Annotated in this window: 23 protein-coding genes (1 of these 23 running past the window's edge); 3 read left to right on the forward strand and 20 right to left on the reverse strand. The window is 65.2% G+C overall.

Annotated elements, in window-relative coordinates; all coding sequences use genetic code 11:
• Positions 1–105: 105 nt before the first annotated feature.
• Complete coding sequence (locus tag ON44_RS29075) at positions 106–2,049, forward strand: acetoacetate--CoA ligase (protein ID WP_040695704.1); 1,944 nt, start codon at positions 106–108, stop codon at positions 2,047–2,049.
• Positions 2,050–2,121: 72 nt separating this feature from the next.
• On the opposite strand, the gene ON44_RS29080 is transcribed toward ON44_RS29075, so the two are convergent.
• The 17 genes from ON44_RS29080 to ON44_RS29160 all read right to left on the reverse strand — a co-directional run bounded on the left by ON44_RS29080 (position 2,122) and on the right by ON44_RS29160 (position 19,812).
• The gene (locus ON44_RS29080) at positions 2,122–2,721 is read right to left on the reverse strand and encodes a lipocalin family protein (protein ID WP_085998640.1); all 600 of its coding nucleotides are present in this window, start codon (positions 2,719–2,721) and stop codon (positions 2,122–2,124) included.
• 180 nt (positions 2,722–2,901) lie between these two features.
• Entirely contained in the window at positions 2,902–4,164 is a 1,263-nt protein-coding gene (locus ON44_RS29085; RefSeq protein ID WP_040695706.1) for a TetR/AcrR family transcriptional regulator, read from the reverse strand.
• 179 nt (positions 4,165–4,343) lie between these two features.
• Positions 4,344–5,633, reverse strand: a complete 1,290-nt coding sequence (locus ON44_RS29090; RefSeq protein WP_040695708.1) for a TetR/AcrR family transcriptional regulator — start codon at positions 5,631–5,633, stop codon at positions 4,344–4,346.
• A gap of 158 nt (positions 5,634–5,791) precedes the next feature.
• Entirely contained in the window at positions 5,792–6,487 is a 696-nt protein-coding gene (locus ON44_RS29095) for an Rv1363c family protein (protein ID WP_040695710.1), read from the reverse strand.
• Positions 6,488–6,499: 12 nt separating this feature from the next.
• The gene (locus ON44_RS29100; protein WP_040695712.1) at positions 6,500–7,678 is read right to left on the reverse strand and encodes an MCE family protein; all 1,179 of its coding nucleotides are present in this window, start codon (positions 7,676–7,678) and stop codon (positions 6,500–6,502) included.
• Positions 7,675–8,754, reverse strand: a complete 1,080-nt coding sequence (locus tag ON44_RS29105; RefSeq protein WP_040695715.1) for an MCE family protein — start codon at positions 8,752–8,754, stop codon at positions 7,675–7,677. The genes ON44_RS29100 and ON44_RS29105 overlap by 4 nt, the downstream gene beginning before the upstream one ends.
• Positions 8,751–9,851 carry an MCE family protein gene (locus ON44_RS29110; protein WP_040695717.1) on the reverse strand — a complete coding sequence of 367 codons (1,101 nt, stop codon included), beginning with the start codon at positions 9,849–9,851 and terminating at the stop codon, positions 8,751–8,753. Before ON44_RS29110 ends, ON44_RS29105 begins: the two co-directional genes overlap by 4 nt.
• The gene (locus tag ON44_RS29115) at positions 9,851–10,855 is read right to left on the reverse strand and encodes an MCE family protein (RefSeq protein WP_040695719.1); all 1,005 of its coding nucleotides are present in this window, start codon (positions 10,853–10,855) and stop codon (positions 9,851–9,853) included. Before ON44_RS29115 ends, ON44_RS29110 begins: the two co-directional genes overlap by 1 nt.
• Positions 10,852–11,874, reverse strand: a complete 1,023-nt coding sequence (locus ON44_RS29120; RefSeq protein WP_040695743.1) for an MCE family protein — start codon at positions 11,872–11,874, stop codon at positions 10,852–10,854. Before ON44_RS29120 ends, ON44_RS29115 begins: the two co-directional genes overlap by 4 nt.
• A 4-nt stretch (positions 11,875–11,878) precedes the next feature.
• On the reverse strand, positions 11,879–13,270 hold the full coding sequence (locus ON44_RS29125; protein ID WP_040695745.1) for an MCE family protein: 1,392 nt from the start codon (positions 13,268–13,270) through the stop codon (positions 11,879–11,881).
• Positions 13,271–13,276: 6 nt separating this feature from the next.
• On the reverse strand, positions 13,277–14,140 hold the full coding sequence (locus tag ON44_RS29130; protein ID WP_040695722.1) for an ABC transporter permease: 864 nt from the start codon (positions 14,138–14,140) through the stop codon (positions 13,277–13,279).
• Between the two features lies 1 nt (position 14,141).
• The gene (locus ON44_RS29135) at positions 14,142–15,002 is read right to left on the reverse strand and encodes an MlaE family ABC transporter permease (RefSeq protein WP_040695724.1); all 861 of its coding nucleotides are present in this window, start codon (positions 15,000–15,002) and stop codon (positions 14,142–14,144) included.
• Positions 14,999–15,187, reverse strand: a complete 189-nt coding sequence (locus ON44_RS29140) for a hypothetical protein (protein ID WP_040695727.1) — start codon at positions 15,185–15,187, stop codon at positions 14,999–15,001. The genes ON44_RS29135 and ON44_RS29140 overlap by 4 nt, the downstream gene beginning before the upstream one ends.
• Positions 15,187–15,411 carry a hypothetical protein gene (locus ON44_RS29145; protein WP_040695729.1) on the reverse strand — a complete coding sequence of 75 codons (225 nt, stop codon included), beginning with the start codon at positions 15,409–15,411 and terminating at the stop codon, positions 15,187–15,189. The genes ON44_RS29140 and ON44_RS29145 overlap by 1 nt, the downstream gene beginning before the upstream one ends.
• Before the next feature lie 387 nt (positions 15,412–15,798).
• Positions 15,799–16,692 carry an NAD-dependent epimerase/dehydratase family protein gene (locus ON44_RS29150; RefSeq protein WP_040695731.1) on the reverse strand — a complete coding sequence of 298 codons (894 nt, stop codon included), beginning with the start codon at positions 16,690–16,692 and terminating at the stop codon, positions 15,799–15,801.
• A 29-nt stretch (positions 16,693–16,721) separates the two neighbouring features.
• Entirely contained in the window at positions 16,722–18,461 is a 1,740-nt protein-coding gene (locus tag ON44_RS29155) for a hydroxysqualene dehydroxylase (RefSeq protein WP_245567377.1), read from the reverse strand.
• A 232-nt stretch (positions 18,462–18,693) separates the two neighbouring features.
• Positions 18,694–19,812 carry a serine hydrolase domain-containing protein gene (locus ON44_RS29160; RefSeq protein WP_051182566.1) on the reverse strand — a complete coding sequence of 373 codons (1,119 nt, stop codon included), beginning with the start codon at positions 19,810–19,812 and terminating at the stop codon, positions 18,694–18,696.
• A 315-nt stretch (positions 19,813–20,127) separates the two neighbouring features.
• Here ON44_RS29160 and ON44_RS29165 point away from each other — a divergent pair, with 315 nt between their 5' ends.
• The gene (locus ON44_RS29165; RefSeq protein ID WP_040695733.1) at positions 20,128–20,934 is read left to right on the forward strand and encodes a carboxymuconolactone decarboxylase family protein; all 807 of its coding nucleotides are present in this window, start codon (positions 20,128–20,130) and stop codon (positions 20,932–20,934) included.
• 590 nt (positions 20,935–21,524) lie between these two features.
• Positions 21,525–22,865: a helix-turn-helix domain-containing protein gene (locus ON44_RS29175; protein ID WP_040695735.1), complete on the forward strand. Its 1,341-nt coding sequence runs from the start codon at positions 21,525–21,527 to the stop codon at positions 22,863–22,865.
• Positions 22,866–22,922: 57 nt separating this feature from the next.
• Here the strand turns inward: ON44_RS29175 and ON44_RS29180 are convergent, their stop codons facing one another.
• The 3 genes from ON44_RS29180 to ON44_RS29190 all read right to left on the reverse strand — a co-directional run.
• The gene (locus ON44_RS29180) at positions 22,923–23,141 is read right to left on the reverse strand and encodes an MbtH family protein (protein WP_040695737.1); all 219 of its coding nucleotides are present in this window, start codon (positions 23,139–23,141) and stop codon (positions 22,923–22,925) included.
• A 26-nt stretch (positions 23,142–23,167) separates the two neighbouring features.
• A complete protein-coding gene (locus tag ON44_RS29185; RefSeq protein ID WP_040695739.1) occupies positions 23,168–48,460 on the reverse strand; it encodes a non-ribosomal peptide synthetase in 25,293 nt (8,430 codons plus the stop codon).
• Positions 48,460–57,671: part of a non-ribosomal peptide synthase/polyketide synthase coding region (locus ON44_RS29190; RefSeq protein WP_083898213.1), annotated on the reverse strand (this coding region is incomplete at its 5' end). The annotated region continues 6,170 nt past the right edge of the window; the window shows 9,212 of its 15,382 annotated nt. The genes ON44_RS29190 and ON44_RS29185, both read right to left, overlap by 1 nt.

A 57,671-nucleotide genomic window follows, 5' to 3' on the forward strand; every position in this document is an offset into this window, starting at 1 on the left:
TTCGAAGGCCGCATGGTCGATGCCCCGGTGCTGCGGCATGCCGAGCAGATCGTGCGGCGCGCAAACCACACCTGATTTCCGAACACTCAGCCAGGAGGTAATGCGGTGCAACCACAATGGGTGCCGACCGAATCAGATATCGCGAAGGCGCGCATCACCGACTTCGCCGGGTTCGTGGCTGCGCGCACCGGACAGTCCGTGCCGGATTACCGGACACTGTGGCAGTGGTCGGTCGACGATCTGCCCGGCTTCTGGGGTGCGCTGTGGGATTACTTCCAACTCGGCCCGATCGCGGGCGAGGTGCTGGCCAGCGCTGAAATGCCGGGCGCGCAGTGGTTTCCAGGTACCCGGCTGAACTATGTCGATCAGGTCGTACGACAGTTCCGCACCGATCGGCCCGCCATCATCGCCGTGGCCGAGGACGCTCCGGTACGCGAGGTGTCCTGGAGCGAATTGATCGACAGCACCGCGGCATTCGCGCGCACACTGCGCTCGCTCGGCGTGCAGCCGGGTGATCGGGTGGCCGGATACCTGCCGAATATTCCGGAGTCGGTGATCGCCTTTCTGGCCACCGCGAGCATCGGTGCGGTGTGGAGCGCCTGCGGTCAGGACTATTCGCCCAAGGCGGCGCTGGACCGACTGGGCCAGCTCGAACCCACCGTGCTGATCACCGCGGACGGCTACCGGTTCGGCGGTAAGACGCATGACAAGCGCGACGATATCGCGGCATTGCGGGCCGGACTCGACACCGTGAAGACGACGGTCGCGGTATCCCAACTCGGGCTGCCGGTGCCGGACGCACTGGACTGGACCGAGGCGGCTGCCAATACCGAGGCCGTTGTCATCGAAACCGAGACGGTCGATTTCGACCATCCGTTGTGGATCGTCTTCTCCTCCGGCACCACCGGACTGCCCAAGGGCATCGTGCACGGGCACGGTGGCGTCGTGCTGGAACATCTCAAAGCCGTTGCGCTGCAGGCAGATATCGGCCCCGAGGACACCTTCTTCTGGTATACCAGCCCGAGCTGGATGATGTGGAACTTCCAGGTCGCCGGGCTGCTGGTCGGTGCGACTATCGTCTGCTACGACGGCAGTCCCACCTATCCAACCCCGGATGCGCTGTGGCACATCGCATCTCAGGTCGGCGCGACCGTGCTCGGCACCAGTCCGGGCTACGTGCTCGCCTGCATCAAGGCGGGTGCGGTACCGCGCACCGACCACGACCTCACCGCACTGCGGCAGGTCGGCATCACCGGTTCGTCATTGCCGCCCGCATCGGCGGTTTGGTTGGGCGAGAATGTCGGTGACCACGTCCAGGTCGCCTCGATCAGCGGCGGAACGGATGTGGTCTCTGCCTTTATCGGCGGTGCGCGGACCGTACCGACCTGGCCGGGTGAGCTTTCCGCGCCCTATCTGGGTGTCGCACTGGAGGCCTTCGACGCAGACGGCAAGCCGGTCCGCGACGAGGTCGGCGAACTCGTCATCACCAAGCCGATGCCGTCCATGCCGGTGCGTTTCTGGCACGATCCGGACGGAATCCGTTACCACGACGCGTATTTCGACATGTTTCCCGGCATCTGGCGGCACGGCGACTGGATCACCATCACCGAACGCAACAGCATCGTGGTGCACGGCCGCTCCGACTCCACCCTCAATCGCCACGGCATCCGCATGGGCAGCGCCGACATCTACCAATCCGTCGAGCGCCTCCCCGAAATCACCGAGGCCCTCGTCATCGGCGCCGAACAACCCGACGGCGGCTACTGGATGCCTCTCTTCGTCACCCTCACCCCCGGAACCGACCTCACCGACGACCTGAAAGCCCGCATCAACACCACCATCCGCACCGAGGTCTCCCCCCGCCACGTCCCCGACGAAATCATCGTCGCCCCAGGCATTCCGCACACCCGCACCGGCAAGAAGCTCGAGGTCCCCATCAAAAAGCTTTTCCAGGGCGCCGACCCGACGCGCGTCGTCGAACGCAGCGCCGTGGACAACCCGGACCTGCTCGACTGGTACGCCGCTATCCGCCCCGATACCGAAAACTGAACCGGCGCATTCAGCCGTGGATGGCGGGATCGACGACATCCTCGGTCCATTCCACCAGAGCTCCCCGCTGGCCTATATCGTGCAGAGAGGACGTATATCGGCTGCGCCGCCCGGGGTCGGCGAGGTCAGCAGGAGACAGGGGTCGTATCCGCGCTCTGCCACTACCGCCCGGATCTCGAGCCATTGCGCCGCGTCGACGGCGGGTGATCGCGACAGCACGAATCCGGACAAACGCAGCGGGTCGCCCACGACTGCCCAGGAATAATCGTCGGCGATAAAAGTCACGATGTAATTGGTGGGCCCGTCGAGCGCATTCTGAAACGGGACCTGGGGAAAGCTCACGTGCAGCTGTGCGCGGCTGGCCGGATCGTTGACCCGGGCATTGCCGACGATGCGGTTCGTGGCCCCTGTCCAAGTGGTGCAGCTGTTCTCGACACGAATATTGCTCGCATCGATCAGCTGGTAGTTCGCCACGGTGTCGCGTGCACAGTCGAGGTTGTAGGGTTGCGGCACGGCCGCGACCTGGTTCCAATCTCCGAGGTAACGCTGCACGTCCAGAGCCGCAATCGGCTGCAACGGTTGCCCGCCGACCACCGGCCCCGCGGATGCGATCCCCGTACTCGCCGCCAGAGCCGCCGTTATCGCGGCGATCGCTCGGACAATTCTCCACAACGTTCGTGTGCTCGGACCGAACAATGATCTCACCAGTGTCTCCTTCGGAAATCGATTCGGTTGACGGCCGCTGAAACCGCGGCTCGGCCGGTCGTCAATCGTGCATTCGATATCGGCGGGCCGGACGTCCTGACCTATCTCACGATGATGCGGAAATACGCGACGGGCGATCACACTATTTCACGACATCGTATTCGGCGGCATGGTCCCGAAGAGGATGACTCGCATCAGGTGCGCGACCCGCTGCTGCGAGCACAATGGGTTATCGGGTCCGAGCCACTGACCGAGGTCTACCACCAGCGCCAGGGCAGCGTGCACCAGCACCCGTGCCTCGGCCGCGGAGAGCTCCGGCCGGACTCCGATGAGCAGCTTGGCCCACTCTTCTACGTTGAGCCGCTGGATATTTCGCAGTACGGTGCGATCCTCCGGCGGCACATTGCTGATCTCCGCGTAGTACACGAAGGTCAGCTTGCGCTCGGCGAACGAGCCCTGCACGTACAGCTCGATCAGGGTGCCAAGTGCCTGTTCCGGGGCATCCGATGCGGCGATGGCGGGTCCGATTGCCGCCGAAACCCGGTCCGCCGCACGGCGAAACGCGGCCGCGAGCAGGTCGCCCTTGCTGCGGTAGAAGCGGTACACCGCTGACGAGGCAGGCAGGCCCGCGGCATTGGCAATATCCTCCACGCTCACATTGGGATACCCGTGCTCATGAAAAAGCTCGATTGCCCGCACCAGCAACAGCTCGTGTTTGAAGGTGAGCGGAACCTCCTTCGCACCAAGGGATTCGGTGTCATCGCCGGGCGCGGGCAGATCACATGCGGTCACCGCATGACAGGCCGAGCGCAGCAAGGCCGTCAGCGCACGCACAGGCACGGCGACATGATGATCGGAGATGCTGCCGATTACGCTCATCGCGGCAGCCGAGAGCACCGCCCGATCCCCGTCGGGCAGCTCGGGTCGGGTCTCGGCCAGCAATTCGCGGGCCACCGAATCAGTGGTGATCAGATGATCGATGAGGATCTGGCGGTCGGGATCCTCCAGGTAGCGGTTCTGCCAGCGCAGCAATGCGGCGCTGCGGCGATTCGCGATGGAGGCCGCGATGAGGGCATCGAGGATGTGGTCGAGGCGTTCGGCGGCGGGCCGGTCACGCAGCCGCTCGGGCAGGCGTACGGCCTCGGTGCTCAGTCCGGCCAACCGCAGCGCCTCCTCGCGGAACAGCGCGTATTTGCTCGGATAGTGCCGATACAGTGCGGTAGAGCTGATATCGAGGCGTGAGGCGATGTCCTCCATGCTCACGCCGTGGTAGCCGAATGCGCCGAAGGCCTCCGCGGCGGCGGCGGCGATCTGCGCCCGTCGGTTGCGCGGGCGGCGGCGCACCTCACGCGATCGCGCGGTGCGGCCTGCGGCCGCGTCCTCCGCTGCGCGACGATCCTCGGCATCCATCCCGCGATGTTAGCCCAACCGGACGCTTGCTCGACGTCTCTTCCCAGGGCTGAAATCGCAATGAATGGAAGGTCGCAAAAGCACGCTCTTACATGGAGTGTCTACACTCAATCCGTACGGAATACTCACTAACATACTCAGAACGGCGACGGGCGGTGTAGCGAAGCGGAGGGTGTGGACTACGAGCGGGCCGGGCGGCCGAACAGGACCAGCTGCATGAGCAATCGAACCCGAGCCGGGGAGGCGATCGGTTCGACACCGAAGTTGCGCCCCAGATCGACCACCAACGCGAAGGCCGCGTGGATCAGGAAGCGAGCCTCGGCGGGTGAAAGCTCCGGTCGCACATCGCGCAGCAGCCGCGCCCACTCTTCGACGCTGAGCCGCTGGATATTCCGCAGCACGGTGCGCTCGTCGCTCGGAACATGCTGGAACTCCGTGTAATACACGAAGGTGAGCGCGCGTTCGGAGAACGAACCATCGACGTACTGTTCGATCAGTGTGGTCAATGCCGCTTCCGAGTCGGACGCCGCTGCCACCGCGGGGCCGATCGCACCGGAAACCCGGTCGGCGGCCCGTCTGAACGCGGCCGCGAGCAGATCGCTCTTGCCCCGATAGAACCGGTACACCGCCGATGCGGCGGAAAGCCCTGCGGCAGTGGCGATTTCCTCGACGCTGACATTCGGATAGCCGCGATCGTGGAAGAGTTCGACGGCCTTGCGCAGCAACAGCTCATGTTTGAACGAATCCGGAATCTCGGCTGCCACCGGCAGTTCGGCATCCGCTTCCAGTGCGGGCAGCTCGGCGGGCACAATCGACCAGCAGGCCGAACTCAACAGCCGGGCAAGGGATTTCGCGGGCAGACTGGCATGGTGATCGGCGATACTGGTGATCGCGCTCAGCAGGGCGGCGCGCAGCACTCGCAGCTCATCCTCCGCGAGCTCCGGTCGCAATGCGGCCAATTGCACACCGATCGCGCCGACGACGGCAAGCTGCTGGTCGGTCAGGACCGTCAGATCCTCCGGTTCGAGATAGCGGCCCTCCCAGCGCACCAGGGTGACGGTCGGCCGATTCTCGATTGTCACGCCGATGAGGGCGTCGAGCACTTGGCGCAGCCGCCGCTCCGGCGTCCAGGGTTTACCCACCCCGCCGACTCCGTCGGCTGCCATCCCCCCGCCCCGCGCCGCTTCCGGCAGCTCGACCGATTCGGTCATTGCCCGGCCCACCCGCAGCAATTCCTCGCGGAACAGCGCGTACTTGCTCGGATAGTGCCGATACAGTGCCGCCGAACTGATCCCCAGCCCGGACGCGATATCCTCCATGCTCACGCCGTGATAGCCCAGCGCACCGAACGCGGCCGCCGAGGCCGCCGCGATCTGGGCCCGCCGATTCTTCGGCCTGCGCCGAATCTCCCGCGGTGCCGAGTCGCCGCTGACCGCCTTGCGCGCCGTACGGCGATTGTCGACACTCATGCGGCCATGGTATCGACCCTCGGACCGCCCCAACTGTCTAGGTCGGTCTGATTTGCCCAGGTGGGAGCATCCGGCTCCATTTCGGAGCTACCCGTGCATGAAACTGTTCGGCTTCGGCTGCGGCATCAGGCCGAACAGCACTCCGAGCCATCCCTGGGCTAGGACCGTGGCGGGGTGGCGAGGGGGGAGTTCACCTTGTTGACCAGCCATCGGCCGTCCACCTTCTCGAGCCGCATGACCATGGACAGTTGGCCGGGAGCCGGCTTGCCCTGGGTGCCCATGCTGGTGATGGTTTGGCCGATTACCACGATGGCCTCGGCGGAGGTGGTGTCGCCGGATTTGATCGCGCACTGGACGTCGTTGACCTTGGAGACCACCTCGCCCTGGGTGAGGACATCGCGCAGTTCCTTGCTGGTGCTGTCGAATTGCTTCTTCCAGTCGCCGGTGGCGCCGTCGAGGACTGCGGCGAAGTATTTGTCGAGATTCCTGGCGTCGTAGTCGGCGAGTACTGGTGCGTATCGGCAGGCAGCGAGGCGGGCGTCCTCGTGGGCGGCGACCATGGCCTTGTTGTCCTTGTTCTGGAGGTAGAAGAACACCGTGGAGGCCACTGCGGCGGCGAGTAGCAGTGCGGCGGCGGCGCGGGAGGCGATGGCGGTGCGCTTGCTGGGCTTGCGGATGAGCGCAAACCGCTGGACCGCAGTCGCTTTCGCGCCTACATCTGGCGTGGCGTCCACACTCGGCGCGGCATCCGCGTCGATATCCTTGCCGAGCGAGACGGTCACCTCCGGCACATCGGCATCGGCCTGCGCATTCTCGATCTCCTTGTCGGCTGTATCGGAAATTCGCTCGCTCATAGCTTCTCGTTCCTATCTGCCGGGTGCGGGGCGGGAGAGTTCATTGCCGGTGACGCCGGGCGGCGGGCCGGAACCGTTGTCCGGCACATTCGGTCGTGGTGCGTTCGCCGAACCACGCACCTGCAGTGCGGGATTGGTGGTGATGCAGTAGTTGTAGAGCCGCACCCTGGTTTCGACGGTCTTGTCGGTCGGCACCACGGGGATCGTGTCGTAGTCACAGGTCGGACGCGGCCACGGATCGACCATGGTGTTGAAGGCGTTGTCGTGTGCCGGAATTCCGATGGCCTCCGAACCCGCGCGCAGCGCCGGGAACAGCGCTTCGATCGCTGGTTGACGCAACTTGGCCGCCTTGGTGATGGCGACGAAGTTGGTGATCAGGTTGGTCATCGGGTCCTGCGTGTCGTGCACGATGCCGCCGAGGTTGGCCAATTGGCCGGGGCCGAGTTCGAGGAATTTGCGCACTTCCTGATCGGCCGCGGTCAATTGCTGGAACAGTGTGCTCGAGCCAGTCGTCAGCGTGGTCAGATCGGGTTGGGCGTGGGTGGTGGTTTCGGCGATCACCTGTAGGTTCTCGATGAGTCGCTGGGTTTGCGGGAGCAGATCGGTCAGTCCGGACATGGCCCGGCTGATTCCGGCGACCATATTGCGCAACCGATCCGGACCACCGGCCAGCGCCTTGTCGAGTTCATCGATGATCACATCGAGTCGCGCCGGATTCATCCCGCCGATCAGCCCGCTCATATTCGTGAGCACCGACTGCACCGTCACCGGTGTGCTCGTCGCCGACCGATCGACGATCGAGCCGTCGGACAGATACGGTCCACTGTCGGAATCGGGGCGGAAGTCGAGGTACTGCTCCCCCGCCGCCGAGAGCCTGCCGACGGCGACAGTGCCGCCCACCGGAATCCTTGCGGTGTCATTGATTTGGGCGATAGCGGCAACGCCGTCGCCGGATACATGAACGTCGAGTACCTTGCCGACCCGACTGCCGCGGAAGGTGACGTCATTGTTCGGCGCGAGTCCGCCGGAGCTCTCGAGCTCGACCCGGACCCGGTAGGTGCTCGGCAGCGGATTGATCCGCAGCACGGCCGCACCGAGATAGGACATGCCGAGAATCAGCACGACGATCAGCCCGATATTTGCCACTGCGATCCGATGTCGAACCAGCCAGTGCCACAGCGGAATATTCATCGCCCACCGCCTTGCAGCCGCCCGATGACCTTCTGGATCACCTCGGCCAAACTGCCGATGAATGCGGGTACATCGCCGATTTCCGGCCAACGGCTGCCCTTCGGATCGGTGAGCGCACCGATATCGAGATAGGAAACCGTGGCGGCGACCGCAAGCACCGGCCCGTCATAGCTGGCCATGACATTGGGATAGATGGCGTGCAGCCCGTCCAGCGTGCCCGCCAGATTGTCGCCCATCTGAGTGAATCCGGACATCAGCCGCTGGATACTGTCGAACAGGCTCAGGAACTCCGGGCCAGTGGTGTCGGTGAAATCACCAAGTGCGGACATGGTCACCGAGACCTTTGCGACGAGTTCGGCGATACTCCTGCTGTTTTCGGCGACCAGTCCGATCAACGGTGGGAATGTATCCGCAGCGGCACCCAATTCTGCCTTGCGCCTGGCCAATTCGCCGGTGAGCACGTTCAGTCCGGAGAGCACGCTGTCGACGTCTGCGGTGCGTGCGTTGAGTGCCGCGAGCACATCGGTCATTTCGGTGATCAGATGTGCGAGCTGTGGTGCGCGCCCGGCGAACATCGAATTCATCTCGGTGGTTATCCGAGCCACCTGATTGAGCCCACCGCCGTTGAGCAGCATGGAGATCGACATCATCAACTGTTCGACCGACGCGCCGGTGCCGGTATGGTCGGGCGCGATGGTGTCGCCGGGACGCAGCATTTCGGCGCTCTGCTGCTTGGCGGGCAGGGTCATCGCGACGAACATGTCACCGAGCGGAGTGGCCTGGCGCAGTTCGGCGGTGGTGCCGCGGGGCAGCTGAATATCCTGCCGGATCTGCATTTCCACATCGGCGAGGAAATTGGTGGTGCTGATCTTGGAGACCATGCCGATTTCGGTGCCGCCGATCTTCACATGTGCATTCGCGGGTAGGTTGAGCGCGTCCTTGAAAACGGCGTGCAACTCATAGCCCGGCCCACCGATGCCCGGCTTCGGCAGCGGCACATTGTCGACCGTCACGGCACACCCCGCTGCGGCGACAGCAACCATCGCCGCGACGAAAGCCGAACGCGCCGCCCTCATTTGGTGATTCCGAGCAGTGCGGCGGTCAACCCGAAGTCGGGGCCGAAGTCCTGGATTTTCCCGGTGCGGCAGCCGTCGAGACGCAGCTGGATGCGCTCACAGAACAACGAAAGCGCCGCACCGTCCAGCACCGCCTTGTCCAGCAGACCGTGTAGGCGCAGCGCCCGGTTCTCACGGCTCACGGCATTCGAGAAGTTCTCGAAGAAGAGTGGCGTTACATCGGTGATTTCGGTGAGCCCGCGCGCATTGGCCCGCATCTGCGCGGTCAATGTCGTGAATCGGGTGAGCGCACCGAGCAGTTGTTCGCGATTCTGGCCGACCACGGTCGAGGTATTGGTGACGAAGTCGTTGAGCTGGGTGATCACCGCCTGCAAACCCGGCGCCTGCTGCCCCATCAGTTGCACGAGTTCGGTGAGCCGACCGCTGAAATCCCTTACCGTCTGGTCGTTCTGGGCGATAATCTCGGTGATCTCATTGAGTTTGACAATGGTATCGGAGATCTGGTCACCATTGGCGAGGGTGACCTCGAATGCGGAGGACAGATCATCCAGCGTTTCGCGCAGCTTGTCGCCATTGCCGTTCAGCAGCGGAAACAACACCCGGCTCGCCATCGGTCCGGTTTCGTTATCGCCCTTCAAGGCCGCGCCGAGTTGATCGAAGGTTTCGAGGATGCGGTCGAGTTCGACCGGGGTACGGGTCCGGGCGAGCGGGATGTGCTGACCGTCGGTCAGCACCGGACCATTGCCTTCGTATGCCGGGGCAAGTTCCACATGCCGATTGGTGATCAGCTGTGGTGAAACCAGCGCCGCCATGGCGTCGGCCGGAATGCGCACGCCCTTATCGATGGACATGGTGACTTCGACGTAACTGCCCTTGGGGGTCACGGTATCGACCCGGCCGACCGGAACACCGAGCACCGCAACGTCATTGCCCGCATAAAGACCGGCGACATTCTCGAAATCGGCACTGATCTGCAGATGTTCGCCGAGATACCGATCGGGAAGTGCGGTGAGGCTGCCGGGTAGCAGCGAACAACCGGCCGCCACCGTTACGGCGAGGCCGAGCACCGTCGATTTCAGCAAGGTACCCATCTTCATCAATTGCACCCCTGTACGGCTTGGGCGAAGCACAGCCAGTTGTCCGGGAACACCCATGGCGCCCACACATCGCCGTACGGACCGTTGCCGAGGGCGTTGTTGAACTGCCGCAATGCGACCGGCATGATCTCGTAGAGCGAATCGAGGTTGTCCCGGTTCTTTTCCAGGCCCTCGGACATGGTGTTCAGATTCTGGATGAGCGGACCGAGCTGATCCTGGTTCTCCAGGCCCATATCCTGCAGCAGCCGCGACAGCATCGCGACATTGTCGAGCAATTGTCTGAGCAGGTTCTGCCGCAGTGCGACGGCATTGCCGATGGCCTCGCCGCGGGTCAGCAGCAGCAGCACGCTATTGCGGTTGTCGGAGGCCAGCTCGGCCACCTGATCCATGCTCTTCAGGAGGGTGTCCACCTCGTCGCGGCGATCATTGATCACCTTGGCCAGCGCGCCGATGCTGTTCAGCGCCTCGACGGTGAGCTGCGGCGAGTCACCCATCTGCTGGCTGAGCACATCCAGGGACTGCCGCAGTTTCGCCGGATCCAGGCGTTCGATGCGCTCGAAGGACGATTTGTAGTTCGGATCCCGGATGACCTTGCCCAGGTTGTACGGCACCGAGGTCTGCTTCAGCGGAATTCGGTTGTCCGGCAGTCCTTTTCCATTACCGGGCACCAACTCGACGTGCAGCTTGCCGAGGATGGTCGTCATCTTGATGGCGGCCGAGGCGTCCGGACCGAGTCGAAGATCCTTGCGCACCTTCAGATCCACGACAACCTTCGCGCCATCGAGCCGCACGGCACTCACCGAGCCGACCTCGATGCCGGAGACATCCACCGATGCTCCCGATCGCAGCCCCGCTGCCTGCGCGAATTCGGCATGAATCGTCTTATCGCCGAGATGCGCCTGCGATAACGCACTCGAGCCGACCAGCAGCACGACGACCGAACCCGCGGCGAGCAGTCCTAGCCACAACAAGCGATTGCGCACCCGACTCACTAATGCCGTCATCGGCAGACCTCCGAATGAGAATTGCCGCCCACCTGTGAGAACAGCCCGGGTGGCAGCAGCACGCCCCACAGCGAGACGTCCAGCGAGCAGATGTAGGCGTTGGCGTATGCGCCGTAGCTGGTGAACCGAGCGAGGCCATTGAGGACGGTCGGCAGCTCGACCGCCGCCTGATCCAAGGACGCGCCATTGAGGATCAGCAGCGCGACACCGCTGGTCGCATCGTTCTGCGCCCGAGCCAGATTCGGCTTCACCTGATTGATCAGAGCCGCCAGCGAATCGGTGGATTTCGCCACCGTATCGACCGACGCCTTCAGCGATTCGCCCTGTGCGTAGAGCGATTCCACCAGCGAACGTGCCTGCGTGATCAGGGTTTCCAATTCGCCGCTGCGATTGGCCAGGCCCGCGATCACACTGCTGAGATTGCCGATGACATCGCCGAGAATTTTGTCGCGCTGACCGAAGGTGCCCGCGAGTTCGGCGGCCTGGGTGATCAGCGCACTGAGCGAGACATTGTTGCCTTGCAGGGCCTGAATCAAGGTCTCCGACAGCGAATTGACCTGATCAGGTTGCAGCACGCTGAATAGCGGTTCGAAACCGGACAGCAACGATGACACATCGAACGACGGTTCGGTGCGTTCGACGGGAATCGCGGATCCGGCAGTCAGCACCGCGCCCTCGTCCTTGCCCGGAACCAACGCGATATAGCGCTGCCCGATCAGATTCTGGTAGCGCACAAGGGCTTTCGTCGTCGTGGTCAGCCGCTGATCGTTCTGGATACGGAAGTCGACGCGCGCCTTGTAGTCGCCGTCGAAATCGATCGCGTCGACCCGCCCGACCCGCACACCCGCCATCCGGATGTCATCGCCGACACGCAGTCCGAGCACATCGGTGAAAGTGGCCGAGTACGAGTCGGTATCGCCGGTTACCGAACGCTGCAGCGTCGACCAGATCGTGTACGTCAACAGCACCGCGACCACGGCGAATAGACTGAATCCCGCCATCGCTTTCCCTGATTTCATGTACTCACCGCCCTTCATCCGGTGCGGTGCCGTACACAGTTACCGAACCACCGGCCAGTACCGGAGCCAAGAGCAGGTACTGCGCGGTGGTCGGTCGCCCGCCGACAATCGCGGCGGCGGCATCGAGTCCGCGCAGATCCGAATTCGGCTGGGCGGGATGATCCGTCGCAGCGGCTGGCGCGGTGATGCCCGGAATCGTCGGCAGCCCCGGAATACTCGGCAGTCCGGGAATACTCGGCAGCCCCCGCGCCGGAGCAATGGGCGCCGGTCCCGCGGCTGCCAACCGCTGCGGCATCAGCTGCGACGGAAACTCCTGCGGCGGTGCGACATCCGGCACCGTACTGCCGCCACACCGCGGACCGGCCATGGTGCCGTAGTGCGGACAGTCCTCGGCCGTGTACTGCTGGAACGGCGTGAAGCTGACATCCATCTTCCACACCATCTGTCGGCTGGGTCCGAATCCGAAGGTCGTGCGCACTCGTTGCAGCGCGGCATTGAAGTTGGCGGCGGTATCCGGGATGGCCTGCGGATCCCTGGCCAGACCACCGAACAGGCCGTCGAGTCCGACGACCAAATCCTTCCCGGCGTCCGGATTCCGTGCGAACAGTGAATTGACCGAGTCGACCGCGCCGCCGGCATTGGTAAGCAGTGCGACGAGATTGTCGCGCCGCTCGGTGAGCGTGCGTGCGGTGGTCACCGAATCCGACAGCACACCGACCAGCTCCGGCGCCGAAACGCTCAGCGCCGTCACGGCCCGGCCGAGGTTGCCCAGCAGATCGCCGATACCGGGAGTCGCGTGCACCTGGGTGAGCCAGGTATCGAGGCGTTCGATGGTGGAACCCGGCACCCGCGCGGCGGGATCGAGTGCGTCGGCCAGGGTTGCGAGCACCCGGCCCAGCTTCTCCGGCTGGATATGGTCGAGCACATCGCGCAGCACACTGAGCGTGGTCTGCAACTGCACGGTGCCTGCGCTGGTGTCCTCGGGAATTCGGGCGCCCGCCCGCAGGGTTTCGGTGGCGTGCCCGTTGTCGACGAGTTCGATGGCGGTCACCCCGAAGATATTGTCGGGAATCACCCGCGCCGTGACATTCGCCGGAATCAGGCCCGCCACAGCCGGTTTCAGATCAAGAGCCGCGTCTTGACGTTCGCCCTTCGCGACTACATCGACACCGGTCACCGAACCGACGACCATGCCGCGGAACTTCACATCGGCATGAGTCGGCAGCCCGTCACCGGTGCTGGTGAGCACGGCGACAACCGAGATCTTGTCCTGGAAATAGCCGGTGTAGCGCAGGCCGAGCAGGTACAGCAGCAATGCCGCCGCCGCGGCCATGGCAATTCCGGCCAGGGTGAGCTGGCGTGCGGTGGGCCCGCACCCACTTGGATCGAGCAGCATCGCCACCTACCCCGAAATCCGGAATCCGGGGTCGATACCCCAGATCGCAAGGGTCAGAAACAGATTCACGAACACCATGACGACGATCACCATCTTGATCGCACGGCCGGCCGCGTGGCCGACGCCTTCCGGGCCACCGGTGGCGATATAGCCGTAGTAGCACTGGATAAAGGTCGAAATAAGCACGAACACCACGACTTTGACGACCGAGAAGAAGACATCGATCCCATTGAGGAACTGGAAGAAATAGTGGTCGTAGGTCCCGGCGGAAGTGCCGCCGAGGAACAGTACGGACAGCTTCGTCATCAGATACGCAACGGCGAGGCCCACGCTGTAGAGCGGGACGATGGTCAGTGTCGCGGCGATCATCCGCGTGGTCACCAGATACGGAAGTGGCCGGATGGCAATGGATTCCAGCGCATCGATCTCCTCGGAGATCCGCATCGCACCCAACTGCGCGGTGAATCGGCAGCCCGCCTGGATGGCGAAGGCCAGAGTCGCAAGGATCGGGCCGATCTCACGCGTCGTCGCGAAACCGGAGATCGCGCCGGTCAGCGGATTCATGGTCAGCAGATTCAGCGCGGTGTAGGACTCCATGCCGACGGTGATCCCGCCGAATCCGCACAGGATGATGACCACCCCGACCGTGCCGCCGCCGACAATCAATGAACCATTGCCCCAGCCGACATCGGCGGTCAGCCGCAGCACTTCCTTGCGATAGTGCCTGAGCACGAACGGAATTGCCGCCACCGCCTGGCAGAAGGTGATCGCCTGGTGGCCCAGTCGCCGGTTGGCCTGCACCGGCACGCTCGCGACCGCAGAGACCGCGCGAAATGGCTTCAGCGCGGGCGGGGTGTATCGGGTGCCCATCTCAGATCACCTTCGCCGGGAAGAGCGTGTTGTAGATCTGGGTGATGATGATGTTGGTCGCGAACAGCATCAGCGCCGAATTGACCACCGCCGCGTTCACCGAGTTGGCGACCCCACCCGGACCGCCCTTGGTGTGCAGTCCGATATCGCAGGCGATGATTGCGGTCAGCGCCCCGAAGATGGCCGCCTTGATCAGTGCGATCACCAGATCGTTCGCCACCGCGAAGGAGGCGAAGGTGCTGATGAACGAACCCGCCGTGCCGCCCTGGGCGTACACGTTGAACATATAGCCGGTGGCGAAGCCGACGAACACCACGAATCCGCACAGCAGAATGCTGACCAGGATCGCTGCCAGCAGTCGCGGCGCGACCAGTCGGCGCACCGGGTCGACGCCCATCACCATCATCGCGTCGATCTCCTCACGAATGGTGCGGGAGCCGAGATCCGCGCAGATGGCCGAACCGACCGCGCCCGCGATCATCAGCGAAGTGACCAGCGGCGCACCCTGCCGAATGATGCCGAGACCACTGACCGCGCCGATAAAGGTCGTCGCACCAACCTGATTCACCAGGGCACCGACCTGGATAGACACGACAACGGCGACCGGGATCGCGACGAATACGGTCGGTGCGGCGGAGACGCTCGCCATGAACGCGCACTGCTTGATGAACTCGTGGAATGGGAAGCGGCGCACGAACATCGCGCGCAGCATCTCGACGAAGGCATCGCGCATGAGCCGAACCTGGCGCCCCAAGGTCTCCAGCGACCGCTGCGGATGCCGTTGCCACAGGCCCTTCAGATCCTCGAGGGCGCGCTCTAGATCCGTCGGCTCAGTGTGTCTTTCGGTGAGTCGAGTGCTCATGCCGACTCGCTGAGTTGATGCTGGAGCAAGACGAGGAGATAGCCGACCACGGCTATACCGGCGACGGCAGTGCTGAGTACGGCGAGCCAGAGCCCGAACCGCAGCACCGGATTGACTTTCATACGCCCCCCGAGGATCTTGACGCCGATCACCAAGATGTCGATGAGCCAAACCAAGATCATCATCAGGTCATGCACACATTCGAGAAGGTGAGCACCGGCCAGCACACGATCGAGCCGAGGAAGGATATGACCACGTCGATGCCGTGCATGCGGTGCAGATGGCTGGTGTGGGTCAGCGTCCAGATGAGGCCGACGAGCCCGTATGGAATGGCGAGAATGATGATGGTGCCGAGGAATTCGGAGACCTTCATCTCGTAGCTGAATATTCGATCCAGCTTCTTGAGCATGCGCCTGTGTCCTTTCCCCCGCCGCCTGAGCAGCACAGCCGGACACACGCCGGGGCGAGGAATCGCTGCGGCGCGAGTGCGGCCGATCACGCTGCGATCGGTCGGGTATGGGTGCGTATGTTACGCACTATTCCTTCGATTGCGGAAGAACTTCAGAACACTTAGTTCGGCGAATCTCGATAGAGAACCCAGTACAGCCCGCTAGACTCTGCACATGATGATGAGAATAGCGAGTAACATAACTAATCGCTGACTTCCTGGGGGCCAGTTCGAAGGCAGGAGCGTCCGATGACGAGCCACGCGGCTATCACGACAGCAACGGACCGACGGCCGATCCGTGCTGCCGCATCCGCAAGTAGAAGAACCGGATCCGAGCCGGACGAACCGCTAGCCCGAGTAGGCGTGCCACATCTGGTGGACGATCGCCTCGATGTCGGAATGCTTTGGTATCCAACCTAATTGGCCCATTGCCTTCGTCGAATCCCCGACCGAGGAACTCGGCTCCGGCACCGCTGGGCGATGGGTGAGCGCCACACGTCGTCCCGACACCCTTTCGACAGCGGCAACCACCTGGCGGACGCTCGTGCCCCGGCCGCTACCGATGACATACCGCTCGGTCAGGCCCGGCGGTGGCAGGTGTTCGAGCCCGGCAACGAAAGCATTCGCGGCATCGGAAACGTGCACATAGTCACGGACCGTCGTGCCGTCGCCGTTGACCTCCAACGACTCGTTCCGCGCCGCAGCGCTGAGCACCCGCGGGATGAGCCGAGTGGGATCCGGATCGCAGCCGCCCGCCACATTCAACAGCCGAAGCACAACAGCGGCGGCATCGTGGGCTTCGATGGCTGATTCTGCCGCCAGTTTGCTGTTTGCGTAGGGGCGAGGCGGGTTATCGGGCAGATCCTCGATGATCGGCCGGCCGCTCACATCGCCGTAGACAGCACCGGTCGAGGCGAATACGAGCCGGGCTACCCCGGCGGTCGCCATGGCATCGAGCAGGGCGATGGTCCCGCCGGTGTTGACCCCGAAGTATCGGAGAGGGTCGGTCATCGACTCCCGCACCCGGGTCAGCCCGGCCAGATGACACACCGCATCTACGCCGTCGACAGCGCGTCGAAGCGCGACGGGGTCGAGCAAGTCGGCAACGCGAATCTCGGCGGCATGCACGATGTTCGGCCGCTCCGAATGCACCATGGCGACAGCATCGTGCCCAGCCTCCGTCAAGGCCGCAACGACAGCTGTGCCCAGGTAACCCGCCGCTCCCGTAACAAGTACGCGCATGGCGCGAGCCTATGGAAGGTCCTGGTCGGCTACCGGATCGGGTAGCGACGGTCGATGATGTCGAACATATTGGGTTGGCCCGCTTTGTAGAGTTCGCGGTCGACGAGTTTCAGGGGTTCCCAGAGTGGCATGGTGAAGCGCGGCGTGATGGTGGCCAGTCCGGCTGACGAGCCGGAGGCGTGCAGGATGGCATTGGCGGCGAGGCGGCCGCCTTCGTTCGCGCCCTCCATACAGGCGACATTCATGCCGGTCTTGATCCAGTCGCCCGCGAGGAAGAGGTTATCGATCGCGGTGGCGGCGTCGGGACGGTCGGACCACGAGCCTGGATTCTGGATGAAAATAGCGTCGCTGTAGGCGATTTCGGACGTGCCCGCGTCGGTGAGGGCCGGGTCGATCATCCAGGAGTGCAGCATATCGTCGGCGAGCTGGATTTCGCCGTCGTCATTGACATGCGCCTTGATCTGGGCCCATGTTTCGCGGGCGATCTCCTCGGGGGTGCACTGCTTGGCGGTCTTGCGGTTGAAGGTGCCCGGCTCCTCCCATTCGGAAATGATGGCGGACAGCACGTCCTGAACACTGCCGTCGCCGTAGGTGGTCAATGGCCGTCGCCAGAACTGGGCTTCGCTGATCGAGGTCAGGCCCCATGGCGCGTCGTTGTAGCCGACGTGACCATTGGCCAGGTCGGCACGTTTGCGCAGGAAGAATTGGATGCCGACCATCCAGGCGGCCTGCAGGTTTCGGATGCGCTCGAGATTCGGATCGGCCGCCGCCATATCGTCGGTGAGTACATCGGGGAACTTGTCGAGCGGGATTGCGGAGAGGTAGTAGTCGGCTTCCACCCGATGACGCGCGCCGCCCTGGTCGGTCACGGTGGCCGAGGTGAGGTGCGCACCATCGCTGTCGAAACCCGAAAGGCGCTGGCCGAGTTGAAAAGTCACGCCGATCGAGCGCAGATAGTCGATCCACGGATTGATCCACGCCTCGCTTGTCGGGCCATTGAGCACACGGTCATTGCCCTTGCCGTCGCTGTCATTGTCGAGGTTCAGCACCGACCACACGTATTCCTCACCGACCAGCCCGATCGAATGTGCGCTGCAGTTACGGGATTTGGTGGCGACGAGCTCACGGATGAAGCCGTCGCCGAGGAAGCGGTTGTATTCCGGGGACGAGTTGTCCAGGCGCGCGAAATCGGTCCAGGTCATCCGCTCCCACTGGCCCAACTTGCGCTCGGTGCTGCTGGAGACATAGACGGCCAAGCGCTCCGCGGCGAAGACCGCTTCGTGCAGCGGCAGCCGGAACAGCGATTCGAAGACCGATGCGACGGAGTCGATGAATCCCTTGGGGGTCATCGGGAATTGCGAGAACGGCAGTGGGAACGGCAGAGGAACGGTGAGATTGCGCCGGTCCATGCCCGCGATCATGGCCGCATTGAGTCGGACCAGGTTGTCCCATACCCCGTTCACATTGCCGGGGAACGGGATTCGGCGCAGCGTATCGGGCAGATTGTGATAAAAGCCGAAGAAGCTGCGGAATCCGTGTTCGCCGGGTAGGTCGGCGGCGTAGATGCTGCGGGTCTTGCCGCCGAAAGCGCCGAGCTTCTCGTAGACCGTGACCGCGAAACCGCGTTCGGCCAGTTCGTGCGCGGCGGTCAGGCCCGCGGGACCCGCACCGAAGATCGCCACGGATCGACCGGGCTGGGCGCTCGCCCGACCGCCGGTGGGCGCCAATGTCATGGCGGCGACACCACCGGCCACGGCGGCGTTCCTCATGAATGTTCGTCGCGACTGCTTGGTCCGCATGCTGAATCTCCCGACCATCCGGCCTGCCACGTCCATGTGAGCCGCGCACAGGCGCCTGCGATGTCGCAAGATGTTACTGACTATTCTGACGCTTTGTGAGCGTTTCTCAGATGTAGATGCGACCGAAACAGCATGCCGAAATAGTCCAAGATCGGCCGCGCACGGCTAGGTGTGCCCACAATCATGTTGATACTAATTCTCTTCACGGACACAAGGCGTGTTCGAGCATGGCGGTCTGATCGGGCAATGATTCCGGCGGCTTGGTGTAGGCGTAGGTCACTGCCCGGCCGTCCAGCGTCGCGCCGGAGACCGTGAGAAAGCCATAGATGCCGCCGGTGTGCCCGACATACTCTGCGCCGCACGGCAAGTGCGTGGATCCGACGCCGAGTCCGTAGGACATATCGAGCATCCCCATCGGCACACCGTCGCGCATCTCCCGCAACTCGGCCGCGGGCACCACCTGTCCGGCCAGGAGTGCCTGGTAGAAGCGATTCAGATCGTCGCCGGTGGAGACCATTGCGCCCGCACCCCACGGCACCGAAGGTTCGATGCGTGACACATCGGTGACGACGCCGTCGATATCGGCGTACCCCTTGGGATGTGGGCCCCGGATATCGAGCTCGCCTGGCGCGGGCAGGTAGGTGTCGTCGAGCCCCAGCGGCTTCAGGATCCGCCGATTCAACTCCTCGACATACGCCGCACCCGTGACCCGTTCGACCAGTACATCCGCCACGATGTAGTTGGAGTTGCTGTACTCGAACCGCGCACCGGGCGCGAAATCTGCTGGTCTGCTGAGGATTATCGCGATCTGCTCGGCGGGCGTCATGATCCGCCCGGCCAGCGCCGCCTGATACTCGTCGACACGCGGGTCATCGGTGAGCTCGGGCAGACCGCTTTGGTGCCGCAGTATCTGACGCACGGTGATCGCCCGCCCATCGATCCCCTCGCCCCGCAACAGCCCCGGCAGATACGTATCCACCGGCTCATCGAGCCGAATCTTGCCCTCCGCCACCAACTGCAACACCACCGCACTGGTGAACGTCTTGCTGATACTGCCGATTCGCACCCGCTGCGGCGGCGCCGCCGGAATCGGCGCACGAGTACCGATATCGGCTACACCACTGGTGAGGGTGACCGTCTTCCCGTTCTCGGTCAAGGTCGCGATCATCCCCGTGACCCCGCCCTCGACCGCGCGATCGATATCGCCCTGCACCACCCGAATCCGCTTCGCCGAAACCCCCACCGGCGCATCGGGATCCTTGGTACATCCCGAAAGCGCAGCAACCACACAAACAGCAATACCTACCGTCACAAGGCGCATGCCTCGACGCTAGGAACATTCCCCGTCCCGCACATCAGGGGCGCCCCCGGAGATCGCCCCGGGGAGGCCCCCTAGTACCACCGAGTGATCATCTGATGCGCAGACATGGATCGTGCGATGACTTTCGATCGAGGCCGCGCACATCGAGTGAACACAGCACATGATTTGCAACTTGTGCGAGGAGGTCACCGGCTGTGCGACAGCCCTGCCGAACTGGGGGCTACACACCGCGATGCGTCACGACCCCGAGACTCCGGACAGCCGCACGAATCAAGGCTTGCGTTGGAGCGCACTCCAACTTTTAGAGTTCGGGGCATGACCAACACACAGGCCTCTACCAGCAATGATCGTTTCGAGCGCGGACTGGAACTGCTTCGACGGGTCGGTGGGCAGGAGCGGCCCGCGGTGCTGGACAGTCTCGCGGATATCGCGCCGGACCTGGGTCGGCTGACCGTCGAATTCGGGTATGGCGACATTCTGTCGCGGCCGGGGCTGACGTTGCGGCAGCGGCAGTTGGCGACGGTGTCGGCGCTGGCGGCGATGGGAAATGCCGCGCCGCAGTTGCGGTTCCACATCGACGGGGCACTGAATGTGGGGTGCACGCGGGAGGAGATCGTGGAGACGCTGATCCACGTCAGCGTGTACGCGGGGTTCCCTGCGGCACTCAACGGGCTGGGTGCGGCGCGCGAAGTGTTCGACGCCCGTACCGATCTCCCCGCACCGGCCGAACCGGCACCGGCACCGACGGGTGACCGGTTCGAGCGCGGGAGCGCCAAGCTCGCCGAGATCGATGGGCACGCAGGCGAACAGGTCATCGCCTCGCTGCGCGATATCGCACCGGATCTGGGGCGCTACATCATCGAGTACGGCTTCGGCGATATCTACTCACGTACCGGCCTGGACCTGAAGACCCGTGAGATGGTCACCGTCGCCATGTGCACCGCGCTCGGCACGGCGGCGCCGCAACTGGGCGTGCACATCCACGGCCTGCTGAATGTCGGCGGCACCGAGACCGAAGTCGTCGAAATCATCACGCAGATGGCGGGTTACGCCGGATTCCCGGCAGCACTCAACGGAATCACAGTGGCACGCACGGTTTTCGCGGAGCGCTCGGGCGACTGACGCACCTCAGCCGACAGGTAACGCCCGATCGATTCACCTCGGCACCGCGGCAATATCGCCTGCCCCGAGGCCTTACGGCCCATCCCGGTGCGGCACTTCTGCGGATAAGTGCCGCACCGGAACCCCCATCAGGGTCTCGGGTTACCTCTCGGCAGTACGCCGGAAGCAGTGCGCGGAGGCGGCCAGGTATTGGCGGCAGCGGGCACCGTGTCCAGCATGAACGGAGAGGATGAAGCGAGCCCGGTCATAACTGAGGCCCACCGGCTCTTGATTGCAATCGCGGCTCTGTACCAGCCACAATTCCCGGATATCCGAATGCAAAACGTCCATTGTTCACCTCTATCGAAGAGATAAGTGCACCCGGCACCGGCAGCGCCACCGGAACCCGCCGTCAACGCTGCGGATCGGAACAGCGTCGGGACCGTGCGTCGGGTTCCGGAGAGCCGGCACCCCCGAAAGGGTTTGGGGTACAAACCCGGTGCCGGGTACCGCTTCAGCGTGCACGTTGCGATTCGGTGGATAACAGAGCCGAATGCGGTAAATGCGAGTAATTTCCGATTGAATCAGCCTGGTACGAGGGAGCGGGACCTATGGTTGAGGTCGATTGGACCGGCGAAGACGTACTCGCTCTTCGCGTGGCGATGAAGCGAAGTCGCTATGAGTTCGCACGCCTGGTGGGCGTCACCCCGCGCACCGTGATCTTGTGGGAGAACGGCCGGACAACCCGGATGCATGCCGCAAGCAGGCGTTTGCTCGATCGAGTGCTATCGGAGGCCGACTCGGTCGTCGTCGCGCGATTCGAGCGCGCGATCGCGAGTCCGGCGACGGCCCGCGATACCGAAGAGACGAGCCCGGCGCTCGATCGGAAACAGCTCGGTAGGGACATCGGGCTCGACAAGGAAGTCGAGGATGACGACGTGAGAAGGCGATTGCTATTGGCCTGCATCGGTGCGGGCCTGGCCGGTCAGGCGGCCGATATGGTCACGAGCGAACCGGAGAAGATGCTCGCCACCCTGGACGCGGGCTCGATGAGCGAACGGCGGCTCGGCCTGCTCGAACAATCCGTCGAGGCCCTCGGCGCTCGCGTCGTGCAGGTGCCGCCGTACGAGTTGCTGCCGGCCACGCTCGATCAATTCCGCGCGGTCCGTGGCTGTCTCGCGGAGCGGCAGGCGACCCATCATCAAATCCGACTGGTCCGTACGGCCGGGCGCCTGGCGAATGTCGTCGGCGAAATTCTGTTCAATGAGGGACATTTCGGCCAGGCCCGATTGTGGTACACCACCGCAATTCACGCCGCCCAGGACATCGGCGACCGCTATTCCGAGGACATCGCACTCGCCGGATTGTCGTATTTACCAACCTATAGCGATAATCCGAAGGAAGTTTTGAACCTGCTCAGCCCACGCCTCGAAGAAAATCCGGGCAAAGGTCCGGCGGCGGCCTGGTTGTGGGGAATGGCGGCCCGAGCGCACGCCAGCCTCGGCAATTCCGACGGCTTCGCCCGCTGCATCGCGAGATCGGAGCAGGCACTGGAAAATGTTCCCGCGGAACAACTCTCGATCGGCATCTTTTCCTTCCGCCCGGAGAAGCTCGCCTTCTATCAGGCCATCGGCTATTCCCGATTGGGCCGCACCGAGCAGACCGCCCTGGCATCCGAGCGAGCTATCGGGCTCTACGACCCGAGCGAGACCATGGAACCCGCGCTGGTCCGGTTCGAACACGCCACCGCGTTGCTGGCCTCGGGCGAGGTGGACGAGGCCTGTGCGGTGGCGACCCGCGCGATCACCAATGGCCACACCTACGTCGGCCTCACCGTCACCAAGCGGGCGAAACAATTCGATACCGCACTGTCGGGTTTCCGGGGTCGCGCCGTCGCCGATTGGCGTGAGCAGGCTCGGATGATCGTCGATACTCCGCGTACCCGGGCATGAGGGGGTAGGGCGCACCGGTCGGCAGGGGGGATGTACGAACCGGCGCACCCTACCTATTCAGTTGGCCTCGGGCTGCATCGCGGTAATGAGTGAATTGGGACGCATATCCAGCCAGTGGGATTCGACGTACTTCAGACAGGAGCGACGCGCGGCCGCGCCGTAGGCGATGGTCCAGCCGCCGGGGACGGCGGCGAAGATCGGCCACAGCGAGTGCTGTCCTTCGGCATTGGTCAGGACGTAGAACTGGGCGTCATCGTCGTCGAACGGGTTGGTCATCTGGTCGGCCTTCCTGGTGGGAGAGTTCAGGCCCGGTCGGCGTGTGCCAAGACATTGGTCAGGACGTGGCCGATGCGGGCGAGGGCGGATTCGGAGGTCATGCGCCAGTGCGTGGCCTGGACGGCGTGGTTGTGCACGGTGCCGTCGACGGCGTCGGACCAACTGGCCGCGCCGGTAGCCCCGGTGGGGTCGTCGAGTGCGGCGGTGAAGTAGACGAGATCGCCCTTATAGGGCCGAGGGCGGTACCGGGTGATGAGCTCCAGGGAGTGCGTGCCCGCGTCGAGGAGCCGGCCGAGCCGATCGAATCCGAAGGATGCGAACGGTTCCGGAAGTTCGGCGATGCGCCGGGCGAGTCGGGTGCGATCGAGTTCGGTATCGGTGTCGTCGGCCTGTTCGCCGAGTAGCCCGCCGAGCAGATCGGCCACCGGTACCGTCGCCGTCTCGTCCACCGTGAGGTGCAGCGGACTGTCCATCATGGCCAGCAGCGCGACATGTTGACCCTGGTCCTCCAATTGGTTCGCGACGGCGTGTGCGAGTACACCGCCGAACGACCAGCCGAGCAGGTGGTAGGGTCCCTCGGGCTGTACCGCGCGGATTTCGCGGACGTAGCGTCCGGCCCAGTTCTCGATGGAATCCGGCAGCGCCGCCGCCGAATTCAGTACCGGGGACTGGATGCCGTAGATGCCGCGCTCCGGATCGATATGTGCGGCCAGACCCGCGAACGACCAGGCGACACCGCCGACCGGGTGGATGCAGAACAGCGGTTCGCGAGAACCTCCGGGGCGCAACGGCAATAGGACATCGAAGGCGGCTTGTGCGTCGACGCGGCCGCGGCCGCAGCGGTGCAGTTCCAGTTGGGTGATCAGGTCCGCGGGTGTCGGCGCGGCAAACAGCCATACCACCGGGATCTGCTCGGCGAGTGCGGTACTCAGCTGGGTTGCCAGTCGGGTGGCCAGCAGTGAATTGCCACCGCGTTCGAAGAAGTTGTCGTCCATGCCGATTCGCTCGACCTCCAGCGACTCGGCGAAGACGATGCAGACCAGCAGCTCCAACTCCGTTTCCGGAGCACGGAATTCTCGGGTGCCCAACTCGGGTTCGGGGAGTGCGGTCCTGTCGACTTTTCCGTTGGCGTTCAGCGGCACGGCGCTTAGTTGGATCAGCACGGTCGGAACCATGTAGCTCGGCAGGGTTTCGGCCAGTGCGGATTTCAGCGCGTTCGGATCGATCGGCGAGGTGGCGGTGAAATAGCCGACCAGCAGGTCACCGCGATGAGCGATGACGACGGCCTCGGCGACCGTCGGACGTGAGCGCAGCGCGTGCTCGATTTCGGCGAGTTCGATGCGGTAACCGCGCACCTTCACCTGGAAGTCACGGCGCTCCACGTATTCGAGGTTTCCGTCCGCATCCCAGCGGACCATATCGCCGGTTCGGTACATCCGGGTGCCGGGTGTACCGAATGGGTTGGCCACGAACCGTTCCGCGCTCAGGTCGGATCTGCCGTGATAGCCGCGGGCCAGCTGCGCGCCGCCCAGGTACAGCTCACCGGTCACGCCTGTCGGCACCGGGTGCAGCCGGTCGTCGAGTACATATACCTGGTTTCCGGATTCCGGCGTGCCGATGGGGACGACCGTCCGGCGGAGACCGGCGCCGGTGCGGAACCGGGTCACCGAGACGGCTGCCTCGGTGGGGCCGTACAGGTTATCGATCCTGGCGGCGGTGAGCGCGCCGATCCGGTCGACGGTCGCGGCGGGCAGTGCCTCGCCGATGACGAGCAGTCGCCGCAGTGATCTCGGCAGTCGCTGATCGCCGCTGACCTCGGCCAGCATGGCCAGCAGCGACGGCACCAGCGTCACCGTGGTGACCGAAGCGCGTCGGATCAGATCCAGCACCCTCGCCGGATCACGTTGTGCGCCTTGGGGTGCAAGTACCACTCGGGCACCGGTGCGCAGGGCCCACCAGAACTCCCAGACCGAGAGATCGAAGGCCGCCGAGGTCATCAGGAGCGTGGCGTCCTCCGGCTCGAGGGCGTATTCCGTTTGCAGCCAGTCCAATTGGTGTGTGACCGCCGCATGGGGGACGGCGACGCCCTTCGGGGTTCCGGTCGATCCCGAGGTGAAGATGACATAGGCGGTATGCGCGGCAGTCAGCGCGGACAGCCGCTCTTCAGCACGAATCGGACTGTTGTCGAGGACACCGGCCGCAACCGAGATATCCAGCACCACATCGTGATCCGCCACCGTCCCCGGCAGCATCGGCTGCTCGGCCGAGGTCAGCACCAAGGCCGGATCAGCGGCGGCGAGTACGCTCGCGGTCCGGTCCAGCGGGTGGGTCGGATCGAGCGGGATATACGCACCGCCCGCGGTCACCACCGCGTACATTGCGACCAAAAGGTCGACACTGCGTGGAATGGCCAGGGCCACCAGCGATTCCGGGCCGATGCCGCGACCGATGAGCGCGCGGGCGAGTCTGTTCACCCGCGAGGCGAACTGGCCGTAGGTGACCGTTACTTCGTCATCGACAATCGCCACCGCGTCGGGCGTCTCGGCGACCTGTGCCTCGAAGGCGGCGATGAGGGGGGCGGGAGTGAATTCGTGTTCGATCCGATTCCAGGACACCAGCATCCGGTCGCGTTCGGCGGTGTCGAGTAGCGCCAGATCTCCGACCGGCAGTAGCGCTTCGGCGCAGACCGCGGCCAGCAGGCGATGCAGTCGTCCGGCGAAACCGGCGACCGTGGCTTCGTCGAACAGCGCGGTGGCATAGGTGATCGATGCGGCCATACCTGCCGCATTCCCATCCGGGCCGTAGCGGTCGGTGACGACCAGATGCAGGTCGAATTGCGATACCTCGGAGTCGAAATCAACTGCGGTGGCGGTCAATCCATCCAGTGCGAATTTCGCTTCGGCCTGGTTGTGGAAGGAGAAGCCGACCTGGAACAGCGGATGCCGCGCAGTCGAGCGCTCCGGATTCAGCACCTCGACCAGCCGCTCGAACGGTACATCGGCATTGGCGAAGGCCGCGACATCCGCGGCGCGCACCCGATCCAGGAGTTCGGTGAAGCCGGTAGCCGCGTCCACCTGGGTACGGAGCACGAGCGTATTGACGAACATGCCGACCACATCGTCGAGTTCGGCCGCACCACGGCCCGCGACGGGAGTACCGACGGCGATATCGGCGGTGCCGGACAGGCGGGCCAACAGTACCGCGAAGGCGGCGTGCAGGACCATGAACAGTGTCGCTCCGGTGCTCCGGCCCAAATCCATCAATCTCGCCTGCATATCGGCGTCGATGGTGAAATCGACATGTCGCCCGCGGGTGGAGACGATGGCGGGTCGGGGGCGGTCGGTGGGGAGGGTGAGTTGTGCGGGCAGTCCGGTGAGGGTTTCGGTCCAGAAGCCAAGTTGCTGGGAGATCAGCGAATCCGGATCGCTTTCGCTGCCGAGCAGTTCCCGTTGCCAGCGGCTGTAATCCGCGTATTGCACCGGCAGCGGGGTCCATTCCGGCGGCATGCCGTGCTTACGCGCGGCGTAGGCGGTCATCACGTCACGTGCCAGCGGTACCAATGACGAGCCGTCCGCGGCGATGTGGTGCACGACCACGACCAGCACGTGCTCACTGAGGGCGGTCGCGCCTGCCACCGGACGGAATAGCCTGGTGCGCAACGGAACCGAGTCGCTGACATCGAATCCCCCACCGACGAAATCCGCGACCGCGGAGGTCAGATCGTCGACGGGCACCGGAATTGCGGCCAGCACCGGCGCTCCCGCATCGGCCATCGGCAAAACAACCTGTACCGCGCCGCTTTCGTGCTGCGGGTATACGGTGCGCAGAACTTCGTGGCGTTCGACCACGTCGATGATGGCCGCATTGAGTGCGGTGATATCGAGGTCACCGGTGAGTCGCACTGCCAGTGGGATGTTGTAGGCGGTGGACTGGCGGTCGAGGCGGTTGAGGAACCACATGCGCTGCTGTGCCAGCGAAAGCGGGATCGGACCGGTGCCGGTACGCCGGGTCAGTGCCGGACGAGCACGCATCGCAGTGGTGTCGAGAGCGGCGGCCAAGGCCGATACGGTCGAGTTCTCGAAGACAAGTCGCACGCCGACCGAGGTGTCCGATCGAGCGCCCAGTCGTGCGGCCAATTGTGTCGCGGTCAGCGAGTTTCCACCGATGGCGAAGAAGTCGTCATCGAGACCGACCGCTGCCAGGCCGAGCACCTCGGCGAAGACCTCGGCCACGATCCGCTCGGCGGCCGTCTCCGGTGCGCGGAAGGTCGCGGTGCGGAACTCGGGTGCGGGCAGTGCCTTGCGGTCCAGCTTGCCGACCGGGGTCAGCGGGATCTCGTCGAGGACCATGATGGCGGCGGGCACCATATAGGCGGCCAGCGATTGTGCGGCGAAGGCGGTGAGCTCCGCGGTGTCGATCGCTCGGTCCGCTACCACATACGCGACCAGCGAAACCGAACCAGCGGCGTCGGTGTGCCCGATCGTCACCGCGAATTCGACGCTCTCATGGGCCGAGAGCACCGCGTCGATCTCACCGAGTTCGATGCGCAGACCGCGCACCTTCACCTGATGGTCGGCACGTCCGACGTACTGGATAGCGCCGGATGCGATCCAGCGCACCAGATCACCTGTCCGGTACAGCCGCCCGCCCGCTGGACCGTAGGGATCGGCGACAAAACGATCGGCCGTAAGTCCCGGCCGCGCGTGATATCCGCGAGCCAGACCCGGCCCGCGCAAGTACAGTTCGCCGGTCACCCCATCCGGGACGGGTTGCAATCGAGTATCGAGCACCACCGCGGACATGCCGTGAATGGTGGTGCCCATATCGAATTCGCCGGGCCGCAGCGGTGCGCTGATATTGGTGATGATCGTGGTCTCGGTCGGACCGTAGGTGTTGTGGAACGCACGCCCAGTTCCCCAGCGTCGCACCAGATCGGGGCCGTACGATTCGCCGCCGACGGTCAGGTGGGTGAGTTCGGGGACTTCGTTGGGATCCATTGTGCGCAGCACCGCCGGGGTGATGAAGGCATGGGTCACCCGTTGATCCCGGACGAACGCGGTCAACTCCGAGCCGCCGTAGACAGTGGCGGGAGCGATCACCAGGGCGGCGGCAGCGGGCAGGACCAGCAAGAGCTCGAGCATGGCGGCGTCGAAACTGGGCGACGCCACGTGCAGGACGCGGGATGTCGCGGTGACCTGGTAGCGATCCCGCTGTGCACGCGCCACTCCCGCGAGGCCGCCGTGGGTGGCGAGTACGCCCTTCGGGGTGCCGGTCGACCCCGAGGTGTAGATCATCCACGCGGGATTGGCCACGCACACCGGACGGATCAGCTCATCGGGAGCAAGGGGCGCCGCGCTCGAATGCCGCATGCGGGCCGCCGTAGCCGGTGCGTCGAGTACCAGCCATTCGGTGGTGCCGGGCAGCGCCGGGCGGCATGCGGTGAGCGTAAGCCCCACGGCGGCACCGGAATCCGACAGCATGTGTGCGATTCGATCTGCCGGATACGTCGGGTCGACGGGGACGAAGGCCGCACCGGTCTTGGCCACCGCCCAGACCGCGAGCATGGATTCGGCGGAGCGCGGGATGGCCACGGCGACGAAGTCCTCGGCGCCGATGCCGTGGCCGATCAGCATTCTGGCCAGGCGGGACGAGTGCTCGTCCAGTGCACGATAGGTCAGCTCACGGTCGTCCGAAATCAGCGCGAGGGCATCGGGATTCATCGCGACGGCTGCGGCCATCAGTTCGGCGAGGGTATGCGGCGGCACCGGGTCATCGCCCCGCCTGGCCAGCAGTTCGGTGCGTTCGGCCGGAGTGAGCACATCGATGGTGCCGATCGGCGCGGACGGATTCGCGGCGAGTGCGCCGAGGACCCGACCGAACCGTCGGAGCAGTCCGGTGGCGGTCGCTGCGTCGAAAAGGTCTGTCGTGTAGTCGAGTTCGATTGCCAGGTTCCCCTCGGCGTCGAGTTTCGACGCGACGGTGAACTGGAGATCGAAGCGCGCCACCGGTTCATCGAATTCGACAGCCGCCAACTCCAGGCCCGGCAGTGTGAGTTCTTCCGTGCCGATATTCAGATAGCTCAGCGCCACGGTGAACAGCGGATGCTTGGATTGCGAGCGCTCGATGCCGAGTTCATCGACGACGCGCTCGAACGGCACGGTCGCATGGGCGAACGCGGCCAGATCGTTTGTTCTGGTCTCGTCGAGCAGATCGGTGAACGAACGCGCCGCGTCCGGATATGTGCGCAGCACCAGGGTGTTCACGAACATGCCGACCAGGTCGTCCAGCGCCGCCGCGCCGCGGCCCGCGACCGGGGTGCCGATGGCGATATCGCCGGATCCCGACAGCCGAGCCAGCAACACGGCAAGTGCGGCATGCACCACCATGAAGGGGGTTGCGTTGTGACGCGCGGCAAGTTCGTGGATGCGGGCGCCGACACCACCGCCGATGCGGGCGCGCACCGTGCCGCCACGCTTGGACGCGACAGCTGGGCGTGGCCGATCGGTGGGCAATGCCAGTTCTTCCGGCAGATCCCGCAGCGCTTCGGTCCAGTAGGTGAGTTGTTCGGCTGCAACCGAATCCAGCTCGACCGTCTGCCAGAGCGCGTAATCGGCGTACTGTGCGGCGAGTTCCGGCCAGACCGGGGTGCCGCCGACAACTCGGGACAGATAGGCCGACAACAGGTCTCGCAGCAGTGGGCCCATCGAATAGCCGTCCGCCGCGATGTGGTGCAGCACGGCGACGAGCACATGGCTGGTCGCGTGCTCCCGCAGCAGTATCGCGCGCACCGGCACCTCGGCGGTGATATCGAAGCCGGTGCCGAGGAAATCGGCGATGCGCCCGTCGACCGAGCCGGCGGTCTCGACGACGAGGGATACCGGTGCCGGTTCGGCGGGCAGGATCACCTGGTGTCCGATGCCGTTCGCATCGGCCGGGTATACCGTGCGCAGTGCCTCGTGGCGGGTGATCACATCCGTGAACGCGGCACACAGCGCAGCCTGGTCCAACTCGCCGCCGATGCGTACCGCGACCGGGATATTGTGGACGGCCGAGTCCGGGTCCAGCCGGTTGAGGAACCACATGCCGCGCTGTACCGGTGCGAGCGGAATGCGCTCGGGGCGTGGCCCGGCGATCAGTGGTACCACCTGGTCACGTGCTAGAGCGGCCAGGCGTGCCGCGAAGGCGTGCACGGTCGGTGCCTCGAACAGCAATCGCACGGGCACACGACCGAGCCGCTCGCCGAGCCGGGCCAGAACTCGGGTGGCGATGAGTGAGTTGCCGCCGAGATCGAAGAAGTTGTCGTCGGCACCGATCGGCGACCGCGCGAGTACGGACTCGAATGCCTCGGCCACCAACCGTTCGGCCGGGGTGACCGGCGCCCGGTAGGCGACGCCGTCGAATACCGGCTCCGGCAGCGCCTTTCGGGCCAACTTGCCAGAGATGTTGAGTGGGAAGGCGGCCAGTACAACGATCGTCGATGGGACCATATACGACGGCAACGCATCCACCGCGGCCGCCAGAACGGCCGCCCGCACATCTTGTGCATCACTCACCACGTAGCCGACGAGCCGGTCGCCGACCACCCCGGCTGCGGCCTGCGAAACACCGGGCACCGTCGCGAGTACGGCCTCGATCTCGCCGAGCTCGATGCGCTGGCCGCGGAACTTCACTTGGAAGTCGGTGCGGCCCAGGTATACGAGTTCCGGGGTGACGCCACTCGTGTCCCAGCGCACCAGGTCGCCGGTGCGGTACATGCGCTCGCCCGCCGGTCCGAATGGATTCGCTACGAACCGGTCCGCCGTCAGATCGGGCCTGCCGTGATAGCCGCGGGCGAGTTGAGTGCCTGCGAGATACAACTCCCCCGCGACCCCGGGCAGCGTCGGTCGTAGCCGGGAATCCAGCACGTACACGCGGCTGTTCCATTCCGGATTGCCGATCGGCATGACGGTGCGGTCGATTTCACCGGTGACGTCGCGGTAGGTGATGCTCACCGCGGCCTCGGTCGGGCCGTACAGGTTGTGCAGGCGCGCGGAACTCGCCGCGCCGAAGGTACGGACGGTCTCGGCGGGCAGTGCTTCGCCGATGACGAATACCGTGCGCAATGTGCCGAGATCGGCAGCGGTTTCGACATATCTCGCGAACTCGGTCAACATCGTTGGCACGAAATCGGTGACGGTCACGCCGTATTCGGTGATCACTTCGGCGAGGTAGCCGGGATCGCGGTGGCCATCCGGGGCGGCCAGCACCAGCGTCGCGCCGATGCGCAGCGGCAGGAAGTAGCCCCACAGTGAGACATCGAAGGTGGTCGCCGTCTTCTGCAGGTATACGTCTTCGGCGGTCAACTGGTACTCGGACTGCATCCACGTCATCTGGTTGACGATCGCGGCGTGGGAAACGCTGACGCCCTTGGGTTTTCCGGTCGAACCCGAAGTGAAGATCACGTAGGCAGGGTTCTGGGGGTGAATCGGCGCGGTCCGCTCGCTCGCCGCGATCGGGTCATCGGCATAGCCGTCCAGCGCAACGGTGTCGACACACACTGCCGCCCCGGCATATCCGAAATCCTGACGATCGCTCTCGGTGGTGAGCAGTGCAATAGGTGCGGCGGTGTCGATGATGTGCACGATGCGCTGGGCCGGATGATCCGGGTCGATCGGGACATAGGCGCCGCCCGCCTTGAGCACCGCGTATATGGCGACCACCAGATCGGTCGAACGCCGAATAGCCACTGCCACCAATGACTCCGGGCCGACGCCGGTCGCAATCAGATATCGCGCCAGTTGGTTGGTCCTGCCGTCCAGTTCGCCGTAGGTCATGGTGGTTTCGTCGAAGACCAAGGCAATATCGTCCGGTGTCGCGGCCGCCTGCTGCTCGAATTCGTCGAGCAGCATTTCCGCGACGAATGCGGTGTGCGCGGAGTCGTTCCATGCGGTCACAACTCGTTCCAGCTCACCGGTCTCGAACAGATCGATATCGCCGACCACCTGTTCCGGATGGTCGACCACCGCACCGAGCAGCCGGATGAAGCGAGCGCCGAACGTCGCGATGGTCGACTCGTCGAAGAGGTCGGTGGCGTAGGTGAAGCGAAGCGCGTCGTCGGCAACGGTCAATTGCAGATCGAATCGTGTGGTCTCGTAGTCGATCTCGTAGTCGGCGACGGTGACGCCCGCCAGCTCCACCGCTACGGGAGCGAGATTCTGGAAGAACAGCGCGACCTGGAACAGCGGATGCCGTGCCTCGGAGCGCGGCGAATCCAGCACCTCGACCAGCCGCTCGAACGGCACATCGGCATTGGCGAAGGCATCCAGGTCACCATCGCGGACCCGACGCAGTACGGCGGCGAAGGAGTCCGAGCCCGCCACCTCGGTGCGCAGCACCAGTGTGTTGACGAACATGCCGACGAGGTCGTCGAGGGCGGCGGCACCGCGGCCCGCGATCGGCGCGCCGATGGCGATGTCACCCATGCCGGACAGTCGCGCGAGCAAGGTGGCCAGCGCGGCATGGACGACCATGAACGGGCTGAGGTCGTATCGTCCGGCAATGGCGGCTATACCGTCGCGGATCGCGGCATCGAGCCCGATGATGGTGCTCGCGGCGGCGTGACTGGCAATGGCGGGACGTGGCCGATCCGAGGGCAGATCGAGCTGAGCGGGCAACCCGCCGAGTACGCGGCTCCAGTAGCGCAATTGCTGTGCGGCCACCGATTCCGGATCGCCCTCGACTCCGAGGATCTCGCGTTGCCAGAGGGCGTAATCCGCGTACTGCACACGCAGGTCCGTCCACATCGGTGCGGTGCCGGTGGCGCGTGCCACGTATGCGGTCGTGATATCGCGGGCCAGCGGGGCCATCGAGAAGCCGTCCGCCGCAATGTGATGCACCACGAGAGCGAGTAGGTGCTCGCGATCCGACAGGGTGGCCAAGCCGATGCGCAGCGGTACTTCAGTTGTGACATCGAAAGGTGTGGCAACCAGGTCCACCAGTGCCGACGGATCCAGCTCGACGATTTCGGGCACCTGCGTCGAATCCAGAATCCGCTGGTATCCGGTGCCATCGATATCCGGATATACGGTGCGCAGGGTTTCATGCCGGGCGACGACATCGGCCAGCGCGGCGGCGAGCGCATCGGTGTCGAGATCTCCGGTGAGGCGGATCGCGACCGGAATATTGTTCACCGTCTCGCCGGGATCGAATCGGTTGAGGAACCACATCCGCTGCTGTGCGGGCGAGAGCGGAATCAGGTCGGGGCGCTGGCGCGCGGTGAGCTTCGGACGACCGGCGGTACCGGCGAGGAGGGCGGCGCGGGCGGCTATTCCGGCAACGGTAGGTGCCTCGAACACCATCCGCGCGGGGACTTCGGCATCCAGCGCGGTACCCAGCCGGGCGGCCAACTGGGTCGCGATCAGTGAATTGCCGCCGAGTGCGAAGAAGTTGTCGTCGGCGCCGATTCGCTCGATGCCGAGCAGTTCGCCCATGATCTCGGCGACGGTCTGTTCGGTCTCGGTCGCGGGAGCTCGGTAGGTGGCGGTCTCGAATACGGGAGCGGGCAGCGCGGCGCGATCGAGCTTGCCGGAGGTATTGAGCGGGAGAGCATCGAGCACGACGAAGGCCGACGGCACCATATAGGCGGGCAGTGCGACGTCCAGTTCCGCGCGCACGTCGTCGATGTCGACTGCGGGGTCTGCCACCAGGTAGGCGACCAACTGATCGCCGAGCCGCTCGTCGCTACGCACCACGACGACGGCCTGATCGACAACATCCAGTGCGGTGAGCGCGGATTCGATCTCGCCGAGTTCGATGCGCAACCCGCGCAGCTTGACCTGGAAGTCGGTGCGGCCCAGGTACTCCAGCTCACCGTTCGCAGGCCCACCCGTCACCCGGCGACCCCCCATCGAATCGCTTCGCGATGCAGGGACCCATCTGACGAGGTCGCCGGTGCGATACATCCGCTCCCCCACGCCGCCATGGGGATTCGCGACGAAACGTTCAGCGGTCAGCGGCGCCCGACGTACATAGCCGAGCGCCAACTGCGCACCCGCGAGGTACAACTCACCGGGCACACCCACCGGCACCAGCCGCATCCGCGCATCCAGCACCAGCAATCGGGTGTTGAATACCGGCGTGCCGATCGGCACCGACTCCGCGTCGGCATCGGTCACCTCGTGGAAGGTGACATCGACCGCTGCCTCGGTCGGCCCGTACAGATTGTGCACGCGGGCACCGGTCAGCTCACGGGCCCGCTGCGCGGTCGGTGCGGGCAGCGCCTCACCTGAGGCGAACAGCGCGCGCAGCGTGACGCATTCGCGCGCACGTGGTTCCGCCAGGTATACCGCGAGCATCGAAGGCACGAAATGCGCGACGGTAATTCCTTCATCGCTGATCAACCGCGCAAGATAGGCCGGATCCCGATGACCGTCGGGCCGTGCGACCACCAGCCGCGCGCCGATCTGCAACGGCCAGAAGAACTCCCAGACCGAGACATCGAAGGTCGCCGGTGTCTTCTGCAATACCGCGTCGTCGGCATTGAGCCGGTACTCGGCCTGCATCCATGTCAGCCGGTTGACGATCGCGGCATGCGATACCGCGACGCCCTTCGGACGGCCGGTAGAGCCGGAGGTGAAGATTACGTATGCGGGGTGGTCCGGCAACAGCACGCCGAGCCGATCCATCGTGGTCAGCGGCGCGGGTGAATATCTCGTCAGCTCGAGACGATCGATCCGAACCTGGCGTGCCGCAACCGTTTCCAGATCAACACCCGCGGTCAGCACCCACACCGGGCGCGCTGTCTCGAGCACATATGCGATCCGGTCGGCCGGATGGTCGGGATCGAGCGGCAGGTACGCGCCACCCGCGACCGTGACCGCGTACATGCCGACCACCAAGTCGAGCGAGCGCCGCATGCCGAGCGCGACAACCGAATCCGGGCCTACGCCATGCGCGACGAGCCATCGCGCCAGCCGATGGACCCGGCCCGCGAACTCGGAATATGTCAGCGTCGCGTAGCGACTCGATGGGGGGTGGTGGTCGGGTGACGGGTGGGCCAGACTCCGCCCCTCGAACGTCACCGCGGCCGCGTCGGGTGTCCGCAGTACCTGTTCCTCGAACAGCGAAACCAGGGTCTGTGACCGGTTTATCGCGAACGAAGTGTCGTTCCATCGATTGAGCAGGGACAGCTCATTCCTGTCCAGTAGCTCGATATCGCCGACACGTACGGCGGAATCGGCGACCACCGCCTCGAGTATCCGCACGAAGCGGGCCGCGAACGATTCGACCGTCGCCCGGTCGAATAGATCCGTCGCGTAGCGCATGACGGCACGCAGCGCGGTACCGTCGCCCTCCGCGAGTTCCAGCGCGAGGTCGAACTGGGCGACCTGATTGTCGATGGGATACCCGGCGACCTCGAGTCCGGGTAGGCGCAACACCGTATCGTCACGGTGCTCGAAGGTGAGCAATGCCTGCACGATCGGTGAATGCGCTTGTGAACGAACCGGATTCAACTCATCGACCAGCCGCTCGAATGGCAGGTCGGCATGTGCGAAGGCCCGGACATCGGTGGCGCGCACCCGCCCGAGCAGTTCGGCGAAGGTCGCTCCGGCCGCCACCTCGGTGCGCAATACCAGGGTGTTGACGAACATGCCGACCAGATCGTCCAGCGCCGCCTCAGCCCGGCCCGCGACGGGGGTTCCGATAGCGATATCTTCCACGCGGGCCGAGCGGGCCAGCAATACCGCGTAGGCGGCGTGCACCACCATGAACGACGACACCCCATGGTTACGCGCCAGCTCCGCGATCGCGGCGGTCAGTTCCGAAGTGATGGCGAACTCGACCGCGGCACCGCGACCGGAGGCCAGGGCGGGACGCGGCCGATCGGCGGGCAATTCGAGCACCGGGGCGAGTCCGTCGAGTTCGGTGCGCCAATACGCGATCTGGCGCGCCAGTACGGAGTCCGGATCGTCGGCCGAGCCGAGCAGTTCGTGCTGCCACAGTGTGAAGTCCGCGTATTGGACCGGCAGCGGCTGCCACTGCGGTGCCGAACCTTCGGTGCGAGCGCTGTATGCCACCATCAGATCCCGCGCCAGCGGGGCGGTCGAGACACCGTCGGCGGCGATGTGGTGCACCACCACGACGAGCACATGATCGTCGGACGCGACCCGGAACAGCGTGGCACGCACTGGCATCCGGGTACGCAGATCGAACCCGACGCCCGCGAAGCCGACAACCGCCGCGGCGAGGTCGGCTTCGGTGATATCGACCGGCCGCAGCTCCAATTCGGTCGATCCGGTCACCACCTGCGCGGGACCGATGCTGTCCGCGGGGAACACGGTGCGCAGCGACTCGTGCCGGGCGACAACATCGCCCAGCGCGGCACGCAAGGCGGATTCGTCCAATGCACCGGTCAGGCGGATGGTGATCGGAATGTTGTAGACGGCCGATTCGGGATCGAGCCGGTTCAACAGCCACATCCGAGTTTGGGCCAGCGACAACGGAATACGCTCCGGACGATCCCGCGCCACCAGCGCAGGCCGCACGACATCGGCGTGCGTCACCCGCAGAGCCAATTCGGCCACGGTCGGTGCGCCGAAGATCTCGCGCACGGTCAACGCGCTGCCGAAGGCCGCGTTCGCTCGTGCCACGAGACGCATGGCCAATAGTGAATTGCCACCGCGCGCGAAGAAGTCGTCATCCGCGCCGATCCGCACACCACCGATCAGGTCGGCCATCAGCGCGGCCAGTACCGATTCGGTGCCTTCCTGCGGTGCGCGGAATTCCATTGCGGTACCAGCGACTTCGACTGCGGGAAGCGCCGCGCGATCGAGCTTGCCGACCGTGGTCAGCGGCATCTCGTCGAGCACAACCAAATGCGCGGGCACCATGTATGCGGGCAGCTGCGCACGCACCTGCGCGAGTACCGCGTCCGAGGACAGCTCCGCCCCACTGATATAGCCGACCAGGCAGTCGTAGCCGGAGGTGTCGCGCGTCGATATCACGGCCGCATTCGTCACGCCGGCCACCCCGGCCAGCGCCGACTCGATCTCCCCGAGTTCGATCCGTTGACCGCGCAACTTGATCTGGAAATCATTGCGGCCCAGATAGATCAGATCGCCGCCGCGATTCCAGCGCACCAGATCGCCGGTGCGGTACATCAGCTTCCCGGGCACACCGAACGGATCGGCCACGAAACGCTCGGCGGTCAGTCCGGCGCGGCCGTGGTAGCCGCGGGCCAGTTGGTGGCCTGCGAGATACAGCTCGCCCGTGACACCGACCGGGACCGGCCGCAACCGTGCGTCCAGCACATAGGCGCGGGTGTTCCAGCACGGACGGCCGATGGCGACATCGCGGCCGGAATCGGCGTCGGTGAATTCGTGATAGATCGCCGAGATCGCCGCCTCGGTCGGGCCGTAAGCGTTGTGCACCGCACCGTCGGCGTGTTCGCGAATTGCGGCGAGCAGGTCCGGGGTGAGCGCCTCACCGCCGCAGTGCAGATGGCGAAAGGAGCGCAGCGCATCACCCATGCCTTCACCGATGAGCGCCGCGAGTACCGATGGCACGTATTCGGCGATGGTGATGCCGTGTTCGCGCAGCAGTCCGGCGAAATACGCCAGGTCGAGGTGGCCGCTCGGACGGGCGATCACCAGTGGTGCACCGACCGCGATCGGCAGGAAACACTCCCACACCGAGACATCGAAGGTGAGCGGGGCACGTTGCAGAATGCGGTCGGCGGCGGTGACGCCGTAGCGGAATTCGAGCCAGCGCAGCTGGTTCATGATGGCGCGGTGGGTGACCGCGACGCCCTTCGGTCGTCCGGTCGAGCCGGACGTGAACAGCACGTACGCCGTATTGTCGCGGTGTAGTGGTGCTCTGGCGCTCAGCGCGGCGTCGAAACCGCTCAGGTCGGCGAGATCGACAACACGGACGTCATCGAGGTCAGGCAGTTTCGCGCCGCCGACGGCCAACACCAGGGCCGGTGCGGCACTGTCGATCACCTGCGCGATCCGGTCGGCCGGATGGGTCGGATCCAATGGCAGATAAGCACCGCCCGCGCGCACGATCGCGAATATGGCCACGAGCATGTCGACAGATCGCAGCGCGGCGAGTCCGACGATCGTCTCCGGACAGACACCTGCCGAAATGAGCCAATGCGCCAGGCGATTCACCTTGGTTTCGAGTTCCGCGTAGGTCACCGAGGTGTCCTCGAAGATCACCGCCACGGCATCGGGTGTCGCGGTCACGCGGGCTGTCAGCAGATCGTCGAGGGTCTCGGAAGGCAGTGACCGCGCGGTGGCATTGCGATCCGAAAGCAGCAGTCCGCGTTCGGCCACCGACATCAACTCGACATTGCCGACGAGGGTTCGCACGTCACGCACCATGGCGCGTACTACCCGCTCGAAACCTGCCAGGAACCCGTCAACGGTTGCCTTGTCGAAAAGATCCAGTGCGTAGTGCAGATGCACATCGATGCCGTCGGCCGCGCCGTCGGTGTCGTAGCGGTCGGTCAGCGTCCAGTCCAGATCCAGTTGGATCGGTGCGGGCCCGATATCGAGCGCGGCAATATTCAAACGGTGCAGTTGGAAGTCCGGCTTGGACTGGTTCTGCAATGTCATCGCCACCTGATACAGCGGCGCATGTGCCTGCGAGCGAACGGGATTCACCACATCGACGAGCTGCTCGAAGGGCACAGCGGCGTGATCGAAGGCCGCCAGATCGGCGGTGCGGACGGTGGCCAAGAGCTCACCGAGCGTGGTATCGGCGCGCACTTCGGTACGCAGTACCAACGTATTGACGAACATGCCGACGAGCTCATCCAGGGCTTCGTCACCGCGTCCCGCGACCGGCGTGCCGATGACGATGTCGTCGGTGGCGCTCAGACGGCTCAGTAGTACCGCGAGCGCGGCGTGCAGCACCATGAACGGGGTGACCCGATGGGCGGCCGCCACATCCTGGATGCCCTGGTGCAATACCCGGTCGAGCCGACCGGTAATGGCACCGCCTCGGTTCGAGGCGACCGCAGGGCGCGGCCGGTCCGTGGGCAGCGGCAATACCTCGGGAACGCCCGCGAGCCGACCGGTCCAGTACCGCAGTTGATGGGCCAGCAGCGAACCCCTGTCATCGGCCCGGCCCAGCGCAACGCGCTGCCAGATCGCGAAGTCCGCGTACTGCAGGGTGAGCGGACTCCACGACGGTGCGACGTCCGCGCAGCGGGCCACATACGCGGTAGCCAGATCCCTGGTCAGCGGTGCAAAAGACCAGCCGTCGGCGGCGATGTGGTGCACGACGAACAGCAGTACGTACACCTGTTGGCGGGACCTGCTGCCGGATTCGCCGTCGTCGATTCGCAGTAGCCGGACGCGCAGCGGAACTTCGGTCGTGACGTCGAATCCGGTCTGGGCGGCAGTGGCGATGAGTTCGGGTAACTCGGCTGGCGTCGCCGCACGAGCGACGAGTTCCACCAACTTGGTCCCGGCGGGCAGCACCACCTGCGTCGCGGCGCCATCGTGTTCGGGATAGATGGTGCGCAGTGTCTCGTGCTTGGCGATGACGTCGGCAATCGCACGTTCCAATGCAGGCACATTCAGCACACCCGTGAGGCGCAGCGCGAACGGGATGTTGTATCCGCCACTCGCGGAGTCGAATCGGTTCAGAAACCACATGCGCTGCTGGGCGATCGATAGCGGAATCGGCTCATTGCGATCCTGAACCGTCAACGGCGGCAAGGCCGGAGGTGCCGCGTCCTGTTCGAGGGTGATTCGACGCGCCAGCTCGCGCACTGTCGATGCGTCGAAGATGGTGCGCACGGGTACATCCGCGCCGGTCGCTTTGGACAGCCGGGCCGCGAGTTGCGTGGCGATGAGCGAATTGCCGCCAAGGGCGAAGAAATCGTCATCCGCACCGACCAGGTCGACACCGAGCAACGCGGTGAACGTTTCGGCGACAACGGTTTCCGCGAGATCGCTCGGCGCGCGGAATTCGACAGCCGCAAAAGCTGGCGCGGGCAATGCCTTTCGGTCCAGCTTGCCGGAGGCCGTGACGGGAAAGCCGTCGAGGACCACAAAGGCCGACGGAACCATATATGCGGGTAACCGCCGAGCGAGTTCGGCTCGAACACGGTCGGTATCGAGTTCACCGTCGGCCACCAGGTAGGCGACCAGTTGGTCGCCGTGGTCGTCGCGAACCAGGACGATGGCCTGCGCGATCCCGGCAACCGACAGCAACGCCGACTCGATCTCACCGAGTTCGATCCGCAGGCCGCGGACCTTCACCTGGAAGTCGGTGCGGCCGAGGAATTCCAGCACAGCCCGCTGATCGGCCGCTCGCCAGACGACCAGATCGCCGGTGCGATACATCCGGGTGCCGACCGGACCGAATGGATCGGCGACGAACCGCTCCCCGGTCAGATCGGCCCGGCCGAGATAGCCGCGGGCCAACTGTGTTCCGGCCAGATACAGCTCACCTGGCACACCGACAGGCACCTGCCGCAGCCGCGCATCGAGCACATACGCACGGGTATTCCAGATCGGCCCGCCCATCGGCAGCCGACCGCTATCGACATCGGTCACCTCGTATGCACTGACCTCGACCGCCGCTTCGGTGGGCCCGTACATGTTGTGCACCCGCGCGCCGGTAACCGCCCGTGCCCGCTGCGCGATTGTGACAGGTAGCGCCTCGCCTGAGCAGAACACGTGCCGCAGTGTGGGCACATCGATATCGTCCGCGACGAAGACAGCAAGCATGGACGGTACAAAGTGCGCGACCGTAATCGATTCGCGCCGAATCAGATCCGCCAGATACACCGGATCCTGATGACCATCCGGACGTGCCAAAACCAGCCGGGCACCGACCTGCAGCGGCCAGAAGAACTCCGGCACCGAAACGTCGAAGGTCACCGGCGTCTTCTGCAGCAGCGCATCGGTGCCATCGAGCGGGACATGCGCCGACTGCATCCACAGCAGCCGGTTCACGATGCCACGGTGGCTCATCGCAACACCCTTGGGCCGACCTGTGGAGCCCGATGTGAAGATGACGTAGGCGGTATTGGCGGCCCGCAGCGGCGCGCGCCGATCCGCATCGGTAACCGGCGCGGCCGAATACCTGGAAAGGTCGAGTCGATCGATACGGACCTGCGCGGCAGCGACACCCAGACCCATGCCCGAGGTCAGCACGCAGACCGGAGCGGCGGTATCGAGGATGTAGCCGGTGCGTTCGGCCGGATGATCCGGATCCAGCGGTACATAGCCGCCGCCCGCCGCGGTGATGGCATACATGCCCACCACGAGATCGATCGAGCGCCGCATACCCAGTGCGACAAGCGAATCCGGACCAACGCCCTGCTCTATGAGCCAGCGCGCCAGCCGGTTCACCTGTTCGGCGAATTCGGCATAGGACAGCGTTGTGCCTTCGAAGGTGAGCGCGGGCGCTCGCGGGGTCCGCGCCACTTGCGCGGCGAATAACGATGCGAGCGTCTCGGTTTCGTCGAGGGCGTGCGTGGTGTCATTGCAGCGGTCCAGCTGAGACCGCTCGTCGGCAGCCAACAGCTCGATCTCGCCGATCCGGGTGTTCGGCGCATCCGCCACAGTGGCGAGCACGCGCCGAAAGCGGGTGACGAGCGCGGCGATGGTCGCCGCATCGAACAGATCGGTGGCATAGCGCAGGCTGCCGGTGAGCCCGTGATCACCGGCGCGTTCGTTCACCACCAGGTGCAGATCGAATTTCGCGGTGGGATCGGGCGATTCGAGCGGTTCCACAGTGAGCCACGGGACTGCCAGCGCCCGACTGCCCGCGACAATGCGCGGTGCCGCACCGAAGCTGAACAGCACCTGGAACAGCGGGTGCGCGCCGGTGCTCCGGTCCACGGCCATGGCATCGACCAGCCGCTCGAACGGCAGATCGGCATTCGCGAAGGCAGCAAGGTCGCAACCGCGCACGTCCGCGAGGAGTTCGGTGAAGGTAGCTGCCGCATCGACCGGAGTCCGCAGTACCACGGTATTCACGAACATGCCTATGAGCGCGTCGAGTTGACGCTCACCGCGACCGCCGACGGGCGAGCCGATCACCACGTCATCGGTGCCGCTCGATCTCGCGATCGTCGCCGCGAAGGCCGCGTGCACCACCATGAACAGCGTTGCGCCGCTGCGATGTGCGAGTACGCGCAGGGCGGCGGCCAACTCGGGATCTATCTCGAAATCTACTGCGGCACCACGATTCGATGGCAGCGCGGGGCGGGGCCGGTCGGTCGGCAGCGCGAGTTGGGACGGCATGCCATCGAGAACGGCGCGCCAGAATCGCAACTGCTGGTATGCCAGATCACCCGGCCGGTCCTCGGCGCCCAGCAGTTCACGATGCCAGAGGCTGTAATCCGCGTACTGCACCGGCAGCTCACGCCAATCCAGCATCCGGCTGGGCCCGCCCATCGAATCGCCGCGCGATGCAGTACCTAACCTGGCCAGGTAGGCGTGCACCAGATCGGTGATCAGCGGTGTCATCGAAAGTGCGTCGGCCGCGATGTGGTGAACGGCGAAGACCAGCACGTATTCGTCACCAGCAATGCCGCGCCGGTCGTCCACCCGATCGACGATCAATAGCGCGACGCGCGAGGGCAATTCGCTGGTCACATCGAATCCGGCGGTCGTGATCGCGGTAATGGCGGCGGTCAGATCGGCACGTTCGACAGGTACTGGATTGAGGGTCACGCCGATGTCGGCCGGTGTCAGAATCGACTGGTACGGGCCGGATTCGCTGTCCGGGTAGATGGTGCGCAGGGATTCGTGCCTGGACAGCACATCGAGCACCGCACGCTCCAGCGCGGTGACATCGAGCCTGCCGGTGAGCCGGAGCACGACCGGGAGGTTGTAAACGCTGGCGGCGCCGTCCTGGGTTTCGATCCGGTTGAGAAACCACAGCCGCTGCTGGGCGGGCGAAAGCGGAATGCGGGCCGGACGCTCGCGGCGTACCAGCGGACGCGCGGACGCACCCGCTCTGCTGAGCTCGTCGACGGCGGCCGCGAATCCCTCGACCGTCGAGGCGTCGAAAAGGGCGCGCACCGGGATGCGCGTGCCGGTGGCCTCCCCCGCCCGTGCGGTGACCTGGGTGGCATCCAGCGAACTGCCGCCGAGCGCGAAGAAATCGTCATCGAGGCCGACTCGTTCCACCCGCAGTACCTCGGCGAATACCGCGGCGACCAGCCGTTGTGCCGCATTGGTCGGCCCTCGGAAGTTCTGTTGCCGCAGCACCGGCACCGGCAGCGCATTGCGGTCCAGCTTGCCGCTGGTGTTGAGCGGGAATTCGGACAGCTCGACCAGCGCGGTCGGCACCATGTATCCAGGAAGACGACGGGCCAGCCCGGCCTTGACAGCATCAAGATCCAAAACGCTGCCCGGCGTGCGAATCACGTATCCCGCTAGATAGTCGCCATCGATCAGCCGTACCGCGGCCTGACTCACCTCCGGCACCGCGAGTAATGCCGTCTCGATCTCGGCGAGCTCGATGCGCTGACCACGGAACTTCACCTGGAAGTCCATTCGGCCGAGGTAGCCGAGTTCCCCATCGGCGCTCCAGCGCACCAGATCCCCGGTGCGATACATTCGCGCACCCGCCCGGCCGAAAGGGTTGGCCACGAAGCGATCCGCGGTCAGATCGACCCGGCCGTGATAGCCGCGGGCCAGCTGGTCACCGGCCAAATACAATTCGCCGGGTACCCCGATCGGTACCGGATGCAGTCGCGCATCCAGCACGTACACCTGGGAATTCCACTGCGGCTCGCCGATCGGCACCTGCTCGTCGTCGACCGTGACCTCGCGATAGGTAATGGATACGGCCGCCTCGGTCGGGCCGTACAGGTTGTGCAGCGCGGCATCGCTCACCGCGTGGAAGGCCGCGACGGTCTCCGGCGGCAATGCCTCCCCGATGACGAAAACATCGCGCAGCGAATCGAGTTCGTTCGCCTCGGCATGGGCGATGAAAACCGCGAGCATCGATGGCACGAAATCGGTCAGTGTGACGCCGTGGCGGGCAATGGTTTCCGCGAGGTAGCGCGGATCGCGGTGGCCGTCGGGCGAGGCGAGGAGCAGGGTCGCGCCCGCGCGCAGCGGCAGGAAGTATCCCCACAGCGAAACGTCGAAGGTGGTCGCGGTCTTCTGCAGATAGACATCGCCGGCGCGCGGCCGATATTCGGCGTGCATCCAGGCGAGTTGGTTGGCGATGGCGCGGTGCTCGACCGATACGCCCTTCGGTCGGCCCGTCGAGCCGGAGGTGAAGATCACGTAGGCGGGGTGCTCGGGCCGCAGCACCGCACGGCGCTCGCTATCGGCGATCCTCGCCGCGGAGTAATCCGACAGGTCCACTTCGTCGATATGGTGCAGGTGCACACTCGGCGGCACGGTCGCGGGGAGGGCGAAGCCGGTACCGCGCGTGGTGAGTACCGAATGCGGCCGGGCGGTATCGAGGATGTGCCAGATGCGTTCGGCCGGATGCCCTGGATCCACCGGCACATACGCGCCGCCGGCGCGCAGTACGGCGTACATCGCGACAACCAGCTCGATCGAGCGCGGCATTGCGAGCACGACCAGTGATTCCGGGCCGACGCCCGTGCTGATCAGCAGGCGCGCAAGGCGATTGGCCCGCTCGGACAGTTCGGTGTAGGTGAGTTCGGCGGTATCGGACACCAGGGCAACGGCATTCGGTGTGCGACGAACCTGGCTGTCGAAACCTTCGTGCAGATAGCGATCGGCGACCTTGTGCCCGCTGGCATTCCAGCTGGCGGTGACGTAATCGAGTTCACCCGCATCCAGGAGTTCGATATCGCCGACCGCGATATCCGGATCGGCAACCGCCGCGCGCAGCAGCCGGAGAAATTTGATGCCGAACTCGCGCACGGTCGCGGCATCGAACAGGTCGGTGGCATAGGTGAATTCGGCGCGGTAGCCCGCCTCGGTATCGGAAAGGGTCAGCTGCAGATCGAATTTCGCGAAGCCGGGATCGAAATCGACCAGCTCCGCGGCCAAGCCGGGCATCGTCAATGCGATCGGCCCGATGTTCTGCATGAACAGCGCGACCTGGAACAGCGGATGCCTGCCCTGCGACCGCGCTGGATTCACCACCTCGACCAGACGTTCGAAGGGTATATCGCTGTGCGCGAATGCATTCAGATCGCGCTCGCGCGCATGGGCGACGAGGTCGGCGAAGCTCAGCTCACCTCGGACCTCGGTACGCAGCACGAGGGTATTGACGAACATGCCGACGAGGTCGTCCAGGGCGCGTTCGCCGCGTCCCGCGACCGGTGTGCCGATGGCGATATCGGCGGTACCGGACAGGCGCGCGAGCAGGACGGCGAGCGCCGCATGGACCACCATGAAGGGCGTGGCCCGACTGCGGGCGGCAATCCGGTCGATCGCATGGCGTAGTTCCGCGTCGATGGCGAACTCATGGGTCGCCCCGCGGTAGGACGCGACCGCGGGGCGAGGCCGATCGGCTGGCAGATCCAGCTGTGCGGGCAGATCGGCCAATTCGGCTGCCCAGAACCCGAGCTGATGCGCGGCCACCGATTCCGGATCTTCCTCGCTCCCGAGCACCTGCTGCTGCCACAGCGCGTAGTCCGCGTACTGCACGGGCAACGGCACCCAGTCCGGTCGGCGTCCGGCGCGACGTGCCGCATAGGCGGTGACGAGATCGCGCATCAGCGGTCCCATCGAGACACCGTCGACGGCAATGTGATGCACCACCAGGACCAATGTGTGGTCCTCGGGTCCGCTGCGCAGCAACCGCACCCGGACCGGGATCTCCTCGGTGACATCGAATCCCTGTACCGCACCGGCCAATACGGCGGCGGCGAGTTCGGCCTCGGGAATATCGCTCGGCGACAGGTCGAATACGGCGTGCACCGGCCGCACCACCTGGACCGGACCATCGGCCGTCTGCGGGTAGACGGTGCGCAGTATCTCGTGCCTGGCAACGAGATCGGTGATCGCCGCGGACAGGGCGGTGACCTCGAGTGGACCGCGTAGCCGCAGTGCGACCGGAATATTGTCCACCGCTGCCGTATCGAAGACGTAGGCGGATTCGGTGTGCGTGCCGAACCGGTTGAGAAACCACATGCGCCGCTGCGCCGGGGACAGTGGAATACGCTGCGGTCGTGCGGCTGCCGTGAGCGCAGGTCGCGCGGCTCCGGTCCGTGCCAGCCCGGCCAGCGCCGCTACCGTCGGGCGGTCGAAAAAATCGCGGACATCGACAGTAATGCCGAGCGCGGCCCCGATTCGGGCAATGGCGCGGGTGGCAATGAGCGAGTTGCCGCCCAGCGCGAAGAAGTCGTCGTCCGCGCCGACCCGATCCGTCGCCAGCAGTTGGCCGAAGATCTCGGCGACGGCCACCTCTGCCTCGGTCGATGGTTCCCGGTATGCGGCCGATCCGAATACCGGTTCCGGCAGTGCTCGCCGATCGAGCTTGCCATTGGCATTGACCGGCATTTCGTCGAGAACAACCACCAGCGACGGCACCATGTAATCCGGTAGGTCCCGATGTGTGGATTCCAGCACGGTGGCCGAATCAATGGTGGCGCCATGGTGGGCCACCACATATGCGACCAGATGATCGCCGCCCGCATGCCGATGCAGCAGTACGGCGGCCTGCGCGACCTGCTCATTGCGCAGCAGCGCCGCCTCCACCTCGCCGAGTTCGATGCGCAGCCCGCGCAGTTTGACCTGGAAGTCGATGCGGCCCAGATATTCCAGTTCGTCCGGGCCGCCGCCGCCATCGGTGCGCCAGCGGACCAGGTCGCCGGTGCGGTACATCCGGTCGCCCGGCGCGCCTTCCGGATTGGCCACGAAGCGGTCAGCCGTCAGTCCAGGACGGGCCACATAGCCGCGAGCCAGCTGCACGCCGGCGAGATAGAGCTCACCGATGATGCCACTGGCCACCGGCCGCAGATTGTCGTCCAGCACCAGCAATTCGGTGTCATCGGCGGGCGCGCCGATGGGAACGGTCGTGCTATCGGCGGCGGTGACCTCGTGCGCGGTGACATCGACGGCGGCCTCGGTGGGGCCGTACAGGTTGTACAGTGTCGCGCCGCTGATATCGCGGAAGGCGGCCGCGGTGGCGGCCGGTAGCGCCTCGCCAGAGGCGAATACCCGGCGCAGGGTCCGTGCCGCACTTTCGATCTGCGGTTCGGCCGCGAAGACAGCGAGCATGGAAGGCACGAAATGCGCGACCGTGACAGCGCGTTCGGCGATCGTACGCGCCAGATACGCCGGATCGCGATGACCATCCGGCGCCGCGATCACCAGTCGCGCACCGACCTGCAACGGCCAGAAGAACTCCCATACCGAGACATCGAAGGTGAACGGTGTCTTCTGCAGCACCACATCATCGCCGCGTAGCCGATACAGCCGCTGTCGCCACCGCAGGTTGGCCAAGATCGAACGGTGCGATACCGCAACACCTTTCGGGCGTCCGGTCGATCCGGAGGTAAAGATGACGTAGGCCGTATTGTCCGCCGACGGACGCGGGCACTCATCGATCGACGCCCCTGCCTCGGCAGTGTCGAATTCGTCGATCCGCAGTACCCGGATATCCGGTCCGAGCTCGGGCTGGTCGTCGGTCGTGGTGAGTACCAGGACCGGTGCGGCGACCTCGAGCACGTAGCCGACGCGTTCGGCCGGATGCTCCGGATCGATCGGCACATACGCACCGCCCGCCTTCAGGATCGCGTACATGCCGATCAGCAGGTCGAACGAGCGTCGAACGGCAAGCCCCACCAGGCTGTCCGGGCCGACACCCAGGTCGATCAATCGCCGCGCGAGGGCGTTCACCCGGCCGTCGAACTCCGCATATGTAAGCGTCGCGTAGCGACTCGATGAGGCGGGTGACGGGTGGGCAAGCGTCGCACCCGCGTACTCCAGGGCTACCGCGTCCGGTGTCCGGCGCACCTGTGCCTCGAATTCGCTGACCAGGGTTTCGATCGGTGCGAATATCGACGGCAGCACATGGGCCGCCGCCGTCAGGGCGTCATCGAGCAGTCGCTCCAGCACGGCGCCGAGTGCGCCGTCCCCGGACTCGAGCAGGGCGGGCAGTTGGCTGGAGACCACGACCGATACCAGTGCGTCGGCACCGAGACCGCCGCCCATCGCCTCGTCCAGCACCATGATCTCGGTGGCCAGCACACCGTAGGTGATGGTGGTCCCGTCGTACCGCAGCGCGACCCGCTCCGGATCCAATTCGGCGACCTTATCGATCAGGATGGGTAGATCGTCGAGTCCGTACGCCCGGCGCAGTGCCGAATGATCGTATGTGGCAATACGATTGCCGAGTTTGCTGGATGCGACCGATTCTGCCTGGGACATCAGTAAATTCCTTCCGAATCGACTTCCGAATCCGAGTTGGAGAGCACAGCCCGCGCCTCGGTGCGCAGGGACCGTAGGACTGCCGCGAGACCACTGCCGCCGAGGGCGGCCAAGAGGCCGGGCACCAGCCCGGCGAGGGCGACATTGATGAGCGCTTCGGGTTTCGCGGTCGTCCCCATGGCCTTGGCGACCGTCGCGACCTTGGCGGCCAGCTCGCCGAAGGTCACCGTGTGCGCATCGTGAGTGAAAGCGACAGCACCGGGATCGATTTCGGCGGCAGCGGCGATCAGCGCGGGCAGGTCCGCCGGGTTGTCCGACCGTTCGCCACGAGACTGTTCGCCGCGAATATCGATGGCGCGAATCGCGATAGCCGGATCATCCGCGACTACCTCGAATATCCGAAGTAGTCGCTCGGCGAACAGCCGGACCGTCGCGGTATCGAAAATGTCGGTCGCGTAGCCGAATCGCATATCCAGCCCGACCAGATCTCCTGCGGCGTCGAACAACTCGATGCCGGTGAGCTGCAGGTCGTATTTGGCCTCTGCCAGCGCGAGATCGAGCACCTCGACCTCGAGTCCGGGCAGCGCGACGCGGCCGGGCGGCATGTTCTGGAAGGTGAACATCACCTGGAACAGCGGCGTATAGGCACTGGACCTGGTCCGGCCGACGGCATCGACCACCCGCTCGAACGGCACGTCGGCATGTGACAGCGCCGCGATATCGCGATTCCTGGCCTGCCGAAGCAGATCCGCGAAACCGGTGCGCGCGTCGATCTCGGTGCGCAGCACCACGGTATTGACGAACATGCCGATCAGGTCGTCTAGTTCACGTTCGCCACGCCCCGCGACCGGTGCGCCGATAGCGATATCCGGGGTGCCGGACAGTTTGGCCAGCAGGACCGCGAATGCACTGTGGATCAGGGTGAACAGTGTGGTGTCGTGCGCACGGGCAACCGCCTCCAACCGCGCGGTGAGTACCATGTCCACCTCGAAACCGACTGTGTCACCGCGCATATCCCTGCGCGCCGGCCGCGGTCGATCGCTCGGCAATGGAAGTACTTCGGGCAGGCCCGCCAATTCCGCTGTCCAATAGTCGAGTTGCCGGGACAGCAGGCCGTTCGGATCACGGTCGGAGCCGAGCAACGCGCGTTGCCACACGCTGTAATCGGCGTACTGGATCGGCAATGGCTCCCAGTCGGGCGCATCGCCCGCGATCCGGCTGAGGTAGGCACGCATGAGATCCCGCGTCATCGGGGCGACCGAATAGCCGTCGGCGCTGATGTGGTGCAGCACCACCACGAGGACGTGCTCGTCGACGTCGGTGCGGAACAATGCCGCGCGGACCGGTGGTGCTGCGGTGATATCGAAACCGGCGGCGACGAATTCAGCGATACGCGCGTCGATATCACCCTGTGCCAACAGGATCGGTTCCAGATCGACCTCGGCGTCGTCCAGTACTTGCTGCACCGGTTCGGGCTCGGCATCCGGATATCGGGTGCGCAGGGTTTCGTGGCGTTCGATCACGTCCAGGATTGCCGCGCCGAGGGCGGCGATATCCAATGCGCCGGTCAGACGCAACGCTGCGGGGATGTTATAGGCCGAGGCGTCTGGGGCCAGCCGGTTGAGCACCCACATCCGTTGCTGTACCGGCGATAGCGGGGCGGGCGCGGTGCCGGAACGTCGGGTCAGCGCGGGCCTGGTATCGGTTTCCCCGAGTTCGGCCAGTCGCGCGGCGAGCAGCCCGACGGTCGGTGCGTCGAATACCGCGGCCACCGGGACCCGGACTCCGAGTGTCGAGCCCAGCTGCGCCGCCAGCCGGGTCGCCAGCAGAGAATTGCCCCCGAGCGCGAAGAAATCGGTATCCAGCCCGACCGTTTCCTCGGCCGCGATCACCTCGACGAAGGTGGCGGCGACCAAGCGCTCCAGTTGACTGGTCGGTGCGCGGAAAGTAGCCGTAGTGAGCGCCGGCGCGGGCAGTGCGGCCCGATCCACCTTGCCATTGGCATTGAGCGGCAACGACTCCAGCACAACGATCGCGGTGGGCACCATGTAGGTGGGCAGCTCTCTGGCGACCGCCGCACGCAACGCACCGGCCGATTCGGCAGGAGCCGTCGAGTCCGGCACGGCAACATAGGCGATGAGCCGAGCGCCGGCGTGCGCCACCGCGACCGCGGCGCGCACGTCGGGCAACCGCAGCAGCGCGGCCTCCACCTCGCCGAGCTCGATCCGGAAACCGCCGATCTTGACCTGGAAGTCGGCACGCTCCAGGTATTCCAGCGTGCCCTCCGGACGCCAGCGGACGATATCGCCGGTCCGGTACATCGTCGCGCCGACGGCGCCGGCGAAGGGATCCGCGACGAAACGGCCAGCCGTCAGCGCGGGCCTGCGTTGATAGCAGCGCGCCAATTGCGCACCGGCCAAATACAACTCACCGGGCACACCCACCGCGACCGGCTGTAGCCGTGCATCGAGCACGTAAACGCGACTGTTCCAGGCGGGCGCGCCGATCGGCACGATATGGGTCGGGTCCGCATCGACTTCGAAGGCGGTGATCGAAACGGCTGCCTCGGTCGGGCCGTACAGGTTGAACAGTCGCGCGCCGGAATGTCCGGCTCGACGACGGAATTCGATCGCGGTGGCGGGCGGCAGCGCCTCACCGATGGCAAGCACCTGCCGCAGTGAATTCGGCAGCGGCGCATCCGATACCGCGAGCAGCATGCCGACCAGCGACGGTACGGCGTGCAGCACCGTCACCACATGGCGTTCGATCAGGGCCAGCAGCCGGTCCGGATCGCGTTCGGCGCCGGGCTCGGTCACCACCAGGCGACCACCAGTCGTCAGAACCGACCAGAATTCCCACACCGACAGGTCGAAGGTTGCCGGGGTCTTGAGCAGCGCACTCGCCTGTGGCCCGAGTGCGAATCGGTCACGCAGCCAGGTCAATTGGTTGACGATCGCCGCGTGCGAAACGGTGACGCCCTTGGGCACTCCGGTCGAACCGGATGTGAAGATCACATATGCCGGGTGCTCGGGCCGCAAGGGTCGCGTCCGTTCGTCATCCGAAATCGCAGTCGCCGCGTAGTCAGCCAACTCGAGTCGATCCACTTCCATTGCGGCAAGGGATGTTTCGATGGGCAAACCATCGCGTGACGTGGTGAGCACACACACAGGCGCGGCCGTCTCGATGACGTACGCGATGCGGTCGACCGGATGATCCGGATCGATGGGCACATACGCACCACCGGCTCGCACCACCGCGTACATGGCGACAACCAATTCGACCGAGCGCCGCATAGCGAGCACCACGGTCTGCTCCGGGCCAACCCCGTCGGCAATCAACTTGCGCGCCAACCTGTTGACCGCAGCATCGAATTCGGCATAGGTGAGCACCGATTCGGAGCTCGCATCGATCAACGCGACCCCCTCAGATGTCAGCGCCACCTGAGCATCGATGAGATCGGCCAACGTCGCCGAGGCCACCGGATGCGCAGTCCTATTCCACTCCTCGAGCAACCGCGCACGCTCTGCCGCACCGAGCAGGTCCAACTCTCCGACAGCCGTATCCGAGTGGGCAACAATGGATTCGAACACGCGCAGCAGCTGCTCACGGAACCGCTGTGCACTAGCGGGCTCGAACAAGTCCGTCGCGAACCCGAGCGCGAGATCGATGCCCTCAGGCGCACCGTCCGCACCGTAGTGATCGATAGCGAACAAGTGCAGATCGAATTGGGCGACCCCACTGTCGAATTCGAGCTCCCGCACTTCGAGCCCGGGCAGACGCAGTTCGCCGCGCTCGTGATTCTGGAACGAAAGCCCGACCTGGAACAGCGGATGCCGCGCCGTCGATCGTTCCGGATTCAACACCTCCACCAGGCGCTCGAACGGCACATCCGCATGCGAGAAGGCGGCAATATCGGCCGCCCTGACCCGTTCGAGCAGCGCATCGAAGCTTTCACCGCCATCGACCCCAGTACGCAGCACCAGTGTGTTCACGAACATGCCGATGACATCGTCGAGTTCCGCATCGCCCCGGCCCGCGATCGGCGTACCGACCGCGATATCCGAACTGCCCGACAGCCGAGCGAGAAGTGCGGCGAATGCCGCGTGTACAACCATGAACAGCGTTGCGCCACTGCGTCGTCCGAGCGCGACGAGCGCACTGTGCAACCGTGCGTCGATCGCGAACTCCGCTTTCGCACCGCGCAAACTCTGCCGCGCGGGCCGCGGGTGATCGGTCGGCAGCGCCAGCTGATCCGGCAGTCCGTCCAGCGTCCGGGTCCAGTACGCGATCTGCTGTGCCGAAAGCGATTCGGTCTCATCCTCGCTGCCGAGTAGCTTCCGCTGCCACAGTGCGAAATCCGCGTACTGCATGGCGGGCGGTGTCCAGCCGGGCGCACTGTCATCCAGGCGCGCGCTGTAGGCCAGCATCAGATCGCGGACGAATGGCGCGAGCGAGGATCCGTCCGCCGCGATGTGATGCAGCACCGCCGCCAATACGAACTCCGCGCGCCCCGCGATCCGGAACAGCCGCATCCGCACCGGGATATCGACGGTCACGTCGAACGTGGTGGCGGCCAGTTCCCGAATTCGGCCCGGCAGTTCGGCTTCGGAGATATCAATCGGATACAGCGACGGGATCGCCTGCACGACCGGCACGATCAGCTGGGTCGCCGCACCGTCCACTTCCGGATACCGCGTCCGCAGCGACTCATGTCTGCCGATCAGATCCGCGACCGCGGCTCGTAGCGCCGCGATATTCAATGCGCCGGTGAGCCGCAGCGCCACCGGAATGTTGTACGCAACGGAGCGCTGGTCGAACTGGTTGAGGAACCACATCCGCTGCTGTGCCGGGGAGAGCGGAATCCGGTCCGGACGCGCGCCTGCCACCAGCGCGGGCCTGGTCGCAGCCGTATCGCTCGCGCTGACCGCTGCGGCGAGGTCGGCGACCCGCGGCGATTCGAACAATGTGCGGATTCCGACGGTGTGCCCGAGCGCGGCCCCGATGCGAGCCACGGCTTTCGCGGCCAGCAGGGAGGAACCGCCGAGGGCGAAGAAGTCGTCATCCGCGCCGATCAGACCGTCCATGCCGAGCACATCCGCGAAGACTCCGGCGACAATCTCCTCGACGACCGTCCTGGGCTTGCGATAAGTCGTCGCCTCGAACTCCGGCGCGGGCAACGCCGCCCGATCCAGCTTCCCGTTGACGGTCAATGGAATTCGATCCACCACCACGATCGCGGCGGGCACCATGTGCTCAGGCAACCGGCACGCGAGCTGTTGTCGCAGCTCCGCCGTATCGACCGCGTCGAAGCCGACCACATACGCGACGATCCGCGGCTCATCCACCAGATCGCTGCGCACGACCACCGCCACCTCGCGCACCGCTGCGCTCACATCCAGTAGCGCCGCCTCGATCTCCCCCAACTCGATGCGGAACCCACGCAGGTTCACCTGCTGGTCGGCCCGGCCCAGATACTCCAACTCGCCGTCGGCCGTCCACCGTGCGAGGTCACCGGACCGATAGGCCAGCGCACCATCACCCGCGTACGGATCGGCCACGAACCGGCTCGCGGTGAGCGCGGGCCGTCCGAGATAGCCACGCGCCAACTGAGCACCGGAGACGTAGATCTCGCCGGGTACCCCGACCGGCACCGGCCGCAGCCGCGCATCGAGCACCCGCACGACCAATCCGGGTATGGCCCCACCGATCACACTCGCCGAGCCGGTACCCGCCTCGATCGGCCGGTAGGACACATGCACGGTGGTCTCGGTGATGCCGTACATATTCACCAGTCGAGGCGACCGCGGATGCCGAGCGAACCAGCCGACCAGCCGCTGCGGTTCCAATGCCTCGCCACCGAAAATCACATAGCGCAGGGCGAGTTCGGCAGGCTCCGCGGCAATCAGTTGATAGAAGGCCGACGGCGTCTGGTTCAGAACCGTCACCCGTTCCGCGGCCAGCAGTTCCAAGAACTGCTCTGGTGAACGCGAGGTGTAGTAGTCGACCACCACGAGCGTGCCGCCGTACAGCAGCGCACCCCAGAGCTCCCAGACCGAGAAGTCGAAGGCGTAGGAGTGGAACAGGGTCCAGACATCCGAAGGCCCGAACCCGAAGTGACACTGGGTGTTGTCCAGCAGGCGCAGCACATTGCGGTGCGGAATGACCACGCCCTTCGGGTTCCCGGTGGATCCGGAGGTGTAGATGACGTAAGCCGTATGCGCCGGATTCAGCGGCCTGCGTCGCTCCGCCTGGGTGATCGCGGTCGAACACTGATTCGTGGCAGCGATATCGATCACCGGCCCGCCGAACCAGCCAGCTGCCAATTCGGTTCCGGCGCTGGTTATCGCGCAGATCGGACGGGCGTCATCGAGTACGTATTCGATCCGATCCGCCGGATAATTCGGATCGATCGGCAGATATCCGCCGCCGGCCTTGATCACCGCGACCAATGCGACGACCAGTTCCACCGACCGCGGCAACGCCACCGCAACCAGCGCTTCCGGCCCGACCCCCGCCGCGATCAACCGCCGGGCCAGCCGATTCGACCAACTGTCGAGCTCGGCGTAGGTCAGCGATCGGGTGCCTGCGCGGACCGCGACGGATGTCGGATCGATCGCGGCGGCCAGCGCGAACCGGTCGGCCAGCGTGGCCGTCTCGGTGACATAAGTCCTTGTCGGAGTCGACCATTCGTGCAGCGCGCGGTGCTGTTCCTCGGCGCTGAGCAATTGGATATCCCCGACCACGACCGTGGCATCGGCGGCGATGGCGGCCAGCACCTGGGTGAACCGGCGGCCGAGCACCGCGATCGTGCCCGCATCGAAAAGATCTGTCGCATAGGTGATCTCGATTTCCATGCCATCGGCACGGCCATCGGCATCATCGGATTCGACCACCGTGAACTGCAGATCGAATTTGGCTGCCGTGGTGTCGAATTCGACCGGACGCACCACGAGATCGGCGAGTTCGAGCGGTGGCAGCGTGAAGTTCTGGAAAGTCAGCGCGACCTGGAACAGCGGATTCCGATTCTGCGCCCGCGTCGGCGCGATGACCTCGACGAGCCGCTCGAACGGCACGTCCGCATGCGACAGCGCCTCGATATCCTGTGCGCGCACAGTATCCAGCACCGTCTCGAAGCGCGCCCTGGTGTCGATATGGGTGCGCAATACCAGGGTGTTGACGAACATCCCGACGAGCCCATCCAGCGCGGCATCACCGCGACCCGCGACCGGCGTGCCGATTGCGATGTCCTCACTCACCGACAAGCGAGACAACAAGACGGCCAGCGCCGCATGCATCGTGCTGAACAACGTTGTTTCCCGCTTGCGGGCCAGTTCGCGCAGTTCACTGTGCAGATCGGAGTCGATGCGGAGCCGGTGGGTGTCACCGCGATACGACGAGTCGGCGGGGCGCGGCCGGTCCGTGGGGAGCTCCAGTTGTTCGGGCAGACCCGCCAGCGCACGCCGCCAGAAGGCGAGCTGCCGGTGCGCTTGCGACTCCGGATCCGCGTCGTCGCCAAGTGTTTCGGCCTGCCAGATCGTGTAGTCGGCGTACTGCACGGGCAATGCCGCCCATGCGGGCGCGATGCCATCTCGACGAGCGCTGTAGGCGGTCATGAGATCGCGCGCGAGCGGTCCGAGCGAGAAGCCATCGGCCGAAATATGGTGCAGCACAAGTGCTAGCACGTGTTCGTGGCCATCGGTGAACAGTCGTGCCCGCAGTGGCACGTCTGTGGTCAGATCGAATGTCATCGCCGCGAATGCGGACAGGTGCGGCTCGAGTTCCGCTTCGGTGATCAGCTCCGGTTGCAACGACGGAACAGCCGCAGCGATGATCACCTGCTCCGCGCCATCGGTTCCGTCGGGATAGACCGTCCGCAGTGTCTCGTGCCGGGCGACCACATCCGCCAGCGCGGCGGACAATGCCTCCACATCCAGATCGCCGGTCAGCCGCAGCGCCACCGGAATGTTGTCGACGGCAGCGCCCGGACCGGCGGAATCGTCGGCAAGGAACCGGTTGAGGAACCACATGCGCTGTTGAGCCGGTGAGAGCGGAATCCGTGCCGGGCGCGGGCGCGCGCTCAACGCGACATACCCGCGCCCCTGATGCGCCTCCGTCGCGGCCGCCAACTCCCCGACCGTGGCAGCATCGAACAGCATCCGCACCGGCAGCCGCATATCCAGCGCCGCCCCCAATCGGGCAACGACCTGGGTGGCGTTCAGTGAATTTCCACCCAGAGCGAAGAAATCATCGTCGAGGCCGACCGGCTCGACATTCAGCACCTCGGCAAAGGTCCGCGCAACGATTTCCTGGGTCGCCGTGACGGGAGCCCGGAAAACAGCGGCCTCGAATACGGGCGCAGGCAGCGCCTTCCGATCCAGTTTGCCGGACGCATTGAGCGGAAATTCATCGAGCACGACGAACGCGGACGGCACCATATATGCGGGCAGTTGCCTGCTCAGAGCGGATTTCATGGCATCGGTATCGACATCGGGCTCTGCGATGACATAAGCGACCAGTTGCTGCCCGTCCAGCAGCACAACCACCGCCTGCGCAATCGAATCCAAGCCGGTGATCGCGGTTTCGATATCACCGAGCTCGATCCGCAGACCACGCAGCTTGACCTGGAAATCGGTGCGCCCCGAATACTCGAGCGCCCCATCCGCACGCCAGGTCACGAGATCCCCGGTCCGATACATCCGCGCACCATCGCCGAACGGATTCGCGACAAACCGATCACTCGTCAGATCCGGCCGTCCGATATATCCGCGCGCCAATTGCACACCGGCCAAATACAATTCGCCCGCAACTCCCACCGGCACCGGACGCAACCGCGCATCGAGCACATAGACCTGGGTGTTGAATACCGGCCCACCGATCGGCACGGTATCCACATCTGCATCGGTGGCCTCGTGGCTGGTGACATCCACAGCCGCCTCGGTCGGGCCGTACAGATTGTGCACTGCCGCACCGGTCAGCTCACGCAACCGATGAGCAGGCTTGGGCGCCAACGCCTCCCCTGACGCAAATACCATCCGCAGCGAATCACAGTCAGCCGCTGCCGGTTCCGCGACGAACACCACCAACATCGACGGCACGAAATGCGCGACGCTGACGCGCTCGCGACGAATAACCCGCGCCAAATACGCCGGATCACGATGGCCATCCGGCCGCGCCATCACCAAACGCGCCCCGACCTGCAACGGCCAGAAGA

Origin of the sequence: Nocardia vinacea NBRC 16497, from assembly GCF_000308835.1 — a bacterium.
GTDB classification, from domain to species: Bacteria; Actinomycetota; Actinomycetes; order Mycobacteriales; family Mycobacteriaceae; genus Nocardia; species Nocardia vinacea.

Bases quoted from the DNA above. Each gene is read 5' to 3' on its own strand.
- ON44_RS29085 (WP_040695706.1), bottom strand. From the start codon at position 4,164: ATGGATGCCGAGGATCGTCGCGCAGCGGAGGACGCGGCCGCAGGCCGC.
- ON44_RS29090 (WP_040695708.1), bottom strand. From the start codon at position 5,633: ATGAGTGTCGACAATCGCCGTACGGCGCGCAAGGCGGTCAGCGGCGAC.
- ON44_RS29095 (WP_040695710.1), bottom strand. From the start codon at position 6,487: ATGAGCGAGCGAATTTCCGATACAGCCGACAAGGAGATCGAGAATGCG.
- ON44_RS29100 (WP_040695712.1), bottom strand. From the start codon at position 7,678: ATGAATATTCCGCTGTGGCACTGGCTGGTTCGACATCGGATCGCAGTG.
- ON44_RS29105 (WP_040695715.1), bottom strand. From the start codon at position 8,754: ATGAGGGCGGCGCGTTCGGCTTTCGTCGCGGCGATGGTTGCTGTCGCC.
- ON44_RS29110 (WP_040695717.1), bottom strand. From the start codon at position 9,851: ATGAAGATGGGTACCTTGCTGAAATCGACGGTGCTCGGCCTCGCCGTA.
- ON44_RS29115 (WP_040695719.1), bottom strand. From the start codon at position 10,855: ATGACGGCATTAGTGAGTCGGGTGCGCAATCGCTTGTTGTGGCTAGGA.
- ON44_RS29120 (WP_040695743.1), bottom strand. From the start codon at position 11,874: ATGAAATCAGGGAAAGCGATGGCGGGATTCAGTCTATTCGCCGTGGTC.
- ON44_RS29125 (WP_040695745.1), bottom strand. From the start codon at position 13,270: ATGCTGCTCGATCCAAGTGGGTGCGGGCCCACCGCACGCCAGCTCACC.
- ON44_RS29130 (WP_040695722.1), bottom strand. From the start codon at position 14,140: ATGGGCACCCGATACACCCCGCCCGCGCTGAAGCCATTTCGCGCGGTC.
- ON44_RS29135 (WP_040695724.1), bottom strand. From the start codon at position 15,002: ATGAGCACTCGACTCACCGAAAGACACACTGAGCCGACGGATCTAGAG.
- ON44_RS29140 (WP_040695727.1), bottom strand. From the start codon at position 15,187: ATGATGATCTTGGTTTGGCTCATCGACATCTTGGTGATCGGCGTCAAG.
- ON44_RS29145 (WP_040695729.1), bottom strand. From the start codon at position 15,411: ATGCTCAAGAAGCTGGATCGAATATTCAGCTACGAGATGAAGGTCTCC.
- ON44_RS29150 (WP_040695731.1), bottom strand. From the start codon at position 16,692: ATGCGCGTACTTGTTACGGGAGCGGCGGGTTACCTGGGCACAGCTGTC.
- ON44_RS29155 (WP_245567377.1), bottom strand. From the start codon at position 18,461: ATGAGGAACGCCGCCGTGGCCGGTGGTGTCGCCGCCATGACATTGGCG.
- ON44_RS29160 (WP_051182566.1), bottom strand. From the start codon at position 19,812: ATGCGCCTTGTGACGGTAGGTATTGCTGTTTGTGTGGTTGCTGCGCTT.
- ON44_RS29165 (WP_040695733.1), top strand. From the start codon at position 20,128: ATGACCAACACACAGGCCTCTACCAGCAATGATCGTTTCGAGCGCGGA.
- ON44_RS29175 (WP_040695735.1), top strand. From the start codon at position 21,525: ATGGTTGAGGTCGATTGGACCGGCGAAGACGTACTCGCTCTTCGCGTG.
- ON44_RS29180 (WP_040695737.1), bottom strand. From the start codon at position 23,141: ATGACCAACCCGTTCGACGACGATGACGCCCAGTTCTACGTCCTGACC.
- ON44_RS29185 (WP_040695739.1), bottom strand. From the start codon at position 48,460: ATGTCCCAGGCAGAATCGGTCGCATCCAGCAAACTCGGCAATCGTATT.